Origin of the sequence: Burkholderia sp. Tr-862, from assembly GCF_011753085.1 — a bacterium.
Classification (GTDB): domain Bacteria; phylum Pseudomonadota; class Gammaproteobacteria; order Burkholderiales; family Burkholderiaceae; genus Burkholderia; species Burkholderia ambifaria.
On sequence record NZ_VWWG01000046.1, the window covers coordinates 1 to 47,081 of the forward strand.

At 67.2% G+C, this 47,081-nt stretch carries 47 protein-coding genes; 25 read left to right on the forward strand and 22 right to left on the reverse strand.

Features of this window, described 5'->3' with window-relative positions; translation table 11 throughout:
* The 3 genes from F3J14_RS35435 to F3J14_RS15335 all read left to right on the forward strand — a co-directional run.
* Positions 1-206: hypothetical protein (locus F3J14_RS35435; RefSeq protein WP_211080358.1), on the forward strand; the 206-nt coding region annotated here is incomplete at its 5' end.
* Complete coding sequence (locus F3J14_RS15330; protein WP_166723711.1) at positions 203-610, forward strand: response regulator; 408 nt, start codon at positions 203-205, stop codon at positions 608-610. The genes F3J14_RS35435 and F3J14_RS15330, both read left to right, overlap by 4 nt.
* Before the next feature lie 17 nt (positions 611-627).
* Positions 628-1,407, forward strand: a complete 780-nt coding sequence (locus F3J14_RS15335) for a helix-turn-helix domain-containing protein (protein ID WP_166723712.1) — start codon at positions 628-630, stop codon at positions 1,405-1,407.
* A 22-nt stretch (positions 1,408-1,429) separates the two neighbouring features.
* Here the strand turns inward: F3J14_RS15335 and F3J14_RS15340 are convergent, their stop codons facing one another.
* The 6 genes from F3J14_RS15340 to F3J14_RS15365 form a co-directional block, all read right to left on the reverse strand.
* On the reverse strand, positions 1,430-1,783 hold the full coding sequence (locus F3J14_RS15340; protein ID WP_166723713.1) for a metal ABC transporter ATPase: 354 nt from the start codon (positions 1,781-1,783) through the stop codon (positions 1,430-1,432).
* 142 nt (positions 1,784-1,925) lie between these two features.
* A complete protein-coding gene (locus tag F3J14_RS15345) occupies positions 1,926-2,165 on the reverse strand; it encodes a UDP-glucose 4-epimerase (protein WP_166723714.1) in 240 nt (79 codons plus the stop codon).
* A gap of 16 nt (positions 2,166-2,181) precedes the next feature.
* The gene (locus F3J14_RS15350; RefSeq protein ID WP_166723715.1) at positions 2,182-2,475 is read right to left on the reverse strand and encodes a DUF1488 domain-containing protein; all 294 of its coding nucleotides are present in this window, start codon (positions 2,473-2,475) and stop codon (positions 2,182-2,184) included.
* A 116-nt stretch (positions 2,476-2,591) separates the two neighbouring features.
* On the reverse strand, positions 2,592-2,990 hold the full coding sequence (locus tag F3J14_RS15355) for a DUF488 family protein (RefSeq protein WP_011658771.1): 399 nt from the start codon (positions 2,988-2,990) through the stop codon (positions 2,592-2,594).
* A gap of 130 nt (positions 2,991-3,120) precedes the next feature.
* The gene (locus tag F3J14_RS15360; protein WP_166723716.1) at positions 3,121-4,323 is read right to left on the reverse strand and encodes an amino acid aminotransferase; all 1,203 of its coding nucleotides are present in this window, start codon (positions 4,321-4,323) and stop codon (positions 3,121-3,123) included.
* A gap of 43 nt (positions 4,324-4,366) precedes the next feature.
* Positions 4,367-5,752: an amino acid permease gene (locus F3J14_RS15365; RefSeq protein WP_166723717.1), complete on the reverse strand. Its 1,386-nt coding sequence runs from the start codon at positions 5,750-5,752 to the stop codon at positions 4,367-4,369.
* 319 nt (positions 5,753-6,071) lie between these two features.
* Here F3J14_RS15365 and F3J14_RS15370 point away from each other — a divergent pair, with 319 nt between their 5' ends.
* The 4 genes from F3J14_RS15370 to F3J14_RS15385 all read left to right on the forward strand — a co-directional run bounded on the left by F3J14_RS15370 (position 6,072) and on the right by F3J14_RS15385 (position 8,295).
* Positions 6,072-6,545: an Lrp/AsnC family transcriptional regulator gene (locus F3J14_RS15370; RefSeq protein WP_006759289.1), complete on the forward strand. Its 474-nt coding sequence runs from the start codon at positions 6,072-6,074 to the stop codon at positions 6,543-6,545.
* A 221-nt stretch (positions 6,546-6,766) separates the two neighbouring features.
* Complete coding sequence (locus F3J14_RS35690) at positions 6,767-7,327, forward strand: PAAR domain-containing protein (RefSeq protein WP_247682226.1); 561 nt, start codon at positions 6,767-6,769, stop codon at positions 7,325-7,327.
* 3 nt (positions 7,328-7,330) lie between these two features.
* On the forward strand, positions 7,331-7,963 hold the full coding sequence (locus tag F3J14_RS15380; RefSeq protein ID WP_166723718.1) for a type VI secretion system amidase effector protein Tae4: 633 nt from the start codon (positions 7,331-7,333) through the stop codon (positions 7,961-7,963).
* Positions 7,960-8,295 carry a hypothetical protein gene (locus F3J14_RS15385; protein ID WP_166723719.1) on the forward strand — a complete coding sequence of 112 codons (336 nt, stop codon included), beginning with the start codon at positions 7,960-7,962 and terminating at the stop codon, positions 8,293-8,295. Before F3J14_RS15380 ends, F3J14_RS15385 begins: the two co-directional genes overlap by 4 nt.
* 49 nt (positions 8,296-8,344) lie before the next feature.
* Here F3J14_RS15385 and F3J14_RS15390 read toward each other — a convergent pair whose 3' ends face one another.
* A complete protein-coding gene (locus F3J14_RS15390) occupies positions 8,345-9,253 on the reverse strand; it encodes a DMT family transporter (protein ID WP_166723720.1) in 909 nt (302 codons plus the stop codon).
* Between the two features lie 347 nt (positions 9,254-9,600).
* On the opposite strand from F3J14_RS15390, the gene F3J14_RS15395 reads away from it, so the two are divergent.
* Both F3J14_RS15395 and F3J14_RS15400 read left to right on the forward strand, forming a co-directional pair.
* Positions 9,601-11,274 carry an alkaline phosphatase family protein gene (locus tag F3J14_RS15395; protein ID WP_166723721.1) on the forward strand — a complete coding sequence of 558 codons (1,674 nt, stop codon included), beginning with the start codon at positions 9,601-9,603 and terminating at the stop codon, positions 11,272-11,274.
* A gap of 111 nt (positions 11,275-11,385) precedes the next feature.
* Entirely contained in the window at positions 11,386-12,804 is a 1,419-nt protein-coding gene (locus F3J14_RS15400) for a cytochrome c peroxidase (RefSeq protein WP_166723722.1), read from the forward strand.
* Positions 12,805-12,819: 15 nt separating this feature from the next.
* Here F3J14_RS15400 and F3J14_RS15405 read toward each other — a convergent pair whose 3' ends face one another.
* Both F3J14_RS15405 and F3J14_RS15410 read right to left on the reverse strand, forming a co-directional pair.
* Positions 12,820-14,079, reverse strand: coding sequence for a type II toxin-antitoxin system HipA family toxin (locus F3J14_RS15405; protein WP_166723723.1), 1,260 nt, complete (start codon positions 14,077-14,079; stop codon positions 12,820-12,822).
* A complete protein-coding gene (locus tag F3J14_RS15410) occupies positions 14,072-14,386 on the reverse strand; it encodes a helix-turn-helix transcriptional regulator (protein ID WP_348771998.1) in 315 nt (104 codons plus the stop codon). The genes F3J14_RS15405 and F3J14_RS15410 overlap by 8 nt, the downstream gene beginning before the upstream one ends.
* Positions 14,387-14,710: 324 nt before the next feature.
* Between F3J14_RS15410 and F3J14_RS15415 the strand changes: the two genes are divergently transcribed.
* The 4 genes from F3J14_RS15415 to F3J14_RS15430 all read left to right on the forward strand — a co-directional run bounded on the left by F3J14_RS15415 (position 14,711) and on the right by F3J14_RS15430 (position 18,821).
* Entirely contained in the window at positions 14,711-15,421 is a 711-nt protein-coding gene (locus tag F3J14_RS15415) for a GntR family transcriptional regulator (protein WP_011658763.1), read from the forward strand.
* A gap of 73 nt (positions 15,422-15,494) precedes the next feature.
* A complete protein-coding gene (locus F3J14_RS15420) occupies positions 15,495-16,292 on the forward strand; it encodes an SDR family oxidoreductase (RefSeq protein ID WP_166723725.1) in 798 nt (265 codons plus the stop codon).
* Between the two features lie 35 nt (positions 16,293-16,327).
* Positions 16,328-17,260, forward strand: a complete 933-nt coding sequence (locus F3J14_RS15425) for a 3-keto-5-aminohexanoate cleavage protein (protein ID WP_166723726.1) — start codon at positions 16,328-16,330, stop codon at positions 17,258-17,260.
* A gap of 232 nt (positions 17,261-17,492) precedes the next feature.
* Positions 17,493-18,821, forward strand: a complete 1,329-nt coding sequence (locus F3J14_RS15430; protein WP_166723727.1) for an MFS transporter — start codon at positions 17,493-17,495, stop codon at positions 18,819-18,821.
* Positions 18,822-18,886: 65 nt separating this feature from the next.
* On the opposite strand, the gene F3J14_RS15435 is transcribed toward F3J14_RS15430, so the two are convergent.
* The 4 genes from F3J14_RS15435 to F3J14_RS15450 all read right to left on the reverse strand — a co-directional run bounded on the left by F3J14_RS15435 (position 18,887) and on the right by F3J14_RS15450 (position 23,745).
* Positions 18,887-20,209, reverse strand: a complete 1,323-nt coding sequence (locus F3J14_RS15435) for a TIGR00366 family protein (protein WP_166723728.1) — start codon at positions 20,207-20,209, stop codon at positions 18,887-18,889.
* 235 nt (positions 20,210-20,444) lie between these two features.
* Complete coding sequence (locus tag F3J14_RS15440) at positions 20,445-21,788, reverse strand: chloride channel protein (RefSeq protein ID WP_166723729.1); 1,344 nt, start codon at positions 21,786-21,788, stop codon at positions 20,445-20,447.
* A gap of 177 nt (positions 21,789-21,965) precedes the next feature.
* Positions 21,966-23,207 (reverse strand): cytosine deaminase, encoded by a 1,242-nt coding sequence (codA, locus tag F3J14_RS15445; protein WP_166723730.1) that lies wholly within the window; start codon positions 23,205-23,207, stop codon positions 21,966-21,968.
* A 73-nt stretch (positions 23,208-23,280) separates the two neighbouring features.
* Positions 23,281-23,745, reverse strand: a complete 465-nt coding sequence (locus tag F3J14_RS15450; RefSeq protein ID WP_166723731.1) for a VOC family protein — start codon at positions 23,743-23,745, stop codon at positions 23,281-23,283.
* Positions 23,746-24,051: 306 nt separating this feature from the next.
* Between F3J14_RS15450 and F3J14_RS15455 the strand changes: the two genes are divergently transcribed.
* Both F3J14_RS15455 and F3J14_RS15460 read left to right on the forward strand, forming a co-directional pair.
* Positions 24,052-25,194 (forward strand): porin, encoded by a 1,143-nt coding sequence (locus F3J14_RS15455; protein ID WP_166723732.1) that lies wholly within the window; start codon positions 24,052-24,054, stop codon positions 25,192-25,194.
* A 226-nt stretch (positions 25,195-25,420) separates the two neighbouring features.
* Positions 25,421-25,723 carry a DUF4148 domain-containing protein gene (locus F3J14_RS15460; RefSeq protein WP_166723733.1) on the forward strand — a complete coding sequence of 101 codons (303 nt, stop codon included), beginning with the start codon at positions 25,421-25,423 and terminating at the stop codon, positions 25,721-25,723.
* 141 nt (positions 25,724-25,864) lie between these two features.
* On the opposite strand, the gene F3J14_RS15465 is transcribed toward F3J14_RS15460, so the two are convergent.
* Positions 25,865-26,812, reverse strand: a complete 948-nt coding sequence (locus F3J14_RS15465) for a LysR family transcriptional regulator (RefSeq protein WP_166723734.1) — start codon at positions 26,810-26,812, stop codon at positions 25,865-25,867.
* Between the two features lie 191 nt (positions 26,813-27,003).
* Here F3J14_RS15465 and F3J14_RS15470 point away from each other — a divergent pair, with 191 nt between their 5' ends.
* Positions 27,004-29,187 (forward strand): FUSC family protein, encoded by a 2,184-nt coding sequence (locus F3J14_RS15470; RefSeq protein ID WP_166723735.1) that lies wholly within the window; start codon positions 27,004-27,006, stop codon positions 29,185-29,187.
* 157 nt (positions 29,188-29,344) lie between these two features.
* Positions 29,345-29,557, forward strand: coding sequence for a hypothetical protein (locus F3J14_RS15475; RefSeq protein WP_166723736.1), 213 nt, complete (start codon positions 29,345-29,347; stop codon positions 29,555-29,557).
* Between the two features lie 147 nt (positions 29,558-29,704).
* Here the strand turns inward: F3J14_RS15475 and F3J14_RS15480 are convergent, their stop codons facing one another.
* A complete protein-coding gene (locus F3J14_RS15480) occupies positions 29,705-30,814 on the reverse strand; it encodes a P1 family peptidase (protein WP_166723737.1) in 1,110 nt (369 codons plus the stop codon).
* Positions 30,815-30,878: 64 nt separating this feature from the next.
* Positions 30,879-32,285, reverse strand: coding sequence for an APC family permease (locus F3J14_RS15485; RefSeq protein ID WP_166723738.1), 1,407 nt, complete (start codon positions 32,283-32,285; stop codon positions 30,879-30,881).
* A gap of 183 nt (positions 32,286-32,468) precedes the next feature.
* Between F3J14_RS15485 and F3J14_RS15490 the strand changes: the two genes are divergently transcribed.
* Positions 32,469-33,269 carry a helix-turn-helix transcriptional regulator gene (locus tag F3J14_RS15490; protein ID WP_166723739.1) on the forward strand — a complete coding sequence of 267 codons (801 nt, stop codon included), beginning with the start codon at positions 32,469-32,471 and terminating at the stop codon, positions 33,267-33,269.
* A gap of 19 nt (positions 33,270-33,288) precedes the next feature.
* Here the strand turns inward: F3J14_RS15490 and F3J14_RS15495 are convergent, their stop codons facing one another.
* Positions 33,289-33,666: a nuclear transport factor 2 family protein gene (locus F3J14_RS15495; RefSeq protein ID WP_166723740.1), complete on the reverse strand. Its 378-nt coding sequence runs from the start codon at positions 33,664-33,666 to the stop codon at positions 33,289-33,291.
* A gap of 289 nt (positions 33,667-33,955) precedes the next feature.
* On the opposite strand from F3J14_RS15495, the gene F3J14_RS15500 reads away from it, so the two are divergent.
* The 3 genes from F3J14_RS15500 (at position 33,956) to F3J14_RS15510 (ending at position 36,628) form a co-directional block, all read left to right on the forward strand.
* The gene (locus F3J14_RS15500; RefSeq protein ID WP_166723741.1) at positions 33,956-34,840 is read left to right on the forward strand and encodes a LysR substrate-binding domain-containing protein; all 885 of its coding nucleotides are present in this window, start codon (positions 33,956-33,958) and stop codon (positions 34,838-34,840) included.
* 174 nt (positions 34,841-35,014) lie between these two features.
* Positions 35,015-35,947 carry an AEC family transporter gene (locus tag F3J14_RS15505; RefSeq protein ID WP_166723742.1) on the forward strand — a complete coding sequence of 311 codons (933 nt, stop codon included), beginning with the start codon at positions 35,015-35,017 and terminating at the stop codon, positions 35,945-35,947.
* Between the two features lie 306 nt (positions 35,948-36,253).
* Positions 36,254-36,628, forward strand: coding sequence for a hypothetical protein (locus F3J14_RS15510; protein WP_166723743.1), 375 nt, complete (start codon positions 36,254-36,256; stop codon positions 36,626-36,628).
* Positions 36,629-36,790: 162 nt separating this feature from the next.
* Here the strand turns inward: F3J14_RS15510 and F3J14_RS15515 are convergent, their stop codons facing one another.
* Both F3J14_RS15515 and F3J14_RS15520 read right to left on the reverse strand, forming a co-directional pair.
* The gene (locus F3J14_RS15515) at positions 36,791-38,308 is read right to left on the reverse strand and encodes a CoA-acylating methylmalonate-semialdehyde dehydrogenase (protein ID WP_166723744.1); all 1,518 of its coding nucleotides are present in this window, start codon (positions 38,306-38,308) and stop codon (positions 36,791-36,793) included.
* Between the two features lie 48 nt (positions 38,309-38,356).
* Positions 38,357-39,715, reverse strand: coding sequence for an aspartate aminotransferase family protein (locus F3J14_RS15520; protein WP_166723745.1), 1,359 nt, complete (start codon positions 39,713-39,715; stop codon positions 38,357-38,359).
* Between the two features lie 105 nt (positions 39,716-39,820).
* Here F3J14_RS15520 and F3J14_RS15525 point away from each other — a divergent pair, with 105 nt between their 5' ends.
* Both F3J14_RS15525 and F3J14_RS15530 read left to right on the forward strand, forming a co-directional pair.
* Positions 39,821-40,786 carry a LysR family transcriptional regulator gene (locus F3J14_RS15525; RefSeq protein WP_211080359.1) on the forward strand — a complete coding sequence of 322 codons (966 nt, stop codon included), beginning with the start codon at positions 39,821-39,823 and terminating at the stop codon, positions 40,784-40,786.
* 201 nt (positions 40,787-40,987) lie between these two features.
* The gene (locus tag F3J14_RS15530) at positions 40,988-41,479 is read left to right on the forward strand and encodes a 2,4'-dihydroxyacetophenone dioxygenase family protein (protein WP_166723747.1); all 492 of its coding nucleotides are present in this window, start codon (positions 40,988-40,990) and stop codon (positions 41,477-41,479) included.
* Positions 41,480-41,491: 12 nt separating this feature from the next.
* Here the strand turns inward: F3J14_RS15530 and F3J14_RS15535 are convergent, their stop codons facing one another.
* The gene (locus F3J14_RS15535) at positions 41,492-42,451 is read right to left on the reverse strand and encodes a GlxA family transcriptional regulator (RefSeq protein ID WP_166723748.1); all 960 of its coding nucleotides are present in this window, start codon (positions 42,449-42,451) and stop codon (positions 41,492-41,494) included.
* A 142-nt stretch (positions 42,452-42,593) separates the two neighbouring features.
* Here F3J14_RS15535 and F3J14_RS15540 point away from each other — a divergent pair, with 142 nt between their 5' ends.
* Positions 42,594-43,394 carry an SDR family oxidoreductase gene (locus tag F3J14_RS15540; protein ID WP_011658736.1) on the forward strand — a complete coding sequence of 267 codons (801 nt, stop codon included), beginning with the start codon at positions 42,594-42,596 and terminating at the stop codon, positions 43,392-43,394.
* Between the two features lie 204 nt (positions 43,395-43,598).
* Here F3J14_RS15540 and F3J14_RS15545 read toward each other — a convergent pair whose 3' ends face one another.
* Together F3J14_RS15545 and F3J14_RS15550 are read right to left on the reverse strand one after the other, a co-directional pair.
* The gene (locus F3J14_RS15545) at positions 43,599-44,978 is read right to left on the reverse strand and encodes an MFS transporter (RefSeq protein ID WP_166723749.1); all 1,380 of its coding nucleotides are present in this window, start codon (positions 44,976-44,978) and stop codon (positions 43,599-43,601) included.
* A 182-nt stretch (positions 44,979-45,160) separates the two neighbouring features.
* Complete coding sequence (locus F3J14_RS15550; RefSeq protein ID WP_166723750.1) at positions 45,161-46,120, reverse strand: MBL fold metallo-hydrolase; 960 nt, start codon at positions 46,118-46,120, stop codon at positions 45,161-45,163.
* A gap of 177 nt (positions 46,121-46,297) precedes the next feature.
* Between F3J14_RS15550 and F3J14_RS15555 the strand changes: the two genes are divergently transcribed.
* The coding region (locus tag F3J14_RS15555; RefSeq protein WP_166723751.1) for an IclR family transcriptional regulator at positions 46,298-47,081 on the forward strand (784 nt) is incomplete at its 3' end.

Sequence of the window (47,081 nt, forward strand, 5' to 3'; positions counted from 1 at the left end):
TGATTCCACGCGGCGGCACCGGCGGCAACGACGGCGGCGGCCGACAGCCGCCTGCGCGCCGCGCACCCGGCGGCCCGACACAGGCGTCGCCGCCGCTTTCGCACACGCTTGTAGGAAACGCCCTACAACGCGTCGAAGTGGCCTACACAAACTTCCAATTCGGCCGATTTCATTTTCGGCGGCGCAACACGATACTGCCGGCATGAATGCCAGCCTGTCACCTGCCGCCGCGCTCAGGGTGTTCCTCGTCGATCACGCCGTCGCCGTGCGGCAACGGATCGCGCTGCTCGTCGGCGCGATCGGCGGCGTCGTGGTCGTCGGCGAAGCGGAAGACGGCCAGGACGCGTGGACGCACATCCGCAGCAGCCGCGCGGACGTCGTGATCGTCGACCTGCGGCTCGCGGACGGCAGCGGTCTCGACCTGATCGGGATGCTGTCGAAGGCCGCACCGCCCGTCGTCACGATCGTGCTGACGAACCACTCGGCGCTTGCATTCAGAAAGGCATGCGCGGCGGCCGGAGCCGATTATTTCTTCGACAAGACCGCCGAATTCGACGCCGCATGCCGCGTCATCGAATCCCTGGTGCACGCTCGCGCGCACCAACCCTGATCGAGCCGGAGAGATTCATGTCTACCGTCACCGCCTTCGCCACTGCCCCACCCGTCGCGGTTCGGCCACCGATTCCGCTTCACGCGGTCGCACGCGCCGACACCGCCAAACATCCGGCCGCGCGCTGCTCCGTCTGCGCGATGCGCTCGATGTGCCTGCCGCCCGACCTCACCGCGGACGAATACGGCCGCCTCGACGCGATCATCTGCTCGACCCGGCACGTTCGCCAGGGCGACGCGCTGTTCCGCACCGACGACCCGTTCCAGAGCATCTATGCGGTGCGCGCGGGCTCGTTCAAGACGGTGATGATGCATCGCGACGGCCGCGAGCACGTGAACGGCTTCCAGATCGCCGGTGAAACGCTCGGCATGGACGGCATCGGCAACGGCCGGCACTGCTGCGACGCGATCGCGCTCGAAGACAGCGTCGTGTGCATCATCCCGTTCGGCGCGCTCGAAGCGGCATGCCGCGAAATGAAATCGATGCAGCATTTTCTCTATCAGATGCTGAGCAGCGAGATCGTCCGCGAATCGAGCCAGATGCTGCTGCTCGGCACGATGTCGGCCGAGCAGCGCGTCGCGCATTTCCTGCTGAACCTGTCGTCGCGCTTCGAGGCGCGCGGTTATTCGGCATCGGAATTCAACCTGCGGATGACGCGCGAGGAAATCGGCTGCTATCTCGGCATGAAGCTCGAAACCGTCAGCCGGATGTTCTCGCGGTTCCATCGGGAGTCGCTCGTCGAAACGCGCGGTAAGCGCGTGCGGATCATCGACGCGCAGGCGCTCGCCCAGGTCTGACGGACCGCGCGCGCGGCAAGCATCATTTCGCGGCGGCGCCCGTCTCGACCGCACGCGACGCGACCGCTTCAGGTTCGTCCGCCTGCCAGGCGGACAACGCCTGTTCGGCTTGCGCGAACGCGCGGCGTATCGTCTCGTCCACGTCGTCGCCGGTACTGCACGGCAGCGAGGCCGGCGCGCGATCGTGCATGACCAGCTCGAGCCGCACGTCGTAGCTCCGATCGCTGTCGCCGATCGTGCGCGACTCGATCGTCAGCCGGCAATCGTCGAGCCGTGCACGGAATCGTTCGAGCCGCACCAACTGCGCCCCCGCTTCGGCTTCAAGCGCGGCGGACCCCGTGAATCCGACGCAGACGATCTGCATGCCCACGCCCATGGCGCGCCTCCTGACGAGATCGGCGCTCGTCGACCGCGTAGCTGTCACTGTGTGTCCCTGTCCCGCACGCGGCGCGATGCCTGACGCGGCGATCACTGCCCGTGGCGGCGCCACCTGCGCGCAACCATTGGCGCGAGAGGGTTTATACGCTGAATGTCTGCGACGCCTTCATTTCGATCCACGTCATCCCGGCCCGCAGCCCTTCGATCGCCGCCTCGTGCTCGGTGGGATACGCGTGACTGTGCTCGAACGTATGATGAAAGCGTGCCGCTCCCGCGCCGTGCTCGACCGACACACGACAGCGGAACTCGCCGGATTCGCACGGTCGCGTCTCGATTTCGACCGACCAGTCGCGTTCATGAATCGTACCTTGCAGTGTCATGCGCCCTCCTGCGGGATCAGTCTTCGTCGAGCCGGAAATGACCGCTATGCAGCAACACCGGCCGTCCGCCGATTTCTTCGAGCATCCGTCGTGCCATCGCATCGATCGCCGACCGATGCGCTTCGAACGCAGCCAGCAGGTCCCGCTCGAGCAGCGACGGCGCGCCGAAATGGTCTTCCAGCGCTTCGGCTGTGATCGCGCACTGCACGCAGCGGCCATCGACCAGCGCCGAAAACGCGACGACCAGATCGCGTGCGCAATATTCGGGCGGTTCCGGTGGAAAGGCAATCTGCATCTGTCCGCCTGTCATCGTCGTGACGATCCCATGACCTGAGCATAGCCGTCTGCACGGCCGCACGCTTGACCCACGTCAACGGCTTCGCTGCGCCGCACGATGCGGCGCCCCTCGCATGGCCGGACCGGCGTTCAGCCCGCGTCCGCGTCGATCGCCGCACCGCGCTCGGCCAGCAGTTCGCGCAGCACGCCGCGATGGCACCGGCGTTCGTCCTCGCAGTAGCAGCCGATCGAGAACGCGCTCGTCGCCGACAGCGCGGCGAGCAGGTCCAGCACCTTCGGCGCGTCGCCATGCGCCATTTCCGCGCGAAAGCGCCGCGTGAACGCGCGCCATTCGGCGTCGGTTTCGGCAGCCAGCGCCTGCGCGACGAGCTCGGGGCTCGGCGACAGCGTCGGCAACCATACATCATAGTAGTTGCGCGACGCGAATTCCGCCTTGGGTACGCCGCGCGGCGGTCGCCGCACCGTGCCGATCCTCAGGCCCTCGCCGGCCGCGCGCGGCGTGCCGAGCCGTACGATTCGAATGGCCATGCCGCTCCTTCGTCATGCGTTCGAGCTTCCATCGTAGCGCCGCGCCGCCGCCGCGCAACAAAAAACCGGCTGCCTCCGCGAAGGAGACAGCCGGTTTCGGCGAAACGATCGGGCGCCCGGAGGCGTGCGGTCAGACGCCGCTCTTCAGCACCTTGCCGATCGCCTCCGCGACGATGCCGACGTTCGAATCGTTCAGGCCGGCGACGCACATGCGGCCCGAACGCAGGATGTACACGCCGTGCACTTCGCGCAGCGCGTCGACCTGCGATTCGGTCAGGCCCGTGTACGTGAACATCCCGCGCTGCTTCACGTAGCGCGTGAGCGCTTCGCCGCTGACGTGGTCACGCAGGCCGTCGTGGATCGACTGGCGCATCCGCGCGATGCGGCGGCACATCGCGGCGAGCTCTTCTTCCCACTGCTTGCGCAGCGCCGGCGTGTTGAGCACCGTCGCCACGACCTTCGCGCCGTAGGTTTGCGGGTTGCTGTAGTTCGAGCGCACCGCGCCGGCCAACTGGCCCAGCACGCGCTCGGCCGCGGCCGCATCCTCGCAGACGACGCTCAGGCCGCCGACGCGCTCGCCGTACAGCGAGAAATTCTTCGAGAACGAGTTCGCGACGAGCGCCGGCACGCCGCGGCGGGCCAGTTCGCGCACCGCGAACGCATCCGCGTCGAGGCCCGCGCCGAAGCCCTGGTACGCCATGTCGACGAACGGCAGCAGCCCGCGCGCCTCGATCACGTCGATCAGCTTCTCCCACTGGCCTTCGTCGAGATCGACGCCGGTCGGGTTATGGCAGCACGCGTGCAGCAGCACGATGCTGCGCGCCGGCAGCGCGTCGATCGCCGCGAGCATCGCGTCGAACTTCAGGCCGCCCGTCGCTTCGTCGTAGTACGGGTACGTGTTCACCGTGAAGCCGGCCCGCTCGAAGATGAAGCGGTGGTTTTCCCAGCTCGGATCGCTGAGCCACACCTGCGCGTCCGGGAAGTAGCGCTTCAGGAAATCGGCGCCCACCTTCAGCGCCCCCGAGCCGCCGAGCGTCTGCACGGTCGCGATGCGGCCGGCCGCACGCGCCGGGTGATCGGCGCCGAACACGAGTGCCTGCACGGCGTCGCGATACGCGGCGAGGCCGACCATCGGCAGGTAGGGTTTCGGGCCGAGATCGCGCTGCAGCGCGGTTTCGGCTTCGCGCACGGCACCCATCACGGGAATCCGGCCTTCGGCATCGAAATAGATGCCGATGCTCAGGTTGACCTTCTGATCGCGCGGATCTTTCTGGAAGTTCTCGTTGAGCGTCAGGATCGGATCGCCCGGGTACGCGTCGATGTGTTCGAACATGGCTATGTCGGTCTCGTCTGGAAGAATGGTCGTGGTGCCCGTGTCAGCGCGCGGACGCGCCGTCGCGCATCGCGTAGCCCGCATTCTTCTGACGGAAGCGATACCCGATCGCGAGCACCGCGAGCCATACGGGGATCAGGTACACCGACAGGCGGAGATCCGGCGTCAGGTACATCACGACGAGAATGCCGGCCATGAACGCCAGGCACAGGTAATTCGTGAAAGGATAGCCCAGACTGCGGAACGAAGTCTGCTCTCCCGCAATGCGCTTGGCCTGGCGGAACTTCAGGTGGATCAGCGTGATCATCGCCCAGTTGATGATCAGCGCCGACACGACGAGGCCCATCAGCACCTCGAACGCCTTGCCCGGCATGAAGTAGTTGACCAGCACGCACGCGCCGGTCGCGAGCGCCGACGCGCCGAGCGCGGCGAGCGGAATGCCGCGCTTGTTCACCGAGCACAGCACCTTCGGCGCGTTGCCCTGCTTCGCGAGGCCGAACAGCATCCGGCTGTTGCTGTACACGCCGCTGTTGTAGACCGACAGCGCGGCCGTCAGCACGACCACGTTCAGCACGTTCGCGACCAGGTTGCTGCTCAGCGCGTGGAAGATCAGCACGAACGGGCTGCCGCCGGTGACGACCTTTTCCCACGGATACAGCGACAGCAGCACCGCCAGCGCGCCGATGTAGAAAATCAGGATCCGGTAGATCACCTGGTTGGTCGCGCGCGGAATGCTGTGCTTCGGATCGTCGGCCTCGGCCGCGGTGATGCCGATCAGCTCCAGCCCGCCGAACGAGAACATGATCGCCGCCATCGACATCACGAGCCCCGACACGCCGTTCGGGAAGAAGCCGCCGTGCTGCCAGAGGTTCGCGATGCTCGCCTCCGGCCCCGCGTGGCCGCTCGCGAGCAGCCAGCCGCCGAAGCCGATCATCCCGACGATCGCGGCGACCTTGATGATCGAGAACCAGAATTCCGTCTCGCCGTACGACTTCACGCTCGCCAGGTTCAGCAGGTTGATCGCGACGAAGAACACCAGCGCGGACACCCAGGTCGGCACGCCGGGCCACCAGTACTGCACGTAGATCCCGACGGCCGACAGCTCGGCCATGCTGACGAGGATGTACAGCACCCAGTAGTTCCAGCCGGACAGGAAGCCGGTGAAGTGACCGACGTATTTGTCGGCGAAGTAGCTGAACGAGCCGGCCACCGGCTCGTCGACGACCATCTCGCCAAGCTGGCGCATGATGAAGAACGCGACGACGCCAGCCACCGCGTAGCCGAGCAGCACGGACGGGCCGGCCATCTTGATCGTCTGCGCGATGCCGAGGAACAGCCCCGTGCCGAGCGCGCCGCCGAGCGCGATCAGCTGGATGTGCCGGTTCTTCAGCCCCCGCTTCAGGCCGTCCTTCTCGTTTCCAGAAACCATGTCTTCTCCATGTTGCCCGCCTCCGCCGGAAGCGGTGCGGCACGCCTCGGTGTGCCGGGCGTTGTTTTGCTGTGCCGGCGGCCGTTCGTGGAGCCGCCGGGTTGGGGACTGCGATCTTCGCACGGTGACGCCCGATTCCTGCCGGCAGGCCCGCCAGCCCGGCCGCCGACCGTCGTCCTCGCCCGCGTCGCCGCGGCCGCACACGAAAATCCGGCGTCAGTTTAGCGTCGCGACGGCGAAATCGGGTTGCGTAACCCGCTCATGCAAACCCTACATTATGAGATAAAATTGCACCCCGGAGACAGACGAGGAAACAAAAATGCCTGAACCGGTTCTCGATCGCATCGATCGCCACTTGTTGTCGGTATTGCAGGAGAACGGCCGCGCGTCGAACCTCGATCTGGCGAAGGCCGTGGGCCTGTCACCCGCGCAGACGCTGCGGCGCCACCGCCGGCTGGAGGAGATCGGCGCGATCCGCCGCTACGAAACCCGTCTGTGCCCCGATACGCTCGGGTTCGGCGTCACCGCGTTCGTGCACGTGACGATGGAGCGCGGGCATATCCGCGACCTGTCGAAGTTCCAGAAACTCGTGTCGGATCTCGCGCAGATCCAGGAATGTTTCTCGGTGACGGGCGATATCGATTACGTGCTGAAGGTCGTCGCGCACGACCTGAAGGGGCTGTCCACGTTCCTGCTCGAAACGCTGATGCGCATTCCCGGCGTGAGCGGCGTGCATTCGAGCGTGTGTCTCGATGAAATCAAGTGCACGAGTGCGATGCCGTTGGAAAGCTAGCGCCCAGTGCTTCCAACGCGTCACCCGGCAATGCCCCGGCTGTGAACGTCCCCCGGAAATGGTGGGAGCTTGTGCCTCCCTCCATTTCTCGCCCGATATCTTCAATCGACTCGGCGCCCACCATTCGTTGGCGATTTTCACAAAAAATCGTACATATCCAATAGGCAACTTGCTTACTGTCGGCGATCGTCTTTTCTTCCTTAACACACAGGGAATTGACCATGCGCCGAACAGCAGTAAGAGACGGCGATCCGACCACGACTGGCGGATTCGTCATTGCGGTCACGTCCACGATGTTCGACAAAGGCAAGCATGTCGCCATAGACGGAGATGAAGCGACATGTGGTAACTGCGAAGGAGCGTTCAAGATTTTTGGCAGCGCCCAGCGTATGAGTTGCCATGGCCGAAGAGTCGTTCTAAATGGCGACCCGGTTCTTTGCCCATGTGGACAGAACAAGGTCATGGCGGGCGACGACAGCATGATTTTCTATGAAGAAGGCAATGCATCCAGTAATGCACCGGCGATAGGCAGCGCACGGCCCGTTGCCCCGACAGCACAATCGGAAGCGGCGCCTTTCCAATACGACGACAAGATCAAGTGCATGGCGCGTAGGTCAACACTCGCTGGATATCCTTACTACATCGAGACGGCAGACGGCCGCACGTATTCCGGATGCCTTGACTACAGTGGCGCCCTTCCACGCGTTGACACCAAAGCGGCAGCCGGCACTTACGTCGTCCATTGGGGCGACGACGCCATTGCAAAGCAATACGGAGCGTGACTGATGCCGAATCCGCCCACGAAAGTCCGCACCAACAACACGCCGCTCTCTGAAAAAACCGTACAACTCAAAGCACTGACATTTCAGCAGCTTTGGCGCGCATACCCGAAGAAAGACCCATACGACGACCCGACCGGCGAGTACGAAAATCAATGTGCGATCCGGATGAGCGTTACGTTTCATGCGGCCGGGAGCGACATGAAGTCGTTTTCGCAAAAGGTACTGAAGCCGATGCCGGGAAAAGGAACGTTGGGACGGTTGCTCCTCAAGGGCAAAGCAACTGCGACTCGCGCTTATGAACTGGCCGAATGGTTGAAACTCCGCCCATTCCTCGGCCTGGGCAAACCCCAAAACGTCACGGGGCGGGACTGGCAGGACAAGATAAGTGGCCGAACCGGTATCATCTACTTTTTCGGCTACTGGCGACAGGAAGGAGATTCGGCTGACGCCTTGAGTGGCGGACATATCGATCTGTGGAACAAGAACACGCTCACGCCCTCTGCCGCATCATTCTGGCGGTTTCGCCTAGGCGTGCGGTCGATGATTAATCCGCTCGATTATCTTCGGGGCCGACGCGGAAATTGGTACTCGGACCTGGCCGACTCGAAAGAAATCCTTTTCTGGGAAGTTGAATGAAACGACTGGCCGCCACCCTCGGCGGATTCATATGGGGCTTGCTCGCTACCTGGGCATCCCTCTATACGTTCAGCCGTATTCGTTGGCCCGCTACGGCGTCACATTCCAGCGGCTGTAACGACATGGAGCACTGCGCCTCTCACGCCCTATTCATGGTCGGCCTGCTGGCGCTCACCTTGTGGCCCTCGGTCCTCTTTGCCGTAATCAACGCGTTCGCTTATCGGCGCTGGTCGTCGCGCAAATGGGCAACCGTGGTCGTTGTCGCTACGCTGTTTGTCGTGTTTTTTCATCTCGCGAGTTATGCGGCAGGCGCGCTAGGTCTTTTTAGCTAAGTCGGATCACCGGGGCGGCGCAATGCGGCTAGTGCGCCGCCACGCTCCCTCAGGTCGCCTCGAACGCGCTGATCAGCAGCGCCCCGCAAGCAATCACCAGACACCCGCCCGCGCGACGCGGTGTCAGCCGCTCGCCGAGATACACGCGCGCGATCAGCGCCGCGAACACCACGCTCGTTTCGCGCAGCGCCGACACCGGTCCCATCGGCGCGCGATCCATCGCCCAGATCACGATCCCGTACGCGAGGGCCGCGAACACGCCGCCGCACGCGGCCTTCGCCGTTTCGCCGAGATCCTGCGTGAGCCGCAGCGGCCCTGCGCGCAGCCGGTAATACGCGGCCATCAGCAGCCCGGTCAGCACGAACATCCACCCGGTATAGCCGACCGTGCTGCCGCTTTCCCGCACGCCGATCCCGTCGACCACGCTGTACGCGGCGATCGATACGCCGGTCGCGAATGCGGTGAGCAACACGGGCGCCATCCGGTGTGGCGCGCCCCGCCCGCGCTCGAGCCCGATCGCCATGATGCCGGCGCAGATCAGCACGAGTCCGCATTGCGCGCCGGCGTTGAGACGCTCGCCCGCGAACGCGGCCGCGCCCAGCGTGACGAGCAGCGGCGCGGTGCCGCGCGCGACCGGATACGAGACGCTCAGGTCGCCGTGCTCGTACGCGCGCACCAGCAGCAACGTATAGACAACATGGATCACCGCCGACGCGACGACGCAGGCCCAGCTCGCGGGCGTGATCGGCGCGGCGCCCGGCAGGAACAGCAGCGCGAACAGCCCGATCGCGATCTGCAGCACCGTGGCCGAGCGCAGTCGGTCGCCGCTGCTGCGCACGAGCGCATTCCATGACGCATGCAGGAACGCGGCACACAGGACGGCAAGCAGAACGGGGATCGGCACGTTGAACACTCGCTGACGGCTGGCAACGCGAAATCGTCGCCGCGGGCCGATCATCGTATGAATGTGTCACCGGATTGTCAAAAAAGCGCGCTGCACGACCTCGCGGACGGACCGGCCCGCCGCACGCGGCGGACCGACCGGCGCGGCATGCACGGCGACGACCGCGCCCGCGGCCGAATGTGTCGCGCCGGTTGCATCCGCCTATGCCTTTCCGCTTTCTTTCGCGCCGCGTCGCGCCGTAATGGAATCGATACCGCGGCGCAACCGTCGCGAAACCGCTTCGCCCCCATATCTTCATACCGGACTGTTTCAATGCCGGTGCTCCATCACGAGCCCCGCGCCGAACCGAGACGGCGACGGGGCCGCTCTCCACCATCGAAAACCTTACCTGGAGTTTCCCGATGTTCCGTCAAGCCTTGCTCGTCACCGCCTGTGCAGCCGCAGCGCTTGCGCTGTTCGCCTGCGGCGGCAGCGACGATCCGACGTCGACGCCCGCGGTGTCATCGCAGGATGCGCTGCAGACCGCCACGCCGATCAAGCACGTCGTCGTGATCTACGGCGAAAACGTGTCGTTCGACCACTACTTCGGCACCTACCCGAACGCGTCGAACCCGTCCGGCGAACCGGCCTTCACCGCCAAGCCCGGCACGCCGACGGTCAACGGGCTGACGGGCACGCTGCTCACCGCGAACCCGAACTTCACGAACACGGCCAACGGCACCGACGCCGCGAACCCGTTCCGCCTCGACCGCACGCAGGCCGCGACCGCCGACCAGAACCACGCGTACACGGCCGAGCAGCAGGCCGAGGACAACGGCCTCGCCGACCTGTTCCCGAAATACACCGGCAAGGGCTCGTCCGGCGGCGCCGGCGCGTTCGGCACGAAGGGCCAGGTAATGGGCTACTTCGACGGCAACACCGTCACCGCGCTGTGGAACTACGCGCAGCGCTTCGCGATGAGCGACAACGCGTATACGACGGTCTACGGCCCGTCGACGCCGGGTGCGCTGAACGTCGTGTCGGGCCAGACCAACGGGATGCAGATCGTCAAGACGTCGAAGCAGCCGTCGACGCTCGCGGCCACCTCGTACTACATCAACGACGGCCAAGGCGGCTTCACGATGATCAACGACGTCGACCCCGGCTTCGACGTGTGCTCGAGCACGACCGACCAGGCGATGATGAGCGGCAAGAACATCGGCGACCTGCTGAACGCCGCGAAGATCACGTGGGGCGGCTTCATGGGCGGCTTCAACCTGTCGACGACGAACGGCAACGGCACGACCGGCTGTAACCGCAGCACGGTCGCCACCGCCGTGAACGCCGCGACGACCGACTACATCCCGCACCACAACTGGTTCCAGTACTACGCGTCGACCGCGAACCCGCAGCACACGCGTCCGAGCAGCGTTGCGGCGATCGGTTCGAGCGTCCAAGCCGACGGCAAGACGGCTGAACCGGCGAACCACCAGTACGACAGCGACGACTTCTTCGCGGCCGTGAAGGCCGGCAATTTCCCGTCGGTCAGCTTCCTCAAGGCGCCGGCCGCGCAGGATGCGCACGCGGGCTATTCGGATCCGCTCGACGAGCAGGCGTTCGTGACGAAGGTCGTCAACTTCCTGCAGCAGCAGCCGGACTGGCAGAACACGGCCGTGATCGTCACCTATGACGACTCCGACGGCTGGTACGACCACGCCTACACGGCGCCGACCCGCGCGTCGTCCGATGCGGTCGACCAGGTGAACGGCAACGGCGCATGCGGCTCGGGCGGCACCACCGGCGTGAACGGCGGCACCGTGAACGGCCGCTGCGGTCCGGGTGTGCGCATTCCGCTGGTCGTGATCTCGCCGTATGCGAAGCAGAACTACGTCGACCACACGATGATCGACCAGGCGTCCGTCGTGCGCTTCATCGAGGACAACTGGCTCGGCGGCCAGCGCATCGGCGGCGGTTCGTTCGATGCGACGGCGGGCGACCTGCGCGGGCTGTTCGACTTCTCGTCGAAGCCGAATACGGCGCCGCTGTATCTCGATCCGACGCAAGGCACCGTGCTGAGCGCGGCACCGTCGATCTGACCAGTATTGCCTGACCGGTAACAGCAAGCAGCAGCAGGCCGGCGCATCGTGCGCCGGCCGTTTCCATTTAACGCGCCGCCTTTACGCCGCGCCCGACTTTCGACCGCCAGCATGACAGCTCGTCCCGCGTTCCCGTCTCCCGACGCATCCGGCGCCGCCGCGCCGCGCTCCCCTGCCCGCGTGCTGCGCCGCGCGGCGTTCGTGCTCGGCGCGGCCGTGCTCGGCTACGGCGCATTCGCGATCGCGTTTCCGGCCCGTACGCCGGCGGCGATCGGCGACGTCGTCGCCGACTGGACGGGCGCGAATGCGCATCCGGTCGTGCTTCAGCGCCCGGCCGCGCAGCCGCTGTCCGCGGTCGCGCAGCTCGGTCGTGCACTGTTCGCCGATCCGTCGCTGTCGGCATCCGGCAAGCAGTCGTGCGCGTCGTGCCACAGCCCCGATCATGCATACGGGCCGCCGAACGGGCTCGACGTGCAGCCGGGCGGCCTCGCGATGACGCAGCAGGGTTACCGTCCGCCGCCGTCGCTGATGTACCTGTACCGCCAGCCGAATTTCAGCATCGGCCCCGATGCGGGCGAAAACGACGCCGCGCCGAGCGTCGCGCAGCAGGCCGCCTCCGCGGCCGGCGTCGTCAAGGCGCAGAAGGTGGCCGGCACGTCGGCCGCGCCGCAGCTCGTGCCGCAGGGCGGGATGTTCTGGGATGGCCGCGCCGATACGCTGCAGCAGCAGGCGTTCGGACCGCTGCTGAATCCGGTCGAGATGGCGAATGCAAGCATCGACGATGTCGCGCGCAAGCTCGCGCAGTCGTCGCATCGCGCGCAGTTCGAGCAGTTGTTCGGCGCGCGCGTGTTCTCCAGCCCGCAGCTTCTGGTGTCGGAGGCGATGTTCGCGATCGCGCGGTATCAGGTCGAGGATCCGTCGTTCCATCCGTACAACAGCAAGTACGATCGCTGGCTCGAGGGCCGCGCGCGCCTGACGCAGGCCGAGTTGCGCGGGCTGAGGCTCTTCAACGATCCGGACAAGGCGAATTGCGCGGGCTGCCATCTGTCCAAACCCGGCAAGGACGGCCTGCCGCCGATGTTGACCGACTACCAGTACGAAGCGCTCGGCGCGCCGCGCAACCAGGCGCTCGCGCAGAACCGCAACCCGGCGTTCCACGATCTCGGCGTGTGCGGGCCGTTCCGCGAGGACCTGAAGGACCAGACGCAGTATTGCGGGATGTTCCTCACGCCGACGCTGCGCAACGCGGCGACGCGCCAGGTGTTCTTCCACAACGGCGTGTTCCATACGCTCGACCAGGTCATGGCGTTCTACAACGAGCGCAGCATCTCGCCGCAGAAGTTCTATTCGCGCGGCGCGGACGGCAAGGTCGACGAATACGACGATATTCCGCCGAAGTACCGCGCGAACGTCGACGTGACCGATGCGCCGTTCGATCGCAAGCCCGGCGACAAGCCCGCGATGACCGAGCAGGACATCAAGGATATCGTGGCGTTTCTCGGTACGCTGACCGACGAGCCGGCACGCTGAGCAGTCGCCGTTGCACTAACGGAGCAGCGCAACGTTCTCGTCGATCCGACGCTGAATGTACATCAGGGTATCTTCGGTAATGGTCCCCTGATAGTCGCGCCTCGCAATGGCCGACAACCGGCTGGCCACCGAGCACATGCGGTCGATCATGTCCCCGGCCGCCGCGGCGGAAATCTCCGCCTCCTTTGCCAGCCCGAGCAATGCCGCTCGGTCGATCTGCAGGGCCTCGCCCATGACGTCCATCTGGTGATAACCGCCCGGTCCCTCGCAGAAGGTCACGTCGTAGGCCGGCGCGAGCTTCCACTCGCCGGATCGCGCCATGATGTACGCGAAGTTCTTGGGATGATCGTCGCGGTTGTTGAACGCGACGTTGAAGACCGCCCGCTCGAACGCCCGCGCCTTCTCCCGGACATCATTGGTGCACATGTGAGTCGCACGCAGGAAATTCACGTAATCCAGCGCACCCGGCGTTTTGTAATCGGCACCGGTAAACGCGGCAACGCTTTGCATGGGCACGCGCAGACCGTCCCGTCGATCGAAACGCCTGGACGCAAATGCCGCCATCCCGCCAGGCAAATCGAAATGCAATGTGTCCGGGGTCTCGATGCCGCACATGCGCAAGCACTCGGCGTAGACCATCTCGATAGCGCACACCTCGGGATGCTCTTGCCGCGCCGGGAACTTGACCAGCCACGCTTCAAAACCCGCCGCGGCGGCCGTGGTAAAGCTGCCGGAGCGCGGATCGCGATAGACCAGCGCCTTCGGCCTGGCGCCTTGCGGAGAACCGCCGACCTGCAGCAACTGATGAAGGAATGCTCCGCCTTCACCATCGAGGACTTCCTGTACCTCGGCCGCGAGCCGATCCAGAGGAATATTCGGCTGCGGCTCCTGGATCTCGGGCGCGACGGGCTCGAACGACATGGCCCCCATCGCATGGTTGCCAATGTAAGCCAGCCGCTCCAGCGGCCCGATGCGTGCCGCGTTGAGGCCGCGGCGTTTGAACAACCGATCCATCAGCAACATGCCCCATCCGTCGGGCAGCGCGTCATAGACAGGCCCGGGCAGCCCTAGCTGATGGGACGGAAAATCCTTGCGCAGCCTGCTCCCATGCACCGGGAGTGCATAAGACGACAGCTCGAGTCCCCTCTTGCGTGCGTCATCGCTATATTCGAATACGATCAACGGGCGCCCCGTGATGGCCGTCGTCGAGACCAGCGATCCCCACAGCCGGTGCTCCCCCCAGCCGTCGTAGTAGACATCGACCCGCTCAATCATTGCTCGTCGTCCTCTTGACGCGCTGACGTTTGGCGCTCTTTTCATACCGGTGAACGTCTTCCAGGCTATCCAGCTTCGGCAGGAACAGCGCTTCGAGTTCCTTGCTTCGTCCAAGAACCATGGCTACACGAATGACCGTTTCGAGGCTCACATTGCGTCCGGCTTCCAGGTTGGACACGGTATTCGCGCCGACGCCGGCACGCGCGGCCACGTCGGCCTGGGTGAGTTGCAACGCCAAACGCTCCATGCGAAGCCGCTCGCAAAGCAGCGTGACGATTTCATCGGGCTTGCGAAAGCTTAATTCCAACATAGCGTGTCTTATGTCGCCATATGTCACATAACTCACAATATTATAGAGCTAACGCGTTAGCACGCTCAAGAACCATAATTCCCAGACATTGGGTCTTATGGCGAATATTTCCTCACTATCAACAGTGAAACGGAATTAACTCGTGATTGACGTGTGCCCCGTCACATCGCGCCGCGTTCTTGATGATACGGGCGACACGCCGCTTCGCGCCCCGCGTTTTCCCCTACCTCGAACTCCTTGACGCCACCGGCCTCCATCGACAACACTTTGCCATCGCAAGTGTGATCACAGATCGCAGATCAAACCCAGGAGAACCCGGCCTTGGCACCCCGTATCGTCCCGCCCGCACTGAAAGTCATCGAATCGGAAACGATGGCCGACAAGGTCTACCAGCAACTGCGCGAAGCGCTGATGAGCGGCCGTTTCGCGCCCGGTCAGGCGCTGAGCCTGCGCAGCGTCGCCGAGGCGGTCGGCTCGTCGACGATGCCCGTGCGCGCGGCGCTCACGCGGCTGCGCGCCGAACGCGCGCTCGTCGACGGCCCGAATCGCGCGCTCGTCGTGCCGCCGATGACGCTCGACATGCTCGACGAACTACGCGACGTGCGGATCGCGCTCGAAGGATGCATCGCCGAACGCGCGTGCGCACGGATGACCGACGCGCAGATTGCCGCCGTGCGCAAGACCTGCGAAACGATGCAGGCGCAGGTCGAGGCCGGCCGTTCGCGCGCCTACCTGCAGAGCAATTTCGCGTTCCACAGCGCGATCTACGCGCACGGCGCGAGCGAAAGCACGCTCGCGATCGTCGAGAACCTGTGGATGCGCGTCGGGCCGTTCCTCAACATGGTCGCGCTCGATATCCCGCACATGCGGCGCTCGATGGATGCGCACCGCGCGATCGTCGACGCGCTCGAACGGCGCGACGGCACCGGCGTACGTGCCGGCATCGCGCTCGACATCGGCGGCGCCGCGCACGATCTCGCCGAAACGCTGCGGGCCGAGCAGACCCCGCGGCGCGCGAACGCGAAGCCGTAGCGGCCACCTTCCGCGGCAAGCAGCCCCCGAGGCGCGCCGCATCCGATAACTTCAACGATGGAGACAACCCGGCATGACAGCTTCCGATCTGCTGAAACCCTATGACGGCCTGCGCGTCCTCGTGACGGGCGGCGCGTCGGGCATCGGTCTCGAGATCGCCGACGCGTTCGCCGAATGCGGCGCGCGCGTCCACGTGTGCGATGCGTCGCAAGCCGCGATCGCGGCGCTGGCAGACCGGCCGTCGCGCGCCGCGATCAGTGCGACGCTCGCCGACGTATCCGATCCGGCCGCGGTCGAGCGCGTGTTCGCGGACATATCGACAACGCTCGGCGGCCTCGACGTGCTCGTCAATAACGCAGGCATTGCCGGCCCCACGGGCGGCATCGACGAAATCGACCCCGTGCAGTGGGAGCAGACGGTCGCGATCAACCTGAACGCGCAATTCCAGTTCGCGCGGCGCGCGGTGCCGCTCCTGCGTGACGCGAAGCGCGGCGGCGCGATCATCGCGCTGTCGTCGGTCGCGGGGCGGCTCGGCTACGCGTTCCGCACGCCCTATGCGGCGACCAAGTGGGCCGTCGTCGGTCTCGTGAAAAGCCTCGCGATCGAGCTCGGACCGCTCGGCATCCGCGTGAACGCGATCCAGCCCGGCATCGTGCGCGGCCCGCGGATGCGCCGCGTGATCGAAGCACGCGCGCAGCAGCTCGGCATCGGCTACGACGAGATGGAGAAGCGCTATCTCGACAAGATCTCGCTGCGGCGCATGACGGATCCGGCCGAAATCGCCGCGACCGCGCTGTTCCTGTGCTCGCCGGGCGGGCACGGCATCACCGGGCAGGCGATTTCCGTCTGCGGCAACGTCGAAGTGCTCTGACGCCTCCTGCATCGCTCATCGTAAGGAATCCATTCGTGGCAAACGCTCGCAAAGTCATCATCACCTGCGCGCCGACCGGCGCGATCCACACGCCGTCGATGTCGCCGTACCTGCCCGTCACCCCGCATCAGATCGAGACGGCCGCCGTCGCGGCCGCGCAGGCCGGCGCCGCGATCCTGCATCTGCACGCGCGCAACCCGTCGGACGGCAAGCCCACGCAGGACCCGGCCGTGTTCGCCGAATTTCTGCCGCGCATCAAGGCGCAGACCGACGCGGTGATCAATCTCACGTCGGGCGGCAGCCCGCACATGACCGTCGACGAACGGCTGCAGCCCGCGCTGCATTTCCAGCCCGAAATCGCGTCGCTGAACATGGGTTCGATGAACTTCGGACTCTATCCGATGCTCGAGCGCTTTCGCGAACTGAAGCATCCGTGGGAGCGCGAACATCTCGAGAAGAGCCGCGACCTGGTGTTCAAGAACACGTTCGCCGACATCGAGACGATCCTCACGCGCTGCGGCGCGAACGGCACGCGGTTCGAGTTCGAGTGCTACGACATCTCGCACCTGTACAACCTTGCGCACTTCGTCGACCGCGGGCTCGCGAAGCCGCCGTTCTTCGTGCAGAGCGTGTTCGGCCTGCTCGGCGGCATCGGCGCGCACCCTGAAGACCTGATGCACATGCGCCGCACGGCAGACCGCCTGTTCGGCCAGGACTACGTGTGGTCGATTCTCGGCGCGGGCCGCAACCAGATTCCGCTCGCGACGATCGGCGCCGCACAGGGGGCGAACGTGCGGGTCGGACTCGAGGATTCGCTGTGGATCGCGCCCGGCCAGCTCGCCGAATCGAGCGTCGCGCAGATACTGAAAATGCGGCAGGTGCTCGAGGGACTGTCGCTGGAGATCGCGACGCCGGCCGAGGCGCGCGCGATGCTCCAGCTCAAGGGTGGCGACGCGGTCCGGTTCTGACCGCCGAGTCGGCCCGATACCCGCCCAACACCAGGACCCGCAAGCGCAGAGACAAGGCGCCGGCCCGAGCCGGCCGGCGCCAGGACGCCCTTGATCGCCCCGCTCCCGCCCGAGCGCCGCCGGCGCGGCTCCGTCGTCTGCCCCTCCGCTGCGCGCGACGCAGCGGCCTCTGCCGAACGCAGCGCGCCGTGCTTGCCGTGTGCGCCCGTTCGCCTTTACCGGAGTCGTCCGCATGTCCACTCAGCCCGCCCAGATCCTCCCTTCCGCGACCGGCGACGCAAGCGCGTCGCTGAACCGGCTGCTGTTCCGCAAGCTCATGCCGCTGCTGATCGCCGCCTACGTGATCAGCTTCCTCGACCGCACCAACATCGCCTTCGCGAAGCACTCGATGGGCGTCGATCTCGGCATTTCATCCGCGGCCTACGGGCTCGGCGCCGGCCTGTTCTTCCTGACCTATGCGCTGTTCGAGATCCCGAGCAACCTGATCATGCATCGCGTCGGTGCGCGCTTCTGGATCACGCGGATCATGATCACGTGGGGCGCGTTGTCGGTCGCGATGGCGTTCGTCAGCGGCCCGACGTCGTTCTACGTGATGCGCCTGCTGCTCGGCGCCGCCGAAGCCGGACTGTTTCCGGGCGTGATGCTGTATCTCACGTACTGGTTCGGTCGCGAGGAGCGTGCGCGGGCGACCGGCTATTTCCTGCTCGGCGTGTGCATCGCGAACATCGTCGGCGGGCCGCTGGCCGGCGCGCTGATCGAACTCGACGGTACGCTCGGCTTCCACGGCTGGCAATGGCTGTTCGTCGTCGAAGGGATTCCGGCGATCCTGCTCGCCTTCGTCGTCTGGACGCGCCTGCCGGACCGCCCGAGCAGCGCACCGTGGCTCGCCCCGGAAACCGGCCGCGCACTCGAACGCGCGCTGGCAGCCGAACAGGATGCCGGGGTCGCCGCCCACGGCGGCCACCGGTTCGGCGCCGCGCTGCGCGATCCGCAGATCTGGCTCGCGATCTTCGTGTACTTCTGCCACCAGTTGACGATCTACACGGTGATCTTCTTCCTGCCGAGCATCATCGGCGCATCGGGGCGCTTTTCGCCGTTCACGGTCGGGTTGCTGAGCGCGTTGCCCTGGCTCGCCGCCGCACTCGGCGCCGCAACCCTGCCGCGCTTCGCGCGCGAGTCGCATCATTCGCGCCGGATCCTGTGCGTCGGGCTCATCGTGATGGCGGCCGGAATGGTGGGTGCCGCCAACGCGTCGCCGGTGGCCGGCCTCGCTTGCGTATGCATCGCCGCGTCGATGTTCTTCGTCGTGCAGTCGATCGTGTTCACGTTTCCGGCGTCGCGACTCGCCGGCAGCGCGCTGGCCGGCGGTCTCGGTCTGGTGAACACGTGCGGCCTGCTCGGCGGCTTCGTCGGCCCGACCGTCGTCGGCGCGATCGAACAGGCGACCGGGAATGCGAAGAACGGACTGACGCTGCTCACCGCGGCGCTCGTCGTCGCCGCGTTCGCGAGTCTCGCGCTGCGCCACGGGCACGAGCGGCCCGCTGCGCGATCGCAAGGCTGAACGTACGCGCGATTCAAGCCGGCGCGATGCGGCGGGCCGCCCCGCCTGCATCGCGCCGCGTTCGGTCAGAACAGATACATCCCTGCGACGAACACCACGCCAGAGAACAGCAGCGTCGTCACGCAGTACCCCATGATGTCGCGCACGCCGAGCCCGGCGATCGCGAGTGCGGGCAGCGCCCAGAACGGCTGCGCCATGTTGGTCCACGCCTCTCCGTAGGCGATCGCCATCGCGGCCTTGCCGAGATCGGCGCCGAGCGCCTGCGCGGCCGGCATCACGAACGGGCCCTGCACGACCCAGTGGCCGCCGCCCGACGGCACCGCGAAATTGATCACGGCCGAGCTGAGGAACGCGAGCAGCGGGAACGTATGCACGTTCGCGATATCGACGAACCACTTCGTGATCACGCCCGCGAGCCCCGAGTGATCCATCAGCGCCTGGATGCCCGCGTAAAAGGGAAACTGAATCATGATCCCCGATGCGCCGCGCGCCGCGCCGGCCACCGCGCGCGCATAGGCCATCGGCGTACGGTGCAGCAGGATGCCGGCCGCGAGGAACGCGAGGTTCACGGTGTCGATGTCGAGCGCGAAGCCCTTCTGCATGAAACGCAGCACGAGGAACGCCGCGCACAGCGCCGCAACGAAGACCGATAGCGCGCGGCTCTCTTCCATCCGTTCCGCGAACGTCGCGTCGGGCCCGAGCTGGCGCTCGACGCTCGGCGGTTCCGCGAGCAGCGCCGGATCGACGCTGACGACGTCGCCCGGCTTCGGCATCATCATCCGCGCGAGAAACGGCAGCATCACGATCAGCCCGATCGTGATGAACGCGTTGTAGCCGGTGAAGATCGTGTCCGACACAGGAATCAGCCCGATGGTCTTTTCCATCGGATTGCCCTTCGTCGCGGCGACGAGCGGGACCGAACCCGACAGCCCGCCGTGCCAGCTCAGGAAACCCATGTACGCGGACGCGACGAGCAGCCGGTAGTCGCTGCCGGCCACGCGGCGCGCGACTTCGCGCGCGAGCATCGCGCCGAGCACGAGGCCGAAGCCCCAGTTGATCGCGCAGGCGAGCGCGCCGACGAACGCGACGAGCATCACGCCCTGCCCCGGCGTGCGCGCGGTGCTTGCGAGCGCAACGAGCAGGCGGCGCACCGGCGGCGAACTCGCGAGCGCGTGGCCGGTGACGAGGATCATCACCATCTGCATCGAAAACGCGAGCAGGTTCCAGAAGCCTGAACCCCACATCGTCGTGAGTTGCACCGGCGTGGTCGGCGTGAGGCCGAATGCGAGCGCGAACGTGACGATCGTCAGCAGGATCGCGAAAATCAACGGGTCGGGCAGCACGCGGTGGACCACCTGCGTGAAAAAGCGGGAAATGCGTTGGACCAACTTGAGCTCCTCGTTTCCTGATAGGGACATCCGCGCGCGTATGGTTCGTTGTTCGGTGGCGCGGAAACGCGCGGATTCTTGCACAGAACCGAAAGACGCGCTTTGGGGTGCGCACCATCGTGATCAGGCGGCGATACGCGCGAGAACAGGCGAGGAAACGGGAAGAAAAACGTCGTCGGGCAGCCCCGGCGGGCCGCCCGTGCGGATGACTTCGGTTGACGGATGACGGCGCTGGTCAGTGGGTCGCCGCCGCCGCCGTCTCCGGCGTGCCGACCGTCGCGATCGCATTCGCGCGCCGCTCGGCCAGCTGCTGCGCGAAACGATACGCCACGAGCGACCCAGCCACGGCCAGCAGCATCGGCACGAGACTGTCGTGATTCACGCGCGTGAATTCGAGCAGCAGCACGACGGCCGTGATCGGCATCTGCATCGACGCAGCAAGAAACGCGGTCGCGCCGATCAGCGCGCACCCGCCAATCGACGCGCCCGGCCACACGAGGCCCCACAGCCCGCCGAGCACGACGCCCAGCAGCGCACCGTTCGCGAGACCCGGCGTCAGCAGCCCGCCCTCCGCGCCCGCACGCAGGCTGCCCGCCTCGATCAGCACCTTCAGCACGAGCAGCGTCGCCGCGACGCCGATCGTCAGCGTGCCGTCGAAACCCAGTGAAGCCGGCCCCTTGCCATTGCCGAGCAGTTGCGGAAACCCCATCGCGAGCACACCGATCACCGCGAAGTTGACCAGCGCGAGCACAGGCAGCAGCCGGCCCTTCGGCGCATCCGCCCGCGCACGGGTCGTGAGCCGCACGAAGCCGTATGCGGCGAAACCGAACAGCGGCCCGCAGACGATCGACCACGCGACCAGCGGCGTGCTCAGCACGAACGCAGGCACCGTGTACTGATGTTCGTTGCCGAGGCCGATCCATGCGACAGCCGCCGCGATCGCCGACGTGACGACGGCCACCACCAGCGCGCGCAATTCGAACGTGCCGAGCAGCACTTCGAGCACGAACACGGCGCCGCCGAGCGGCACGTTGTAGACGGCCGCGAGGCCGGCGCCCGCGCCGCACGCGACCATCAGCCGGCAGTCGGCGGACGTGAGCCCCGCACGGTGCGCGAGCTGCCCGGCCAGCAGCGAGCCGATCTCGCGCGGTGCGACTTCGCGACCGAGCGGGGAACCGAGCGCGACGGTGACGATCTGCAGCAGCGCGTGAACCGTCGTGCTGACGAACGGCATCCGCGGATCGGCCGCCCGCACCGCCCGGCGGATGCTGACGAGCGGCCGGCCGTACCGGTAGAGCGCCCACCAGCCGCCGCCCGCGACGAGCCCGCAGACGACGAGCACCGCGAGCCGGCGCAACGGGTCGGCCAGGGTCACGCCCGTGAGGAAGCTCTGGGTGCCGACCACGTGCGACAGGCTGTAGCCGTAGGCCACATGCTGGATCGCGTGCAGCAGCAGCGCGAGCAGCATCCCGCCGAAGCCCGCGCCGATGCCGGTCAGGATGGTGACGACAGCCATCCGCGCGAACGGGCTGACGGACGGCGCAGAAGACGCGGGAGCGGACGGGAGGTCGAAGCGCATGAGGTCGGCGAACGAGGATCGACAAGACGGCGCGCACCATGCACGCCGCCGTCAGGACCGCATCGTAGGCGTCGGCCGATCATGAGACAAACGTATTTTTCTGATCAACTCATGTATTTGACGAATGAATGAGTGAAGGCGCCGCACGGCGGCGCGTGCCGCCTCCCATGCGCCCCGTCATTCCGGATACGTGACGCGCTCCGGTTCCCGCCGCATGATCACCTTCCCGTGGCGAACCGACAGCGTGGCTTTCGCCTGCCTGCGCACCGCTTCGTAGTCGCTGTCCGCGTCGAGCACGACCAGGTTTGCCGGGCGCCCGACCGCGATCCCGTAACCGTCGCCGAGATGCATCGTCGTCGCGCTGTGATCGGTCACGAAGTCGAGGCAGCGCTGCAGGTCCTCGTAGCCCATCATGTGGCAGATATGGAGGCCGGCGTCGAGCACGCGCAGGATATTGCCGTTGCCGAGCGGATACCACGGGTCCTTGATCGAATCCTGCCCGAAGCACACGTTCAGGCCCGCGCGATCGAGCTCCGCGACGCGCGTGACGCCGCGCCGCTTCGGAAACGTGTCGAAACGCCCCTGCAGATGGATGCTCTCGGTCGGGCACGAGACGAAGTTCAGCCCGGCACGCTTCAGTAACCGAAACAGCTTCGAGCAGTACGCGTTGTCGTACGAGCCCATCGCAGTGGTGTGGCTCGCCGTCACGCGCGCGCCCATGCCGCGGGCGCGCGCTTCTTCCGCGAGCACTTCCAGAAAACGCGAATGCGGATCGTCGGTCTCGTCGCAGTGCACGTCGACGAGGCAGCCGGTGCGCTCGGCCAACTCCATCAGGAAGCGGATCGAGCTGACGCCCTGCTCGCGCGTGTTCTCGAAATGCGGAATCCCGCCGACGACGTCCGCGCCGAGATCGATCGCCTGCTCCATCAGCGTGCGGCCACCGTCGAACGACTCGATGCCTTCCTGCGGAAACGCGACGATCTGCAGGTCGATCAGCCCGCGCGCCTCGTCCTTCACTTCGAGCATCGCCTTCAGCGCGGCGAGCGTCGGATCGGTGACGTCGACGTGGGTGCGCACGTGCTGGATGCCGTGATCGCGCAGCATGCCGATCGCCGCATGCGCGCGCGTCTTGGTGTCCTCGTGCGTGATCGTCGCCTTGCGCTCGGACCAGCGCTCGATCCCCTCGAACAGCGTGCCGCTCATGTTCCAGGCCGGCTCGCCGGCCGTGAGCACCGCATCGAGATGGATATGCGGCTCGACGAGCGGCGGTATCGCGACACGGCCGCCGGCGTCGATATCGTCGGCGCCGGCAGGCGCGACCGGCGCGGTTTGCGCGTCGATCCGCGCGATCCTGTCGCCGTCGATGCCGATCGTGAAGAGCCCGTCGCGACCGCGCAGGCGTGCATTGAAGAGATTCATGGTGGTCCTGGCGTCATGCGGCGCCAGCGCGCCGCGTGGTGGGGAAATCCGGTTCGGGCAGCGGGTCCGGCATTCAGCGGAAATCCTCGATCTTCAGGCCGGTGGCCGCGCTCATCTCGTCGTTCGTCACGTCGCGCACGTGCTTGCCGAACGTCCATACGTGGCGGCCAGGGTCACGCGCGCGATACATGCGATCGCCGTAGAACGCATCGGCCGGCGCCTGCAGGATCTCCGCGCCGGCCGCGCGTGCGCGTTCGCAGTGCGCATCGATGTCCGCGTCGTCGGGCAGATGCACATGGACGTGCTGGGTATTCCGGTCGCCCGTGTCTTCCGGCGATGCGATGAAGTCGGCCCACGTGCCGCCGATCATCACGACACCGTCACCGAATTTCATTTCGGCATGGGCGATGTTGCCGTCCGGTGTGGTGACGACAAGCGAGCGCTCGAAACCGAATGCACGTTCGAGCCATGCGAGCGCGGCTTTCGGGTCGCGGTAGCAGAGCGCGGCACTGAAGGACGGACGGTGATGCGTAGTCATCGATGTCTCCTTGTTCCGGCATGGGACTGCTCATTCTCCCCGTGCGCGGTGCGGCGATCAACTCCCGCGCCGCCTGCGCGCGTGTTGTCAATGCGCGACACGGCATGCCCGGCGATCGCACGTCACGCACCGCGCCTTCCGCGAAAACGCACGGCATCCGGCGGCCGCGCCGGTTTGTGAACACCGTATGACGCACTCTTGCGCGGCTCGCAAGGGTGTGCTCGCGCGCCGGCTGCCGGAATCGGACGGACGCGCCCCTACACTTGCGCCGAACTTTGATCACCGTCCCACACGCAGGAGCATTACATGAACAAAACCCTGATTGCCGCCGCCTCCGCCACCGCACTCTTCGCCCCGCTCGCGCACGCGCAGAGCTCGGTCACGCTGTACGGCCTGATCGACGCCGGCATCGCGTACACCAACAACGTGAACGGCGGGGCCCAGTGGCGGATGACCACAGGCACGATCAACGGCAGCCGTTTCGGGCTGCGCGGCACCGAGGACCTCGGCGGCGGCCTGAAGGCGCTGTTCGTGCTGGAGAACGGCTTCAACGCGAACAACGGCGCGCTCGGCCAGGACGGCAAGCTGTTCGGCCGCCATGCATACGTCGGCCTGAACCGCAGCGGCTACGGCACGCTGACGCTCGGCCGCCAGTACGACACGATGGTCGACTTCGTCGCGCCGCTGTCCGCGACGGCCGGCGACTTCGGCGATACGGGCTTCGCGCATCCGTTCGACAACGACAACCTGAACCACTCGGTGCGCATCAACAACGCGGTCAAGTACACGAGCGACACGATCGCGGGCTTCAAGGTCGGCGCGCTGTACGGCTTCTCGAACTCGACGAACTTCGCCGGCAACCGCGCGTACAGCGTCGCGGCGAGCTACACGAACGGCCCGCTGAAGCTGGCCGGCGCGTACCTGCAGATGAACGGCACGAAGGGTTCGACGAGCGTGAGCCCCGGCGCGACCGACGTGGCCGAAGCAAAGAGCGTGAGCCAGGGCGGCTGGTCGGTGGGCGCGGACCGCATGCGCACGTACGGCGGCGGGGTCAGCTACGGGTTCGGTCCGGCGACGGTCGGCTTCGTCTATACGCGTTCCCAGTACGACAACTCGGGCTCGTTCGGCTCCACCGGCCAGGTCGCGTTCAACAACTACGACGTGAACGTGCGCTATGCGGTGACGCCGGCCGTCAGCCTCGGCGCGGCCTACGTGTACACGGATGCCAGCGTGTCGAACCCCGACAGCAAGCACGGCACCGATCCGAAGTGGCACCAGGTCGACCTGCAGGCGGTGTACAAGCTGTCGCGCCGCACCGACCTGTACGCGGAAGCGATGTACCAGCACGCATCGGGCCGCGGCTACCAGGCGTTCATCAACACGTCGGGCGGCGCATCGAGCACCGCGAACCAGATCGTCGGCACGATCGGCATGCGCACGCGCTTCTGACCGCCGATCCGCGTGACGCGACGACGCGTCGCCCGCCGGCCATGCCCGTGTCGCCGCGCACGAGTCGGGTCGACACGGCGACGTGCGCCAATGTTGTGCCATCTGGAAAGCAGCCTGCCTGGAATCGGGGTTTTTGTGGCCGCATGCGCTGCATAGACTGGCGTCGATGGTTCGGATCGCGCATCGATCGCTGAACCGGCCTCACCCCCGTCTACAGGAGAACATCGTGAAATCGCTCGTCGTTACCGCCGCCGCTGCCGTCCTGCTCGCCGCACCGGCCCTGTCGTTCGCGCAGTCCGCAAAGTCGCCCGTCACGCGCGCACAGGTGCTGCAGGAGCTCTATGACCTCGAATCGGTCGGCTACAACCCGTCGCTCGGCGACGCCGGCAACTATCCCGACGACATCATGGCCGCGCAGGAGCGCCTGGCGGCAAAACGGCTCGCCGAGCACAAGGCCGCGCAAACCGCCTATGGCCCGGCCGGTGCGGGCGCAACCGAATCGGGCGTGGCAGCGAAGCCCGCGCTGTGAATGCATGCGGCAACGCCGCGCCCGCATGACATGTGACCTGCGGGCGCGGCGGATACCGCGCGAACCGGCCCGTGATGACGCGGCCGGACAGACAGCGCGCCGTCCGGCACGCTGCCATGCTGTTTCTTTCCGTATTCGCCGTCAGGCGGCCTGTGATTCGCGGTCGATCGCGTTCAGCATCTCGACGTCGCGCGCGATCATCCCCGGCACCTGCGCCCGCAGCATCTCGACCCAGGTACGCACCTTCGCGTCGACGAAGCGGCGCGACGGATACAGCGCGTAGACATTCATCTTCTGCAGGATGTGCTCGGGCAGCACGCGCACGAGCGTGCCGTCGCGCAGCGCGTCGATCGCCGAATACAGCGGCAGCATGCCGATCCCGATGCCGTCGCGGATCGCGAGCGCAAGCGACTCGGCCGTATTGGTCTGCACCGGCCCGGCGACATGGATCTGCTCGACGCCCCCGGCGCCTTCGAGCACCCATTCGTGGGTCGGGAAGGCCGGCGTGCAGAGCGTCAGGCACGCGTGCGCGCCGAGATCCTGCGGGCGTGCCGGCGCGCCGTGGCGCTTCACGTACTCGGGCGACGCGCACAGGATGCTGAAGGTCGAGCCGAGCAGGTGCGACACGAGTTCCGAATCGGGCAGCGACGACGCGGTCACGACGGCCATGTCGCTCGTGCCGTCGAACAGGTCGGGCATGCGCTGCGACAGCGACAGCTCGATCGACACGTCCGGATACTGCGTGTGATAGCGCGTCAGCGCGGGCATCACGTAGTGATGGCCGACGCTCGCGAAGCTGTGCATGCGCAGCACGCCGGCCGGCCGCTCGTGCGCGCAGCTTGCCTCTTCCTCGGCGCGATCGACGTCGGCGAGGATCTGCCGGCAGCGCCGTAGATAGCTTTCGCCGGCCGACGTCAGCGCGAGACGGCGCGTCGAGCGATTCATCAGACGGGTGCGCAGGCGCGCCTCGAGCTCCGACACCGCGCGCGACATCGCGCCCGTCGTCGAATTCAGCGATTGCGCGGCCGCGGTGAAACTGCCCGTCTCGACGACGCGCGAAAACACCCGCATGTTTTGTAGGGTATCCATTCGTGTGAGCAAACCTGTAGCGGAGCCGCCATTTTCCTCCAGTGGACGCGACAGATTGTTACGCGGCCTGCAACTATCGTTTCCCCGTAGCTGCGTTAATGCCCGCGCGCCGCGCTCCTACAATCGGCGCCTCACCAGTCGAACGGACCCGTCCGGACGCGCTGCGGTACCGCACGCGCCCTTTCCTTTTCATGAAGCCACAACCTGCGATCGAGCGACCGTCCATCGAACCCGCACGATGGAGAGCCTGGCTCGATCCGCTCGGCGGCGCCGCGCGCGACTGGGCCGTGAGCGACGGGCTGATCTGGCTGCACCTCGCCAAAACCGTGTTCGCCGCGCTGCTCGCGATGGGCATCGCGATGCGGCTCGAGATGTCGCAGCCGCGCACCGCGATGACGACCGTGTTCGTGCTGATGCAGCCGCTGTCGGGGATGGTGTTCGCGAAGAGCTTCTATCGCGTGCTCGGCACGGCGGCCGGCCTCGTCGCCGCGCTCGCGCTCGGCGGGTTGTTCGCGCAGCAGCCGGAGCTGTACATGGCCGGCATCACGCTGTGGATCGGCGTGTGCATCGCGCTCGCGGTGCGCAACCGCCACTTCCGCTGGTACGGGTTCGTGCTCGCCGGTTATACCGCCGCGCTGATCGGCCTGCCGGCGGTGATGACGCCGCAGACGCTGTTCCAGTCCGCGCTCACGCGCGCCGCGGAAGTCGCGCTGGGCATCGCGTGCTCCGGTGCGGTCAGCGCGCTGATCCTGCCGCTCAGCTCCGCGAAGGCGCTGATGCGCTCGCTGACCGCCCGCCACGTGAAGTTCCCGGCCTTCGCGGCCGGCGCGCTGTCGGGCGAGCTCGCGCGCGGCGATTTCGAGCGGCGCTTCGCCGATTTCGTCGACGAGATCGTCGGCTTCGAGGCCAATCGCGCGTTCGCGTCGTTCGAGGATCCGCACATTCGCGCGCGCAGCCGCCGGCTCGCGCGGCTGAACAGCGAGTTCATGAACGCGTGCACACGCCTGCATGCGCTGCACCAGCTCGTCAAACGCTTGCGGGCGAACCGCTCGGACGCCGTGCTCGACGCCCTCGCGCCGCATATCGACGGGCTCGCGCGGCGGATCACCGCGCTGCGCGACGAGCGGCAGCGCGGGATCGCGTCGACGACCGGCGCGCTGCTCGAACTGCGCCGCTTTCACGGCGCGTTGCCGAAGGCTGCCCGCGCGTCGCGCCGCGCGATCGAGGATCACGCGGCCGGCGGCCTGCTCGACTTCGATACCGCGATCGAGCTGATGTATCGCTTTATCGGCGAGTATGTCGGCTATGCCGACACGTACGCATCGCTCGATCGCGACGATCATGCGTTCGAACGCTCGGTCACGCACTACGCGGTGAAGACCAATTCATTCTTCGTTGGCTTCGCCTTCCTGCGCACGCTCGTCGCCGTCGGCGCGATGAGTGCGTTCTGGATCGCGTCCGAATGGCCGAGCGGCTCGCTCGCCGTGATCGCCACGGCGATCGCGTGCGCGCTGAGCTCGACTTCGCCGCGCGCGTCGAAGTTCGTCGCGCAGATGGCCGTCGGTGCCGCTTTCGCCACGGCGGTCGGCTATGTGTTTCTGTGCTACGTGTATCCGAACATCGACGGCTTTCCGCTGCTGTGCGCGGCACTCGCGCCGGTGCTCGGCCTCGGCGCGTTTCTCGCGATGCGTCCGGGGCTATCCGGTTACGGGATCGGCTTCGCGGTGTTCTTCTGCCTGCTCGCGGGGCCCGACAACGCGATCGCGTATACCCCCGAGGTGCTCGTCAACAACGGCTTCGCCGTCGTCATCGCGATGCTTGCATGCTCGATCGTGTTCGCGGTGGTGTTTCCGACCCACATGCCGTGGCTCACGTCGCGCATCGCGCACGATCTGCGCCGCCAGATCAAGCTCGCATGCGAAGGCACGCGCGAGGGCCTCGCGGCGCGCTTCCAGTCGAGCACGCACGACCTGATGGCGCAGCTGCGCACGCTGCTCGTCAAGCGCACGCGACAGCATCGCGACGCCCTGCGCTGGATGCTGTCGACCCTGGAGGTCGGCCATGCGGTGATCGACCTGCGCGACGAGCTGCACGGGTTCTGCGAATCGAAACCACCGCAGACGACGCGCTGGACCGCGTCGGTCGATGCGGTGCTGCGCGAACTGCCGCGCTTCTTCGACGATCCGACGCCGGTCCACCACGCGCGCACGCTGAAATCCGTGAACCTGGCGATCCGCGCCGCGCAGCACACGCTGCATGCGTGGTACGCGGTGCCCGCCGAGCGCCACCGCATGCAGCGCATCGTCGGCTGTCTGCACTTCATCCGCAGCGCGCTGCTGGACAAGGACGCGCCGTTCAACCGCCACCGTCATTGATCGACGACGGCGGTCGGCTACGATCGATGCGCGCGCAACGTCATCCTTGTTCCGATTGGAAATAAGCTCTGCGCCCGCGGCGATTAATCTTCAAGCAGTGCGAGCCTATAGTTTCCTCACTGCCAGCGAGACTGGCACTGACCCAGGAGAAACTCAAATGAAGCCGCTGCACCTCGCCCTCGTTGCCCTGTCGCTCACCGCCGCTGTCGCGCACGCGCAGCCCGCGCCGGCCGACCACGCGCAGCAACCGGCGAACCGCGCCGAAGCCGTCCAGGCCGCAGGTCGCGTCGATCGTGCGCAATTGAAGCAGGAAGATCCGAACGCATGCGTCGGCCCCGTCAGCTTCTGCAACGTCTACTTCGGCAGCTGAGCATGACGCCGCGTCGTCACGGCCAGGCCCGCCGCGCACGCATCGCATGCTTCACACGCATCGCATGCGCGCGCGCACGACGCGCCGACCGCTCGCCGCAACGACCCTGCCCGCCGCGCCGCTTCGATTGAAGCGGCGCATCGCGTTTCAGGTGCCGCGTCCCGGCCGCCACCCCACTTCGCGCAACGCATCGAGCAAGCGCGCCTGCCCCAGCCCTTCGACCCGCGCGCCGCGCGATTCGACGTCGCTCCCCGCCAGCAGCGCATTCACGATCGCTTCCTCCACCGCTTCCGCCGCGGCGGCGAACAGCGCCGAGATATGGTCGTTGTTCACCATCGTCACGGCCGTCGTGGGCGCACCCTTGCTGCCGTAGTTCGCGGCCGGCAGCCCGTGGTTGCCCGTCGCAAACGCGAGGAAGATGTCGCCGCTCGAATCCTCCGTGCCGCCGCCGACACGGGCCAGCCCGACGCTCGCGCGCTGCGCGAGGCGCGTGCACTGGTGCGGCAGCAGCGGCGCGTCGGTCGCGATCGTGACGACGATCGAGCCCATCCCGGCTTCGCCTCGCGCATCGGGCGCGCGGAACGGCGAATGCACGTGCCGCAGCACTTCGCCGACCGGATAGCCGGCCACGCGCAGCATCTCACGCACCCCGTAGTTCGCCTGCACGAGCGCGCCGACGGTCCAGCCGCCCGCGTCGGCCGCCACCACCCGCGACGCGGTGCCGATGCCGCCCTTGAACTCGTGGCAGATCATCCCCGTGCCGCCGCCGACGCCACCCTCGGCGACCGGCCCGGACTGCGCCGCGGCCAGCGCACGCTGTACGTGCGCGGCATTCACGTGCTGCCCCCAGATGTCGTTGAGCAGTCCGTCGTAGGTTTCCATCACGACCGGCATGCACCAGTACACGCGGCCGGCCGCCGCTTCGCGTTCGTTCGCGACCAGCGCATCGCGCACCGCGCCGACGCTGTGCGTGTTCGTATAGGCGATCGGCGTCGTCAGCAGGCCGGCTTCGCGGATCCATTCGAGCCCGGTCGCATCGCCGTTGCCGTTCAGCACGTGGACGCCCGCGAAGCACGGCGAATCGTGCGCGGCGCCCGCGCGCGGCTCGATGACGGTCACGCCGGTACGGATCGATGCGTCGCCGTTCTCGACGTTCAGCGTGCAATGTCCGACCCGCACGCCCGGTACGTCCGTGATCGCGTTGAAACGGCCCGGCGTGCCGAGTCCGATGCGGATGCCGAGATCCCTCGTGCGCATGATGCATTTCCTCCCGTGTTTCAATGGTTCGGTGTTTCGGTATGGCGAGGTTTCGATGCGGCGTTCAGAGCGCGCGGAATGCGTCGCTGTGGCGCGCCCAGACCGCATACATCACGAGCGCGGCCGCCAGCAGCGCGCCGATGATGATCAGGTCGGTCGGCTTGGTCGCCGTTGCCAGCGTCGTATAGAACGTGTACGCGGCGCCCGCGACCGCGACGAGCGGCGTCACGGGCCACAGCGGCATCCGGTAGTGATGTTCGACGTCGCGGCGCACGAACCGGCTCGCCAGCGCGGCCAGCCCGACGACCAGATAGATCAGCAGCAGCAGGTCGACCGTGAACGCGGTCAGCTCGTCGAGGCTCGACACGAACACCAGCCCCGACGACGGCACCGCCAGCGCGAGCGTCGCGAGCCACGGCGATTCGAAGCGCGGATGGATCGTCGAGAACGCGCGGTTGCAGGTGCGCGACCAGAGCGCATGCCGGCCACTGCTGTACAGCAGGCGTCCCATCGTGATCACGATCGCGATGATCGCATTGAACACCGACAGGAAGATCCCGCCGCTGACCACGCGCGATACCACCGGGTTGCTCAGCGAACGCACGACATAGCCGATCGGGTCGGCGCTCTTCGTCAGCTCCGTCAGCGACGGCGCGCCGAGCACGATCGCGGTGAGCGGGATCAGTTCGACGACGAGGATCACCAGCAGCGAATAGATCACCGCCTTCGCGACGTTGCGGTTGCCGCCGCGCAAGTCTTCCGCGAGATACGCGGCGGAGCCGAAGCCGTTGTAGCAGAAGATCGCCGTGCCGATCGCGGGCACGATCGCCGCGAACGTGGCGGGCACCAGCACATTGCCGCTCGCGACGACCGGCGCGACCAGCACCTCGGCGCCGCGATGCGGCGAGCCGAAGCCGAGCCCCGCGATCAGCATCAGCACACCGATCTCGACGACGAGAAACGCGCCGGTGATCCACGCATTCGTCTTGATGTTCAGCATGCCGAGCACGTAGCTGAGCAGCACGATCGTCAGCGCGACCGACTGATTGCCGAAGTGCGTGCCGAGCGCGTTGTTCAGGTACGGCGCGGCGCCGCTCGCGAGCACGGCCGGGATGAACACGCTGACGGACAGCACCGTGATGAAAGTCAGGTAGCCGGGCAGCGTGCCGAACACGCGCTTGGCCATCACGTACTCGCCGCCCGCGCTGCGGTGCGCGGCGCTGAGCTCCGCGTAGCAGAGCGCGAACGCGAGCGCGAGCACGCCGCCGAGCACGAACGACAGCACCGCGCCGCTGCCGGCCTGCTGGATCGCGAACGGCGCGATCACGAAGATCGAGCTTGCAGGCGTCACGCCCGACACGGTGATCATCACCGCATCTCGCACGCTGAGCGTCTGCGACAACGCGCGCGGCGCGTCTTCCGTGGCAGGCGTCGCTTGCAGCGTGCCCGTCGATTCCGACATCATCGCCATTTCGTTCTCCTGTGCTTGTGGTCCGTCTGCCTATGCACTACGCCTGCGCGTTTCATGTGCGGACAGATCCTTTGCGCCGTTTTTTTGAACACCCATACTCGGGCCCGATTGATTGCGTGGCAGTCTAGGAAGCCAAATTCAGGACCGCTATTCCCCCTTCGTGTTACGCCCTCCGGTGGTGGTATGGATCGACTCTTCTCCGAAATCGCGATGCACCAGGCGCTCGGCCGCGCAATCGATCATCTCGGCCAGCCGCGCTTCTGGCGGTTCCTGGTGCTGCTGCTCAACGAAATGGCGCCGTTCGACAACGCGCTCGCGACCGCGATCGGCCGCGACGGCGTGCCGCTCGTGCTCGACGAGTACGACACGGGCGGCACCGACAGCGCGTCGCCGGTGCCGCTTTACCTCAATGGGTTATATCTGCTCGATCCGTTCCTGCAGGCCGCGCACGACGGGCTCGCCGACGGCTGCTACCGGCTCGAGGAAGTCGCGCCGGACCTGTTCCGGCAGAGCGAGTATTTCCTGAGCTACTTCCGCGATGCGGTCGGCGACGACGAAATCCAGATCCTGCTGCGGCCGAACCCCGACCTGCTGCTGTCGTTGTCGCTCGGCGCGTCCACGCGCTTCGACGTCGAGCCGCTCGGCAAGCTGACGGCCGCGATGCCGTGGGTGCTCGCGGCGATCCGGCAGCACTGGCGGCTGGTGGGCGATGCCGCGCGCGCGACGCCCGACGACGATCTCGGCGCGCGCGTCGAGCAGGCGCTCGCGCGCTTCGGCGCGGGCGTGCTGACGGATCGCGAGATGTCGATCGCGCGAATGGTGCTGCGCGGCAATTCGTCGAAGGCGATCGCGGAGCGGCTGGCGATTTCACCGGAGACGGTGAAGGTGCATCGGCGGCATCTCTACGCGAAGCTCGGGATCTCGTCTCAGCCGGAGCTGTTTTCGCGGTTCATTCAGGCGCTGGGAGAGAATGCGGCGGGTTAGGCACGCCGATGCGGCGCCCTCAACCACCCGATTCAACGAACCCGCCATCGGGCGCCTGGTGCGGCACATACCAGCCGAAATACACCTCGGCCTCGACGAGCCGCCCGTCGCGCACGCGCAATCGCTCCGCGTTCCGGAAGCGCCGGCCGGCGCTCGTTTCCGCTTCGTACACGACGAACACGTATTCACCGTGCACCGCAACGTCGACGAAGTCGAAGCCGGCGAGCATCGCACTGTTCGGCCAGCAGCGCGCCAGATACGCGTCGCGGTCGAGCCGGTTGTCGAGCGGGCTCGTGAAATGGAAGTCCGGCGCGATCAGCGCTTCGATCGCGTCGCGGTCCTTGTCGACATACGCGCGATAGCTCGCGCGGGCTACATCACCGGGGTCGTCAGGCATCGTTCCCTCCGCGAAGGACCGGGACAAACGCGACGGCCCGCGTCGCCCCGAGGCATCGATGAAACACGTATGGGCGGCACGCGCCGCACCGCACCACGCTGTTCGCGTCGGCCTGCCAATGCCGCGGTTGCCCGTTTCCGCACGCACGGGCATGATGTCCGCCAGCGTGCGGGCTGCGTACGCCCGCTTCCGCGGCCATCGGTGCGCGATCGGCGTGCCGTCCATGCGCCGCCGCCGGCATCATCGAGCAATCCGCGTGCCGGCTCCGGCCGCCCACCTCACCGAGTCCATGTCACTACGCGCATTCAGAACGCTGGTCGCGATCGCCCGATACCGGACCTTCGCACGCGCCGGCGAGGCGATCGGGCTCACGCAGTCCGCCGTGAGCCTGCAGATCAAGACGCTCGAAAGCGAATACAACGTCCAGCTGTTCGACCGTTCGCGCCGCCAGCCGGTACTCACCGAAGCCGGCAACATTCTCGTCGCGCAGGCCGAGCAGGTGCTCGCGATGGTCGACCGGATTCCCGATGCGCTGAGCGACGAGAAGAAGCTCGTCGGCCGCCTGCGGGTCGGCGCGATCCAGACCGCGCTGTCCGGCCCGCTGCCCGATGCGCTGCTCGCGCTGCGCGACGCGCATCCGTCGTTGCGCGTGCACGTATCGGCCGGCATGTCGGCCGAACTGGCGAACCGCGTCGCGGCCGGCGAACTCGACGCGGCGATCACGACACGCCCGGTGCGCCCGCATCCGGCGGAACTCACCTGGACCACGCTCTACGAAGACCGCTTCTGGCTGCTCGCGCCGCCGCACTACGCGGAGCGCGACGCGCGCACGCTGCTCGAGGCGCTGCCGTTCATCCGCTTCGACGCGCAGGCGTGGGCCGGCCGGATGATCGCCGCCGAGCTGCGCCGCATCGGCGTGCGCGTGCGCGAGGAGATGGTGCTCGACAGCGCGGAGACGATCGCGCGCATGGTCGCGCGCGGGCTCGGCGCGGCGATCGTCGCGCTTCCCGACTCGACGCTCGCGCGTCTGCCGCCCGTCACGCGCTTGCCGTTCGGCCAGCCGCAGATGGGCCGCGCGGTCGTGCTGCTCGAACACCGGTCGCGCCCGGCCGAGCGTTTCGCAAGTGCGCTGGGCGCCGAAATCACCGCGTCATCGATGAGAATTTCTCATTGAACACCCGATAATTAACCATTATTCCTGCTCCATCCGCGTGTTTAACTTGGCAGCATCGTCACTCTTTGGATTGCGCGCCGCCATGTTGCCCGCCGAATGGATTCCCGCTTCGCTCCGCTGCTTCGCCTGCCGGCCGTCCCGTTCGGCCCGCCCGGCCTGCTTTAAGGCGCGCCGATGATCGGCCCGATCCTGCTCGCGCTCGCGCCGGTCGCGCTGCTGGTCGCGTTCGGCCACGGCCTGCGGCGCACGGGCTTCATCGCCGATGCGTTCTGGCCGCACGCCGAGCGGCTTTGCTACTACGTGCTGCTGCCCGCGCTGTTCGCGGACGGTCTCGCGAATGCGCGGCTGCAATCGTTGCCCGTGTTGCCGCTCGCGGCGGCGCTGGTCGGTTCGACCGTGCTCGTCGCGGCGCTTCTGCTGCTGGTCCGCCGGTTCGTGCAGGTGGACGGCGCCGGGTTCACGTCGGTGTTCCAGGGCGCGGTGCGTTTCAACAACTATGTCGGCACGGCACTCGCCGCCGGACTGTTCGGCGCGCACGGGATCGCGCTCGCGGCCGTGTGCGTCGCGGCGATCGTCCCCACCGTGAACCTGATGTGCGTGCTGGTGTTCGCGCGCTACGGCGAAACGCGCCTCGGTGCATGGGCGCTCATGCGTCAGATCCTGTCGAATCCGCTCGTCGTCGGCTGCGCGCTCGGGATCGCGATGCAGGCCGCCGGCGTCGGGTTTCCGGCCGCCGTCGAACCGGCCGTGCGCGCGCTCGGCGCCGCGTCGATGCCCCTCGGCCTGCTGTGCGTGGGTGCGGCACTGAAATTCGATGCGGCGCGCGGATGGCTGCAGCCGATGTGCGTCGCGTCGGCCTTCAAGTTCCTCGCGATGCCGCTCGTCACGCTCGCGGCCGGCCGCCTGTTCGGGCTCGGTGACGCCGCGCTGACCATCGCGCTGCTGTTCCAGGCGCTGCCGACGTCGTCCTCGTCGTACATCATGGCGCGCCAGCTCGGCGGCGACGCGCCGCTAATGGCCGGCATCACCGCGTTCCAGACGATCGCCGCCGCGCTCGCGATGCCGGCCGTGCTGACGGCGCTCGCGTCGGCGCCGGTGTTTCGCTGACCGCCCTGCACCGGCGCGCGCAACGCAACCGCGATCGCCGTTGAACGGGCCCGAATCCGTCCGGCGCGCGCAACCGCCGCCCCGTTGCGCGGGGCCTACGCGCCGCCGATGCGCCCCCGGTTCTTCTCGCAGCCCTGCCAAAAACCGCCTATGGTGAATGAAGGGCGTCCGTTCAGCCGCCATTCGACTACGCGTCGCTCGCACCGGCTGACACGGCGCCGTGTTCCGGCACCATTCCCCGCGATCGTGCGCACGCCCGGCCGTGCACGCGATTCGCGCCGCCCACCGGACTATAAGGAGGTACCCATGAAAGCCGTGCTGCTCGTCAGTTCCGTCGTGCTCGCCATGGCGTCCGTTTCAGCCTCGGCTCAAGGCTCGATCACCAAAGTCGAAAACGGCACGCTCGTCGCCGCGAACGGAATGACCGTCTACGCATTCGACAAGGACAAGCCCAACGGCGGCACCAGTGCCTGCTCGGGCCCATGCGAGACACTCTGGCCGCCGTACAAGGCCAGCGCGACCGACGTACCGGTCGGCCCCTACACGATCGTCAAGCGTGACGACGGCAGCCCGCAATGGGCATACAAGGGCAAGCCGCTGTACTTCTTCTCGAAGGACATGAAACAGGGCGATCGCAACGGCGACAATTTCAAGAACGTGTGGCACGTGGTCGCCCCGTAAGCGTTCGTTCCACGCGTTGCGTGTCGGCACGGCCGCGGCACGCGTAAAAAAGCCTGCCCCGATCGCGGATCGGGGCAGGCTTGGGCGTGCTTGCGCCGGCTGCATGGCGACACCCGCCGGGCGGCAGGCGCCACGCGCAGCCGGAACGCGCGTCAGCGATTGTCAGCGGCTCGACGGGAAGCTGAACACCGTCCCTTCGCGCACGCCGGCCGACGGCCAGCGCTGCGTGATCGTCTTGCGCTTCGTGTAGAACCGCACCGCATCCGGGCCGTACGCGTGCAGGTCGCCGAACAGCGAGCGCTTCCAGCCGCCGAACGAGTGGTACGCGACAGGCACCGGCAGCGGCACGTTGATGCCGACCATGCCGATCTGGATGTTGTCGCCGAAGTAGCGCGCCGCTTCGCCGTCGCGCGTAAACAGGCACGTGCCGTTGCCGTATTCGTGCGCGTCGATCAGCGCCATCGCCTCGTCGAGCGACTTCAGGCGGATCACGCCGAGCACCGGCCCGAAGATCTCGTGCTGGTAGATCGGCATGCCGGGCTTCACGTTATCGAACAGGCACGGGCCGAGGTAGTAGCCGCCGTCGTGGCCGTCGACCTTCACGCCGCGGCCGTCGACGACGAGCGTCGCGCCCGCTTCCACGCCCGCTTCGACGAAGCCCGTCACCTTCTCGAAATGCTGCTTCGTGACGAGCGGCCCCATGTCGACGCCGGCACCGTTGCCCGGGCCGACCTTCATCTTCTCGATCTCGGCCTTCAGCCCTTCGACCACCTTGTCGCCCGTTTCATCGCCGATCGCGACGACGAGCGGGATCGCCATGCAGCGCTCGCCGCACGAACCGTACGCGGCGCCCATCAGCGCGTTCACCGCGTTGCCGATGTCGGCATCGGGCATCACCACCGCGAAGTTCTTCGCGCCGCCGAGCGCCTGCACGCGCTTGCCGTGCGCGCAGCCGGTCGAATAGATGTATTCGGCGATCGGCGTCGAGCCGACGAAGCTCACCGCCTTCACGCGCGGATCGGTCAGGATCGTGTCGACCGCCTCCTTGTCGCCGTTCACGACGTTCAGCACGCCCGGCGGCAGGCCGGCCTCGAGCGCGAGCTCGGCCATGCGCAGCGTCGACGACGGCGTGCGCTCGGACGGCTTCAGCACGAACGTGTTGCCGCACGCGACGGCCATCGGCCACATCCATAGCGGCACCATCACCGGGAAGTTGAACGGCGTGATGCCGGCGGCGACGCCGAGCGCCTGGAACTCGCTCCACGAATCGATCGCGGGGCCGACGTTCTTGCTGTGCTCGCCCTTCAGCAGCTCGGGCACGTAGGTCGCGTATTCGACGTTCTCGATCCCGCGCTGCAGTTCACCCATCGCGTCGGCGAGCACCTTGCCGTGCTCGGCGGTGATCAGCGCGCACAGTTCGTCCGCGTGCTCCTCGAGCAGCGTCTTGAAGCGGCTCATCACGCGGGCGCGCTTCAGCGGCGGCGTGTTGCGCCACGCTGGGAACGCGGCCTGCGCGGACGCGATCGCGGCTTCGACGGTCAGCTTGTCGGCGAGCGCGACGCTCTTGTGCGATTCGCCGGTCGCCGGGTCGAACACCGGCTGCACGCGGCTGCCGCCGTCGACGCGCTTGCCGTCGATCAGGTGGCCGACGGTGGAGGTCACATTGCTGTCGTGTTTCATGTTCTGGCTCTTTCGTGAATTCGGTTGTCGCAACGGGCGAGCCGCGGCTCAGTCCACTTCATTCAGCGCGTCGGACAGCGCGTTGACCAGGTTGTCGATCTCGCGCTTCTCCGAGATGAACGGCGGCGCGAGCTGGATCGTGTCGCCGCCGTAGCGCACGTAGAAGCCCTTCGCCCAGCAGCGCATCGCGATCTCGTACGGGCGCCGTGCCGGCTCGCCCGGCAGCGCGGCAATCGTCAGGCCGGCCGCCAGCCCGTAGTTGCGGATGTCCGTGATATGGCGCTGGCCCTTCAGCCCGTGCACGGCCGCCTCGAAATGCGGCGCGAGATCGCGCACGCGGGCCACCGCGTCTTCCTTCACCAGCAGGTCGAGCGCCGCGACGCCGGCCGCGCAGGCGACCGGGTGCGCCGAGTACGTGTAGCCGTGCGGGAACTCGAGCATGTACTCGGGGCCGCCCACGGCCATGAACGTGTCGTAGATTTCCTTCGTCGCGATCACCCCGCCGAGCGGCTGCACGCCGTTCGTCACCTGTTTCGCGAAGTTCATGATGTCCGGCGTCACGCCGAACGCATCGGCGCCCGTCATCGCGCCGGCACGGCCGAAGCCCGTGATGACTTCGTCGAAGATCAGCAGGATGTCGTGCGCAGTACAGATGTCGCGCAGGCGCTTCAGATAGCCCTTCGGCGGCACCACGACGCCCGCCGAACCCGAGAACGGCTCGACGATCACGGCCGCGATGTTCGATGCGTCGTGCAGCGCGATCAGGTCGAGCAGGCGGTCGGCGAGGTCGGCGCCGTTCTCCGGCATCCCGCGCGAGAACTTGTTTTCGGCGAGTTGCGTGTGCGGCAGGAAATCGGCGTCGATCCCCTGGCCGAACAGCTTGCGGTTCGGCCCGATCCCGCCGACCGAGATGCCGCCGTAGTTCACGCCGTGATAGCCCTTCTCGCGGCCGATCAGGCGCGTCTTCGTGCCCTTGCCCTTCGCGCGCCAGTACGCGCGGGCCATCTTCAGCGACGTGTCGGCCGCTTCCGAGCCCGAGCCGGTGAAGAACACGTAGTCGAGGCCGGCCGGCGTCAGGTCCTTGATCTTGTTCGCGAGCTCGAACGACTTCGGATGGCCGAACTGGAACGCCGGCGCGTAGTCGAGCTGCGCGACCTGGCGGCTCACGGCTTCCGTGATTTCCGCGCGGCCGTGGCCCAGGCCCGTGCACCACAGACCCGACAGGCCGTCGAAGATCTTGCGGCCTTCGCCATCCGTGTAATACGCGTCCTTGGCCGACACGATCATGCGCGGGTCCGACTTGAACTGGCGGTTCGCCGTGAACGGCATCCAGTGGGCGTCGAGCCACGCGGCGTCGGTGCGGAGGTCGGTCTCGTCCTGCTGGCGGGTGGTGATCGTATTGGTCATGTCGGTCGGCGCGGCGCGCCCCTCGTGCTTGTGTTGATGTTGCGCATTGTCGGGAGGCCAATTAGTCTTTTGAATATCGCAATATCAATGTTCACTTGCGCATCTATGCAAGCAAAGAAACCGAAGAGCCGCGCGCTGCTCGGGCAGCTCAGCGACATGGATCTGCGGCTGCTGCGGGTTTTCAAGGGCGTCGTGCAGTGCGGCGGGATGGCGGCGGCCGAACTGGAACTGAATATCGGCATCTCGACGATCAGCCGGCACGTGAAGGATCTCGAAACGCGCCTCGGCCTCGTGCTGTGCCGGCGCGGCCGCGCGGGCTTCACGCTGACGGCCGAGGGGCAGACGGTGTACGAGGAAACCCTGCGGCTGCTCGCGTCAATGGAGGCATTTCGCAGCAGGATCGACGGCATTCACGACAAGATGGGCGGCGAACTACACATCGCCGTATTCGACAAGACGGCCACCAACGCGAAGGCGCGGCTCGGCGACGCGATCCGCCAGTTCGCGGACGAGGCACCCGACGTCGCGCTGAACCTGCATGTCGCGTCGATCAACGAGGTCGAGCGCGGGATCATCGACGGCAGCTATCAGGTCGGGATCATCCCCGCGCACCGCAATTCGGGGAGCCTCGTGTATTCGGAACTGTTCGACGAACGGATGCTGCTGTACTGCGGCCGCCAGCATCCGCTTTTCGACGCGCCGCACGGCAAGCTCACGTGGACGACGATCCGCAACCACGCGTTCGCGGGGCTCGGCTTCCATTCGCCGAACATGGAACTGAGCCATCGCGCGAAGCTCACGCGCAGCGCGACGGCATCGGATCAGGAATCGATTGCGACGCTGATCCTGTCGGGCCGCTACCTCGGCTTCCTGCCCGACCATTACGCGGAGAGCTTCGAAAACAAGGGATTGATGCAGGCGATCGCGCCGCACCGCTTCAACTACCGGTGCCGCTTCGTGAGCCTGCTGCGACGCTCGCCGCGGCCGTCACGCGCGGCGCTGTTGTTCCAGTCGTGCCTCGAAGCCGCGCATGCGGCGGCGCGGCCGGGCGGTGATGGTGGTGACGCGTAGCCGGGCTCAGGCTTCGCCGGCGCCGCCGTCAGGCAGCGACTGTCGCGTCATCTTGATCAGGAACACCACGGCGACCAGCGCGGCCGCGAGCCGGCCGCCGCGCCGACACCGGGCACCCAGCGCCGGCAATCCACGTCAGGCCTGCGGCCCGATCCGCCTCTGCGATAATGCGCACTTCCCGTTTCCGCTCCGCCTCCCGCCATGACGCAGCCGTCCGCCCCGCTTCCCACCGACCTGCCGCCGATTTCGTGCCTGCCCGGCGACGCGCTGCCGTGGCTGCCAATGAGCGCCGACCTGCCGGGGCTCGCGATCAAGTATCTGCATATCAATGCGGCGGAAGACACGCTGACCGCGCTGCTGAAGATGCCGGCCGGCGGCACGCTGCCGCGCCATCGTCACGACGGCGAGGTGTTCGTCCATACGTTGCAGGGGGCGTGGCGCTACCGCGAGTACGACTGGATCGCGCACGCTGGCTCGACGGTGCTCGAACCGGCCGGTTCCGTGCATACGCCGGAAACGCTCGGTGCACCGGGCGACGACGTGATCACGCTCAACGTGATGCGCGGCGACCTGGTGCTGCTCGACGACGACGGCCGCGAGACCGCGCGCGAGAATTGCCGCGTCGCGCTGCTGCGCCAGCGCAAGCATGCACGCGCGGCGCCGTACGACGCCACGGCGTTCGTCACGCGCTGAGCAGCGCGCCTCTCAGGCCGTTTCGCGCTCGTCCGCCCGCGCGTCGCGCCGCACCGCCTGCGGCGGCACGCCGAAGCCGCGCACGAATGCATCGCGCAGGTGGCGCCGGTCGCGGAAACCGTTCTCCTTCGCGATCACGTCGAGCGAATGCCGGCTCTGCTCGATCATCAGCCGCGCGGCCTCGAGCCGCAGCCGCTCGATCGCCTTCGCCGGCGACTGCCCGGTTTCGAGCGTGAACACGCGGCTGAACTGGCGCGGACTCAGGTGAGCGGCGTCGGCCAGTTCCTCGACGGTCAGCGCGCGGCCGAGGTGCTGGCGCGCATAGTTCAGCGCGTTCTGGATCCGGTCGGATTTCGGCGCGAGATCGAGCATTTCCGAATGCTGTGACTGCCCGCCCGCGCGGCGCTGGTGCATCACGAGCTTGTGCGCGACCGAGCGCGCGGCGTCCGCGCCGAGATCCTTTTCCACCATCGCGAGGGCCAGGTCGAGGCCGGCCGTCATCCCGGCCGACGTCCAGATCGGCCCGTCGACGATGTAGATCCGGTCCTCCTCGACGCGAACCTCCGGAAAGTGCTTCTGCATGTCGCGGCCGTACGCCCAATGCGTCGTCGCGCGGCGCTGCTCGAGCAGCCCGGCCTCGGCGAGCACGAACGCGCCCGTACAGATGCCCGCGATTCGCCGCGCACGCGCGTTCGGGTGGCGGAGGAACGCGACGACGCCGGCCGGCGCCGGCGATGCGACCGGATCGTTGACGCCCGCGACGATCCACGTATCGACGTCGAGCCGCCCGCTCAGCGCGCGCGTCGCGACCGGCAACCCGAGCGACGAGCGCACGTCGCCGCCGTCGACGGAATAGTTGTCCAGCACGTAGAACGGTTCGCCAGCGGCCATGTTCGCGTACTCGAACACCGACTGCGCGGCGAGCGCCATGATCTGGAAGCCGTCGCTGATCAAAAAGCCGATTCGGTGCATGCGTGTCTCCGGTGCCGGGGGTGATGGCCGTCATGACCACCCCGATGTCCGAAATCATACCTATCTACGTCATTTGCGTCGCCGTGATTCGAAGCCAGAATGCTTTCACGCACTCACCCTTTCTTCGCAACGGAGCGACATCATGACTGAAGCACATCGCGGTACCGCCGTCATTACCGGCGCATCGTCGGGCATTGGCGCAATCTACGCCGACCGGCTCGCGCGCCGCGGCTACGACCTGATCCTGGTCGCGCGCAACCGCGACCGGCTGACCGCCCTCGCCGAGCGCATCACGAACGACACGCAGCGCAGCGTGGAAATCGTGGGCGCGGACCTGAACGACCGCGCCGAGCTCGCCGCCGTCGAGGCGAAGCTGAAGCAGGACGCGAGCATCACGCTGCTCGTGAACAACGCGGGCGTCGGCACCCACGCGCCGCTGCTTGACAGCGACGTCGACGCGATGACGCGGCTGATCGACCTGAACGTAACCGCGCTCACCCGCCTGACCTATGCGGCCGTGCCCGGCTTCGTCGCACGCGGCCGTGGCGCCGTGATCAACATTTCGTCGATCGTCGCGCTGTCGCCGGAAACGCTCAATGGTGTCTATGGCGGCAGCAAGGCGTTCGTGCTCGCGTTCAGCCAGTCGCTGCATCACGAACTCGCGGACCACGGCGTGCAGGTGCAGGCCGTGCTGCCCGGTGCGACGGCCACCGACTTCTGGCAGACCGGCGGCCTGCCGCTCGAACACCTGCCGAAGGAGATCGTGATGTCGGCGTCCGACCTCGTCGACGCGGCGCTGGTCGGCTTCGAGCGCGGCGAGCTCGTGACGATTCCATCGCTGCATGCGGCTGACGAATGGGATGCGTACGAAGCCGCGCGCCGCACGATGGCGCCGCACCTGTCGACGGATTCACCGGCGCCGCGCTACGCGGCTGCGCGCTAGTCGGCAATATCGGCGTCGCGCCCTCCCTGCCCGGGCGCGGGGCTGTCGAATCGAAGCGCGTCGATGACGGCCGGCTCCCGGTCGTCGTCGACGCCGCGAGGCATTCAAGGCGCCCGGTTCGTCACCCCAAGCCCGTTTCGCCTCGCTTGCCACGCATTGCCGGGCAACGACAACGACGCCCGCCGGCAGCGACCGGCCCGAGGCTCACGCGCGCCGCGCGGGTTCGCCCTTCACCCCGAGCATCAGCGCGGCGCCGCTCAGCGCGAGCAGCGCGGCCAGCAGGTACACGGCGAGATCCATGCTGCCGGTGCGCGTGCGGATCAGCCCGATCACCCACGGGCTGACGATGCCGCTCGTGATCCCGATGCTGCTGATCAGCGCGATCCCGGCCGCGGCCGCGTTGCCCGACAGGTAGCGGGTCGGCACGGCCCAGAAGATCGGCAGCGCGGCGAAGATCAGCGTCGCCGCGATCGACAGGCAGGCGAGCATCGCCGCGAAGCTGTGCAGGTGCAGCGTCAGCGCCGCGAGGGCGAGCCCGCCGCCGATCGTGCAGCACGCGAAATGCTTGCGGCGCTCGCCGGTGCGGTCCGAGCGGCGCGCGATCAGGATCAGCCCGACCGCGCCCACTGCGTTCGGCACGACCGTGTAGAGGCTCACGGCCACGACGTCGGTCACGCCGAAGTCGCGGATCATCAGCGGCATCCAGAAATTGAGCGTCAGCGATGCGCAGGTCAGCGAGAAGTAGATGAACGCGAACAGGTAGACGCGCGGGTTCGCGAGCGCGGCGAGCAGGCTGCGTTTGTCGTGCGCGCCATGACCGGCGCCGTGCGCACGGCTGTCGCCGCACAGCGCGGCGACGCGCGCCTTTTCGTCGGACGTGAGCCACGCGGCGTCCTGCGGACGGTCGACCAGGTACGTGAACGCGAAGCACGCGAGCACGATGGCCGGCGCACCTTCGATCGCGAACATCCACTGCCAGCCGTGCAGCCCGAGCACGCCGCTCATGTCGCGCATGATCCAGCCCGACATCAGGCCGCCGAGCACGCCGGCGACCGCGACGCCCGCGAAGAACACCGAGATCGCCGCCGCCCGCCGGTTCGCCGGGAACCAGTAGGTCAGGTACAGCACGATGCCGGGAAAGAAGCCGGCCTCGAACACGCCGAGCAGAAAGCGCAGCACGTAGAAATGCGACGGCTGCGACACGAACATCATCCCGGTCGACGCGATGCCCCATAGCAGCATGATCCGCGTGAAGGTGCGGCGCGCGCCGAAGCGCGCGAGCAGCAGGTTGCTCGGCACCTCGCAGAACACGTAGCCGACGTAGAACACCGCGGCGCCGAGGCCGTACATCGCATCGCTGAAGCCGAGGTCGTGCTTCATCTGCAGTTGCGCGAAGCCGATGTTGATGCGGTCGAGGAACGACACGACGTAGCAGAGGAACAGGAACGGCACGATCCGCCACGCGATCTTGCGGAACAGCAGCGCGTCGCCGGCATCGGATGCGGGCGCGGATTCGTATGCGGAAGCCGACGCCGCGGCACTCGCGTGCGCGATCGTCGCCTTGGCGGGAAGCGATTGGGGCATGTCTCTCTCCAAACGGGCCGCGCGATTCGAGCGCGCAGCAGTCTCCGAGGGCGTGCATGCGCCCTGCTTTCTTGTGAGATCGGAAGTCGGCTCCGGAAACCGCGGCGCAATGCCGCCGCCGTTCACGGGCCGTCAGGAAAACGGCGGGACGTCCGCCCGGACGCCCCGCCGCCGTGACCCGCTCAGTCCTGCAGCGCGTCCCACATTTCCTTGTCGCGCTGCGCGGTCCAGATGCGCGGATGCGTGATGCCGCTCGCCTCGTCGAACGCGCGCGACACGTCGAACGGCAGACAGTGCTCGTAGATGAACACGTTGCCGAACTTCGGATCCATCGCTTCGCGCGTGAGCGCCATCGACGCCTTGAGGTCGAGCTTGCGCTCGACGGCCTTGCGGCCCTGCGCGAGCAGCGTCGTCACGAAGTCCTTCGTATAGTCGAGGCCCTTGTTCACGTCGGCCGGATTCAGCAGCGCGGGGCCGCGGCCCGGCACGAGCTTTTCCGCGCCGAACGCGCGCAGCGCCTCGAGCGTGGCCGGCCACTGTTCGAGCTGCGCGTCGCCGCAATAGCAGGCCGCGTCGTATTCGACCAGATCGCCGGAGAACAGCACCTTCTGCGACGGCAGCCAGACGATCGTGTCGCCCTTCGTATGGCCCGAGCCCACGTGCATGATCTTCACTTCGAGCTTGCCGAGGAACAGCGTGATCTCGCGCTCGAACACGAGCGTCGGCCAGGTCAGGCCCGGCACCGTCTCGACGCCCGCGAACAGGCGCGGGAAGCGCTCGATCTCCGACTTCATGTCGGCCTCGCCGCGCTCGACGATCATTTCATAGGTGCCGCGGCTCGCGATCACGTGCTGCGCGCCTTCGGCGAAATACGCGGACGCGCCGAGCACGCGCACCGCGTGGTAATGCGACAGCACGACGTGCTTGATCGGCTTGTCGGTCACGCTGCGGATCTTCGCGATCAGGTCCTGCGCCATCGCGGGCGTCGCGGTCGTATCGACGATCAGCACACTGTCGTCGCCGATGATCACGCCCGAGTTCGGGTCGCCTTCGGCGGTATATGCGTACGCGTTCTCGGACAGCTGCGTCCAGGTGATCTTCTTCACTTCGAGATCGGCTTGGGAGGCGAATGCTTTGGCCATATTGCGTTCCGTGGCTGCGAGCCATGTGTTGAGGGGAGTGAGTGGATCTTCGGCCTGCATCGATTATTTGTCAATGACAAAGTCACTTGCTATTGTCTAATTCGGGTAAACCTGCGGGCTGGCGCGCCAAATGGCGTCGGATACCATGCGGGGTTTCGTCAACGGAAGAATCATCGCGTGCAGAACCACGAAGTCAGCGCAGACGACGCGCCGCCCAAGGCGCAGCGCGGGATCCAGAGTGTCGAGGTCGGCGGCCGGCTGCTCGACGCGCTCGCGCGCCGGCGCAAGCCGCTCGGGCTGTCGGAGCTGGCGGCCGCGGCCGGGTTGTCGACCGCGCAAGCGCATACCTATCTCGTCAGCCTGACGCGGCTCGCGCTCGTGAAACGCGACGCGCTCACCGGCAACTACGAGCCGGGGCCGCTGTCGCTGCGGCTCGGGCTGATGTCGATCGAACGCCAGCCGGCCTATCGCGCGGCGCTGCCGCACGCGGCGCGACTCGCGGAAGCGGTCGGCCTGAGCGTCGCGCTGTCGGTGCCGGGCGTGCTCGGGCCGACGATCGTGCGCATCGAGCACGGCGGCTATCCGTTGCATGTGAACCTGCACGTCGGCTCGGTGATGTCGCTCGATACGACGGCGACCGGCCGCGTGTTCCGCGCGTTCGGCGACCCCGCACTGCTGGACGCGATGGCGGCCAGCCAGGCCGGCGCGGGCGACACGCTCGCGGGCGCGGAAAGCGAGCAGCCCACGTCCGATGCCGGCGCGTGGCAGGCCGAGCTCGATGCGATCCGCGCGCGCGGGATCGAGCGCGGCGTGGACCGGCCGAGCCCCGGCGTCAGCGCGATGTGCGTGCCGGTGCTGGACGCGGACGGCCGCCTGCAACTCGCGTTGACGGTGATCGGTTCGACCGGGTCGATCGATGTCGGCTGGGACGGCCCGATCGCGACCGCGTTGCGCGATGCGG

Coding starts and splice junctions, on each gene's coding strand:
- F3J14_RS15380 (WP_166723718.1), top strand. CDS start 7,331: ATGCCGAATCCGCCCACGAAAGTCCGCACCAACAACACGCCGCTCTCT.
- F3J14_RS15495 (WP_166723740.1), bottom strand. CDS start 33,666: ATGCCTGACGACCCCGGTGATGTAGCCCGCGCGAGCTATCGCGCGTAT.
- F3J14_RS15340 (WP_166723713.1), bottom strand. CDS start 1,783: ATGGGCGTGGGCATGCAGATCGTCTGCGTCGGATTCACGGGGTCCGCC.
- F3J14_RS15450 (WP_166723731.1), bottom strand. CDS start 23,745: ATGACTACGCATCACCGTCCGTCCTTCAGTGCCGCGCTCTGCTACCGC.
- F3J14_RS15330 (WP_166723711.1), top strand. CDS start 203: ATGAATGCCAGCCTGTCACCTGCCGCCGCGCTCAGGGTGTTCCTCGTC.
- F3J14_RS15405 (WP_166723723.1), bottom strand. CDS start 14,079: ATGATTGAGCGGGTCGATGTCTACTACGACGGCTGGGGGGAGCACCGG.
- F3J14_RS15505 (WP_166723742.1), top strand. CDS start 35,015: ATGATCGGCCCGATCCTGCTCGCGCTCGCGCCGGTCGCGCTGCTGGTC.
- codA (WP_166723730.1), bottom strand. CDS start 23,207: ATGAATCTCTTCAATGCACGCCTGCGCGGTCGCGACGGGCTCTTCACG.
- F3J14_RS15530 (WP_166723747.1), top strand. CDS start 40,988: ATGACGCAGCCGTCCGCCCCGCTTCCCACCGACCTGCCGCCGATTTCG.
- F3J14_RS15540 (WP_011658736.1), top strand. CDS start 42,594: ATGACTGAAGCACATCGCGGTACCGCCGTCATTACCGGCGCATCGTCG.
- F3J14_RS15440 (WP_166723729.1), bottom strand. CDS start 21,788: ATGCGCTTCGACCTCCCGTCCGCTCCCGCGTCTTCTGCGCCGTCCGTC.
- F3J14_RS15350 (WP_166723715.1), bottom strand. CDS start 2,475: ATGACAGGCGGACAGATGCAGATTGCCTTTCCACCGGAACCGCCCGAA.
- F3J14_RS15490 (WP_166723739.1), top strand. CDS start 32,469: ATGGATCGACTCTTCTCCGAAATCGCGATGCACCAGGCGCTCGGCCGC.
- F3J14_RS15390 (WP_166723720.1), bottom strand. CDS start 9,253: ATGATCGGCCCGCGGCGACGATTTCGCGTTGCCAGCCGTCAGCGAGTG.
- F3J14_RS15365 (WP_166723717.1), bottom strand. CDS start 5,752: ATGGTTTCTGGAAACGAGAAGGACGGCCTGAAGCGGGGGCTGAAGAAC.
- F3J14_RS15370 (WP_006759289.1), top strand. CDS start 6,072: ATGCCTGAACCGGTTCTCGATCGCATCGATCGCCACTTGTTGTCGGTA.
- F3J14_RS15335 (WP_166723712.1), top strand. CDS start 628: ATGTCTACCGTCACCGCCTTCGCCACTGCCCCACCCGTCGCGGTTCGG.
- F3J14_RS15400 (WP_166723722.1), top strand. CDS start 11,386: ATGACAGCTCGTCCCGCGTTCCCGTCTCCCGACGCATCCGGCGCCGCC.
- F3J14_RS15545 (WP_166723749.1), bottom strand. CDS start 44,978: ATGCCCCAATCGCTTCCCGCCAAGGCGACGATCGCGCACGCGAGTGCC.
- F3J14_RS15470 (WP_166723735.1), top strand. CDS start 27,004: ATGAAGCCACAACCTGCGATCGAGCGACCGTCCATCGAACCCGCACGA.
- F3J14_RS15500 (WP_166723741.1), top strand. CDS start 33,956: ATGTCACTACGCGCATTCAGAACGCTGGTCGCGATCGCCCGATACCGG.
- F3J14_RS35690 (WP_247682226.1), top strand. CDS start 6,767: ATGCGCCGAACAGCAGTAAGAGACGGCGATCCGACCACGACTGGCGGA.
- F3J14_RS15550 (WP_166723750.1), bottom strand. CDS start 46,120: ATGGCCAAAGCATTCGCCTCCCAAGCCGATCTCGAAGTGAAGAAGATC.
- F3J14_RS15475 (WP_166723736.1), top strand. CDS start 29,345: ATGAAGCCGCTGCACCTCGCCCTCGTTGCCCTGTCGCTCACCGCCGCT.
- F3J14_RS15510 (WP_166723743.1), top strand. CDS start 36,254: ATGAAAGCCGTGCTGCTCGTCAGTTCCGTCGTGCTCGCCATGGCGTCC.
- F3J14_RS15465 (WP_166723734.1), bottom strand. CDS start 26,812: ATGGATACCCTACAAAACATGCGGGTGTTTTCGCGCGTCGTCGAGACG.
- F3J14_RS15385 (WP_166723719.1), top strand. CDS start 7,960: ATGAAACGACTGGCCGCCACCCTCGGCGGATTCATATGGGGCTTGCTC.
- F3J14_RS15535 (WP_166723748.1), bottom strand. CDS start 42,451: ATGCACCGAATCGGCTTTTTGATCAGCGACGGCTTCCAGATCATGGCG.
- F3J14_RS15520 (WP_166723745.1), bottom strand. CDS start 39,715: ATGACCAATACGATCACCACCCGCCAGCAGGACGAGACCGACCTCCGC.
- F3J14_RS15515 (WP_166723744.1), bottom strand. CDS start 38,308: ATGAAACACGACAGCAATGTGACCTCCACCGTCGGCCACCTGATCGAC.
- F3J14_RS15420 (WP_166723725.1), top strand. CDS start 15,495: ATGACAGCTTCCGATCTGCTGAAACCCTATGACGGCCTGCGCGTCCTC.
- F3J14_RS15485 (WP_166723738.1), bottom strand. CDS start 32,285: ATGGCGATGATGTCGGAATCGACGGGCACGCTGCAAGCGACGCCTGCC.
- F3J14_RS15480 (WP_166723737.1), bottom strand. CDS start 30,814: ATGCGCACGAGGGATCTCGGCATCCGCATCGGACTCGGCACGCCGGGC.
- F3J14_RS15455 (WP_166723732.1), top strand. CDS start 24,052: ATGAACAAAACCCTGATTGCCGCCGCCTCCGCCACCGCACTCTTCGCC.
- F3J14_RS15355 (WP_011658771.1), bottom strand. CDS start 2,990: ATGGCCATTCGAATCGTACGGCTCGGCACGCCGCGCGCGGCCGGCGAG.
- F3J14_RS15430 (WP_166723727.1), top strand. CDS start 17,493: ATGTCCACTCAGCCCGCCCAGATCCTCCCTTCCGCGACCGGCGACGCA.
- F3J14_RS15525 (WP_211080359.1), top strand. CDS start 39,821: ATGCAAGCAAAGAAACCGAAGAGCCGCGCGCTGCTCGGGCAGCTCAGC.
- F3J14_RS15395 (WP_166723721.1), top strand. CDS start 9,601: ATGTTCCGTCAAGCCTTGCTCGTCACCGCCTGTGCAGCCGCAGCGCTT.
- F3J14_RS15360 (WP_166723716.1), bottom strand. CDS start 4,323: ATGTTCGAACACATCGACGCGTACCCGGGCGATCCGATCCTGACGCTC.
- F3J14_RS15345 (WP_166723714.1), bottom strand. CDS start 2,165: ATGACACTGCAAGGTACGATTCATGAACGCGACTGGTCGGTCGAAATC.